The organism is Methylovorus menthalis, assembly GCF_020523625.1.
GTDB lineage: Bacteria > Pseudomonadota > Gammaproteobacteria > Burkholderiales > Methylophilaceae > Methylovorus > Methylovorus menthalis.
Genome location: NZ_JAJAQH010000006.1, coordinates 1,586,134 through 1,643,085 on the forward strand (window position 1 = coordinate 1,586,134; position 56,952 = coordinate 1,643,085).

Annotated in this window: 60 protein-coding genes (1 of these 60 only partly in view); 24 read left to right on the plus strand and 36 right to left on the minus strand. The window is 55.4% G+C overall.

Annotated features, from left to right (window positions below):
* The 7 genes from LG204_RS14120 to motA form a co-directional block, all read right to left on the minus strand.
* Positions 1-1,988: MCP four helix bundle domain-containing protein (locus LG204_RS14120; RefSeq protein WP_328441924.1), on the minus strand; the 1,988-nt coding region annotated here is incomplete at its 3' end.
* A 64-nt stretch (positions 1,989-2,052) separates the two neighbouring features.
* Entirely contained in the window at positions 2,053-2,556 is a 504-nt protein-coding gene (locus tag LG204_RS13345; RefSeq protein WP_230337732.1) for a chemotaxis protein CheW, read from the minus strand.
* The gene (locus tag LG204_RS13350; RefSeq protein WP_230337733.1) at positions 2,553-4,919 is read right to left on the minus strand and encodes a chemotaxis protein CheW; all 2,367 of its coding nucleotides are present in this window, start codon (positions 4,917-4,919) and stop codon (positions 2,553-2,555) included. Before LG204_RS13350 ends, LG204_RS13345 begins: the two co-directional genes overlap by 4 nt.
* A 73-nt stretch (positions 4,920-4,992) precedes the next feature.
* The gene (locus tag LG204_RS13355) at positions 4,993-5,358 is read right to left on the minus strand and encodes a response regulator (protein ID WP_015829621.1); all 366 of its coding nucleotides are present in this window, start codon (positions 5,356-5,358) and stop codon (positions 4,993-4,995) included.
* Between the two features lie 72 nt (positions 5,359-5,430).
* Positions 5,431-5,979 carry a chemotaxis protein gene (locus tag LG204_RS13360; protein ID WP_230337734.1) on the minus strand — a complete coding sequence of 183 codons (549 nt, stop codon included), beginning with the start codon at positions 5,977-5,979 and terminating at the stop codon, positions 5,431-5,433.
* A 64-nt stretch (positions 5,980-6,043) separates the two neighbouring features.
* Positions 6,044-6,976: a flagellar motor protein MotB gene (motB, locus tag LG204_RS13365; protein ID WP_230337735.1), complete on the minus strand. Its 933-nt coding sequence runs from the start codon at positions 6,974-6,976 to the stop codon at positions 6,044-6,046.
* A 25-nt stretch (positions 6,977-7,001) separates the two neighbouring features.
* Complete coding sequence (gene motA, locus LG204_RS13370; protein WP_230337736.1) at positions 7,002-7,862, minus strand: flagellar motor stator protein MotA; 861 nt, start codon at positions 7,860-7,862, stop codon at positions 7,002-7,004.
* A 299-nt stretch (positions 7,863-8,161) separates the two neighbouring features.
* On the opposite strand from motA, the gene LG204_RS13375 reads away from it, so the two are divergent.
* From LG204_RS13375 to LG204_RS13385, 3 genes are all read left to right on the plus strand, one after another.
* On the plus strand, positions 8,162-8,707 hold the full coding sequence (locus tag LG204_RS13375; RefSeq protein WP_230337737.1) for a sigma-70 family RNA polymerase sigma factor: 546 nt from the start codon (positions 8,162-8,164) through the stop codon (positions 8,705-8,707).
* A 28-nt stretch (positions 8,708-8,735) separates the two neighbouring features.
* Positions 8,736-9,737, plus strand: a complete 1,002-nt coding sequence (locus tag LG204_RS13380) for a FecR family protein (RefSeq protein ID WP_230337738.1) — start codon at positions 8,736-8,738, stop codon at positions 9,735-9,737.
* Positions 9,738-9,962: 225 nt separating this feature from the next.
* The gene (locus LG204_RS13385; RefSeq protein WP_230337739.1) at positions 9,963-12,443 is read left to right on the plus strand and encodes a TonB-dependent receptor; all 2,481 of its coding nucleotides are present in this window, start codon (positions 9,963-9,965) and stop codon (positions 12,441-12,443) included.
* Positions 12,444-12,512: 69 nt separating this feature from the next.
* Here the strand turns inward: LG204_RS13385 and LG204_RS13390 are convergent, their stop codons facing one another.
* From LG204_RS13390 to flhD, 3 genes are all read right to left on the minus strand, one after another.
* Complete coding sequence (locus LG204_RS13390) at positions 12,513-13,301, minus strand: class I SAM-dependent methyltransferase (RefSeq protein WP_230337740.1); 789 nt, start codon at positions 13,299-13,301, stop codon at positions 12,513-12,515.
* A 266-nt stretch (positions 13,302-13,567) separates the two neighbouring features.
* Positions 13,568-14,107, minus strand: coding sequence for a flagellar transcriptional regulator FlhC (flhC, locus tag LG204_RS13395; protein ID WP_230337741.1), 540 nt, complete (start codon positions 14,105-14,107; stop codon positions 13,568-13,570).
* 51 nt (positions 14,108-14,158) lie between these two features.
* Positions 14,159-14,476: a flagellar transcriptional regulator FlhD gene (gene flhD / locus LG204_RS13400; RefSeq protein WP_230337742.1), complete on the minus strand. Its 318-nt coding sequence runs from the start codon at positions 14,474-14,476 to the stop codon at positions 14,159-14,161.
* A 931-nt stretch (positions 14,477-15,407) separates the two neighbouring features.
* On the opposite strand from flhD, the gene flhB reads away from it, so the two are divergent.
* The 9 genes from flhB (at position 15,408) to LG204_RS13445 (ending at position 25,036) form a co-directional block, all read left to right on the plus strand.
* Positions 15,408-16,562: a flagellar biosynthesis protein FlhB gene (flhB, locus tag LG204_RS13405; RefSeq protein WP_230337743.1), complete on the plus strand. Its 1,155-nt coding sequence runs from the start codon at positions 15,408-15,410 to the stop codon at positions 16,560-16,562.
* Positions 16,562-18,643, plus strand: a complete 2,082-nt coding sequence (gene flhA, locus LG204_RS13410) for a flagellar biosynthesis protein FlhA (RefSeq protein ID WP_230337744.1) — start codon at positions 16,562-16,564, stop codon at positions 18,641-18,643. Before flhB ends, flhA begins: the two co-directional genes overlap by 1 nt.
* Entirely contained in the window at positions 18,640-19,980 is a 1,341-nt protein-coding gene (gene flhF / locus LG204_RS13415; RefSeq protein WP_230337745.1) for a flagellar biosynthesis protein FlhF, read from the plus strand. The genes flhA and flhF overlap by 4 nt, the downstream gene beginning before the upstream one ends.
* Entirely contained in the window at positions 19,973-20,800 is an 828-nt protein-coding gene (locus LG204_RS13420) for a MinD/ParA family ATP-binding protein (protein ID WP_230337746.1), read from the plus strand. Before flhF ends, LG204_RS13420 begins: the two co-directional genes overlap by 8 nt.
* Before the next feature lie 185 nt (positions 20,801-20,985).
* Positions 20,986-21,720, plus strand: a complete 735-nt coding sequence (locus LG204_RS13425) for an RNA polymerase sigma factor FliA (RefSeq protein ID WP_230337747.1) — start codon at positions 20,986-20,988, stop codon at positions 21,718-21,720.
* Positions 21,702-22,442, plus strand: a complete 741-nt coding sequence (locus tag LG204_RS13430; RefSeq protein ID WP_230337748.1) for a flagellar motor protein — start codon at positions 21,702-21,704, stop codon at positions 22,440-22,442. Before LG204_RS13425 ends, LG204_RS13430 begins: the two co-directional genes overlap by 19 nt.
* Before the next feature lie 15 nt (positions 22,443-22,457).
* Entirely contained in the window at positions 22,458-23,393 is a 936-nt protein-coding gene (gene motD / locus LG204_RS13435; protein WP_230337749.1) for a flagellar motor protein MotD, read from the plus strand.
* 81 nt (positions 23,394-23,474) lie between these two features.
* Positions 23,475-24,500, plus strand: coding sequence for a Gfo/Idh/MocA family protein (locus LG204_RS13440; RefSeq protein WP_230337750.1), 1,026 nt, complete (start codon positions 23,475-23,477; stop codon positions 24,498-24,500).
* A gap of 17 nt (positions 24,501-24,517) precedes the next feature.
* On the plus strand, positions 24,518-25,036 hold the full coding sequence (locus LG204_RS13445; RefSeq protein WP_230337751.1) for an MgtC/SapB family protein: 519 nt from the start codon (positions 24,518-24,520) through the stop codon (positions 25,034-25,036).
* Positions 25,037-25,123: 87 nt separating this feature from the next.
* Here LG204_RS13445 and LG204_RS13450 read toward each other — a convergent pair whose 3' ends face one another.
* From LG204_RS13450 to flgA, 3 genes are all read right to left on the minus strand, one after another.
* Entirely contained in the window at positions 25,124-25,582 is a 459-nt protein-coding gene (locus tag LG204_RS13450) for a flagella synthesis protein FlgN (RefSeq protein ID WP_230337752.1), read from the minus strand.
* Positions 25,583-25,589: 7 nt separating this feature from the next.
* Positions 25,590-25,901 carry a flagellar biosynthesis anti-sigma factor FlgM gene (gene flgM, locus LG204_RS13455; protein ID WP_230337753.1) on the minus strand — a complete coding sequence of 104 codons (312 nt, stop codon included), beginning with the start codon at positions 25,899-25,901 and terminating at the stop codon, positions 25,590-25,592.
* Between the two features lie 144 nt (positions 25,902-26,045).
* Entirely contained in the window at positions 26,046-26,774 is a 729-nt protein-coding gene (gene flgA / locus LG204_RS13460) for a flagellar basal body P-ring formation chaperone FlgA (RefSeq protein WP_230337754.1), read from the minus strand.
* Positions 26,775-26,974: 200 nt separating this feature from the next.
* On the opposite strand from flgA, the gene flgB reads away from it, so the two are divergent.
* The 11 genes from flgB (at position 26,975) to flgL (ending at position 37,070) form a co-directional block, all read left to right on the plus strand.
* The gene (gene flgB, locus LG204_RS13465) at positions 26,975-27,403 is read left to right on the plus strand and encodes a flagellar basal body rod protein FlgB (protein ID WP_230337755.1); all 429 of its coding nucleotides are present in this window, start codon (positions 26,975-26,977) and stop codon (positions 27,401-27,403) included.
* Between the two features lie 23 nt (positions 27,404-27,426).
* Entirely contained in the window at positions 27,427-27,831 is a 405-nt protein-coding gene (gene flgC / locus LG204_RS13470; RefSeq protein ID WP_230337756.1) for a flagellar basal body rod protein FlgC, read from the plus strand.
* Between the two features lie 12 nt (positions 27,832-27,843).
* Positions 27,844-28,500: a flagellar hook assembly protein FlgD gene (locus tag LG204_RS13475; protein ID WP_230337757.1), complete on the plus strand. Its 657-nt coding sequence runs from the start codon at positions 27,844-27,846 to the stop codon at positions 28,498-28,500.
* Between the two features lie 35 nt (positions 28,501-28,535).
* Entirely contained in the window at positions 28,536-29,744 is a 1,209-nt protein-coding gene (flgE, locus tag LG204_RS13480) for a flagellar hook protein FlgE (protein ID WP_230337758.1), read from the plus strand.
* A gap of 36 nt (positions 29,745-29,780) precedes the next feature.
* Positions 29,781-30,521: a flagellar basal-body rod protein FlgF gene (flgF, locus tag LG204_RS13485; RefSeq protein WP_230337759.1), complete on the plus strand. Its 741-nt coding sequence runs from the start codon at positions 29,781-29,783 to the stop codon at positions 30,519-30,521.
* 69 nt (positions 30,522-30,590) lie between these two features.
* Positions 30,591-31,373 (plus strand): flagellar basal-body rod protein FlgG, encoded by a 783-nt coding sequence (gene flgG, locus LG204_RS13490; protein ID WP_230337760.1) that lies wholly within the window; start codon positions 30,591-30,593, stop codon positions 31,371-31,373.
* A gap of 25 nt (positions 31,374-31,398) precedes the next feature.
* Positions 31,399-32,085, plus strand: coding sequence for a flagellar basal body L-ring protein FlgH (locus LG204_RS13495; RefSeq protein ID WP_230337761.1), 687 nt, complete (start codon positions 31,399-31,401; stop codon positions 32,083-32,085).
* Between the two features lie 10 nt (positions 32,086-32,095).
* Entirely contained in the window at positions 32,096-33,220 is a 1,125-nt protein-coding gene (locus tag LG204_RS13500; protein WP_328441945.1) for a flagellar basal body P-ring protein FlgI, read from the plus strand.
* 10 nt (positions 33,221-33,230) lie between these two features.
* Complete coding sequence (gene flgJ, locus LG204_RS13505; RefSeq protein ID WP_230337762.1) at positions 33,231-34,145, plus strand: flagellar assembly peptidoglycan hydrolase FlgJ; 915 nt, start codon at positions 33,231-33,233, stop codon at positions 34,143-34,145.
* A gap of 64 nt (positions 34,146-34,209) precedes the next feature.
* The gene (gene flgK / locus LG204_RS13510) at positions 34,210-36,153 is read left to right on the plus strand and encodes a flagellar hook-associated protein FlgK (protein WP_230337763.1); all 1,944 of its coding nucleotides are present in this window, start codon (positions 34,210-34,212) and stop codon (positions 36,151-36,153) included.
* 11 nt (positions 36,154-36,164) lie between these two features.
* Positions 36,165-37,070, plus strand: coding sequence for a flagellar hook-associated protein FlgL (gene flgL / locus LG204_RS13515; protein ID WP_230337764.1), 906 nt, complete (start codon positions 36,165-36,167; stop codon positions 37,068-37,070).
* A 45-nt stretch (positions 37,071-37,115) separates the two neighbouring features.
* Here flgL and fliR read toward each other — a convergent pair whose 3' ends face one another.
* The 13 genes from fliR to fliF all read right to left on the minus strand — a co-directional run bounded on the left by fliR (position 37,116) and on the right by fliF (position 48,055).
* Positions 37,116-37,886: a flagellar biosynthetic protein FliR gene (gene fliR, locus LG204_RS13520; protein ID WP_230337765.1), complete on the minus strand. Its 771-nt coding sequence runs from the start codon at positions 37,884-37,886 to the stop codon at positions 37,116-37,118.
* A gap of 9 nt (positions 37,887-37,895) precedes the next feature.
* On the minus strand, positions 37,896-38,165 hold the full coding sequence (gene fliQ / locus LG204_RS13525) for a flagellar biosynthesis protein FliQ (protein WP_013441599.1): 270 nt from the start codon (positions 38,163-38,165) through the stop codon (positions 37,896-37,898).
* A gap of 13 nt (positions 38,166-38,178) precedes the next feature.
* Complete coding sequence (gene fliP / locus LG204_RS13530; protein WP_230337766.1) at positions 38,179-38,955, minus strand: flagellar type III secretion system pore protein FliP; 777 nt, start codon at positions 38,953-38,955, stop codon at positions 38,179-38,181.
* The gene (fliO, locus tag LG204_RS13535; RefSeq protein WP_230337767.1) at positions 38,942-39,355 is read right to left on the minus strand and encodes a flagellar biosynthetic protein FliO; all 414 of its coding nucleotides are present in this window, start codon (positions 39,353-39,355) and stop codon (positions 38,942-38,944) included. The genes fliP and fliO overlap by 14 nt, the downstream gene beginning before the upstream one ends.
* Positions 39,356-39,362: 7 nt before the next feature.
* A complete protein-coding gene (gene fliN, locus LG204_RS13540; protein ID WP_230337768.1) occupies positions 39,363-39,800 on the minus strand; it encodes a flagellar motor switch protein FliN in 438 nt (145 codons plus the stop codon).
* On the minus strand, positions 39,790-40,794 hold the full coding sequence (fliM, locus tag LG204_RS13545; protein WP_230337769.1) for a flagellar motor switch protein FliM: 1,005 nt from the start codon (positions 40,792-40,794) through the stop codon (positions 39,790-39,792). The genes fliN and fliM overlap by 11 nt, the downstream gene beginning before the upstream one ends.
* A gap of 6 nt (positions 40,795-40,800) precedes the next feature.
* The gene (gene fliL, locus LG204_RS13550; protein ID WP_230337770.1) at positions 40,801-41,310 is read right to left on the minus strand and encodes a flagellar basal body-associated protein FliL; all 510 of its coding nucleotides are present in this window, start codon (positions 41,308-41,310) and stop codon (positions 40,801-40,803) included.
* 232 nt (positions 41,311-41,542) lie between these two features.
* Entirely contained in the window at positions 41,543-42,784 is a 1,242-nt protein-coding gene (locus LG204_RS13555) for a flagellar hook-length control protein FliK (protein WP_230337771.1), read from the minus strand.
* Between the two features lie 25 nt (positions 42,785-42,809).
* Complete coding sequence (gene fliJ / locus LG204_RS13560) at positions 42,810-43,259, minus strand: flagellar export protein FliJ (protein WP_230337772.1); 450 nt, start codon at positions 43,257-43,259, stop codon at positions 42,810-42,812.
* A 21-nt stretch (positions 43,260-43,280) separates the two neighbouring features.
* Positions 43,281-44,687, minus strand: a complete 1,407-nt coding sequence (gene fliI / locus LG204_RS13565) for a flagellar protein export ATPase FliI (protein ID WP_013441591.1) — start codon at positions 44,685-44,687, stop codon at positions 43,281-43,283.
* A complete protein-coding gene (locus LG204_RS13570) occupies positions 44,687-45,340 on the minus strand; it encodes a flagellar assembly protein FliH (protein ID WP_230337773.1) in 654 nt (217 codons plus the stop codon). Before LG204_RS13570 ends, fliI begins: the two co-directional genes overlap by 1 nt.
* Positions 45,333-46,328 carry a flagellar motor switch protein FliG gene (gene fliG, locus LG204_RS13575; protein ID WP_230337774.1) on the minus strand — a complete coding sequence of 332 codons (996 nt, stop codon included), beginning with the start codon at positions 46,326-46,328 and terminating at the stop codon, positions 45,333-45,335. The genes LG204_RS13570 and fliG overlap by 8 nt, the downstream gene beginning before the upstream one ends.
* Positions 46,325-48,055, minus strand: a complete 1,731-nt coding sequence (fliF, locus tag LG204_RS13580) for a flagellar basal-body MS-ring/collar protein FliF (RefSeq protein WP_230337775.1) — start codon at positions 48,053-48,055, stop codon at positions 46,325-46,327. The genes fliG and fliF overlap by 4 nt, the downstream gene beginning before the upstream one ends.
* Before the next feature lie 212 nt (positions 48,056-48,267).
* Here fliF and fliE point away from each other — a divergent pair, with 212 nt between their 5' ends.
* Complete coding sequence (gene fliE / locus LG204_RS13585) at positions 48,268-48,621, plus strand: flagellar hook-basal body complex protein FliE (RefSeq protein WP_230337776.1); 354 nt, start codon at positions 48,268-48,270, stop codon at positions 48,619-48,621.
* A gap of 21 nt (positions 48,622-48,642) precedes the next feature.
* Here the strand turns inward: fliE and LG204_RS13590 are convergent, their stop codons facing one another.
* From LG204_RS13590 to LG204_RS13635, 10 genes are all read right to left on the minus strand, one after another.
* Positions 48,643-48,948, minus strand: a complete 306-nt coding sequence (locus LG204_RS13590) for an EscU/YscU/HrcU family type III secretion system export apparatus switch protein (RefSeq protein WP_230337777.1) — start codon at positions 48,946-48,948, stop codon at positions 48,643-48,645.
* Positions 48,938-50,053, minus strand: coding sequence for a flagellar hook-length control protein FliK (gene fliK, locus LG204_RS13595; RefSeq protein WP_230337778.1), 1,116 nt, complete (start codon positions 50,051-50,053; stop codon positions 48,938-48,940). The genes LG204_RS13590 and fliK overlap by 11 nt, the downstream gene beginning before the upstream one ends.
* Positions 50,054-50,062: 9 nt before the next feature.
* Positions 50,063-50,383, minus strand: a complete 321-nt coding sequence (locus LG204_RS13600; protein ID WP_230337779.1) for a flagellar protein FliT — start codon at positions 50,381-50,383, stop codon at positions 50,063-50,065.
* 2 nt (positions 50,384-50,385) lie between these two features.
* Positions 50,386-50,826: a flagellar export chaperone FliS gene (fliS, locus tag LG204_RS13605; protein WP_230337780.1), complete on the minus strand. Its 441-nt coding sequence runs from the start codon at positions 50,824-50,826 to the stop codon at positions 50,386-50,388.
* 26 nt (positions 50,827-50,852) lie between these two features.
* Positions 50,853-52,844, minus strand: a complete 1,992-nt coding sequence (fliD, locus tag LG204_RS13610) for a flagellar filament capping protein FliD (protein ID WP_230337781.1) — start codon at positions 52,842-52,844, stop codon at positions 50,853-50,855.
* Positions 52,845-52,866: 22 nt separating this feature from the next.
* Positions 52,867-53,229 (minus strand): flagellar protein FlaG, encoded by a 363-nt coding sequence (locus tag LG204_RS13615; RefSeq protein ID WP_230337782.1) that lies wholly within the window; start codon positions 53,227-53,229, stop codon positions 52,867-52,869.
* 81 nt (positions 53,230-53,310) lie between these two features.
* A complete protein-coding gene (locus LG204_RS13620) occupies positions 53,311-54,111 on the minus strand; it encodes a flagellin N-terminal helical domain-containing protein (protein WP_230337783.1) in 801 nt (266 codons plus the stop codon).
* A gap of 239 nt (positions 54,112-54,350) precedes the next feature.
* Complete coding sequence (locus LG204_RS13625) at positions 54,351-55,151, minus strand: hypothetical protein (protein ID WP_230337784.1); 801 nt, start codon at positions 55,149-55,151, stop codon at positions 54,351-54,353.
* Positions 55,152-55,377: 226 nt separating this feature from the next.
* Entirely contained in the window at positions 55,378-56,022 is a 645-nt protein-coding gene (locus tag LG204_RS13630; protein WP_013441578.1) for a response regulator, read from the minus strand.
* 41 nt (positions 56,023-56,063) lie between these two features.
* A protein-coding gene (locus tag LG204_RS13635) for a sensor histidine kinase (RefSeq protein WP_230337785.1) crosses the window boundary here: on the minus strand, positions 56,064-56,952 show its 3' portion. Its footprint extends 560 nt past the window's final position; 889 of the gene's 1,449 nt are visible here — the last part of the coding sequence; the start codon falls outside the window, past its right edge; the stop codon is at positions 56,064-56,066.

Below are 56,952 nucleotides of genomic sequence, written 5' to 3' on the forward strand. Positions count from 1 at the left end.
GCCAACTGTTCCATGCTGGCAGCAGTCTTTTCCAAGGAAGATGCCTGGTCCTCCGTACGGCGGCTCAAGTCAGAGTTGCCCTGCGCAATTTCCTTCGCGGCCGTGTTGATCGCGTCGGCCGCTTCCTTCACCGTGCTGATCGGCGCGATGATGGTATCCAGTGTCTGGTTGAGGCCTTCGGCCACCAACTTGAAGAAGCCTTCGCGACCTTCATTGCGTGCACGCTTGCTGAAGTCACCATCTGCAGCGGCTTTCACGATTTCGCCGATTTCCTGCTCGGCATGCGCTTCCGCAGTGCGATCCACCCATTGCACGGCCGTGCCCATACGCTCGCCGCTGGCACTGAAGATAGGCGATGCATTGAGCTTGAATATCTGTTCGGCTATCGTAATTTCTGCAGAGTATGGACTGTGCAGATTCGCCAGCATGTTGCGCTGATGGCTCGGGTTCTTGTGATAAATGTCGAAGTTCTGACCAACAATATTGTCGGCCGAGAAGTTCGGCAGTTGCTTGCGCAGATTGGCTTCTGAGCGCTTCATCAGTTCTTGTGTGAATTTGTTCATGTAGATGATGACACCATCATTGTCCGCCACCATCACACTGATTGAAGCATTATCCAGGCTGGTCTTGATCAGTTCAGCAAAGCGGGCCGCTTCACCTGCCGCCTGCAACTGACTTCGAGTTTTTTCGATAGCCTCGTTAATAAAGGCTTTCTTGCCTGGCAGCTGCTCGATCGTCGCCGTCAGGTCACCCTCGCCAAACGCGCGCACCACGGCCATGGACTTCTTCTTCACATCAATATGGCCGCCAACCATGGTATTCACGCCATTGGCCATCTCGGCATAGGCACCCTGGTATTTGCTGACATCCATGCGCACATCAATATCACCCGCATCGTGCTCTTGCGACATGTGATTCATGTCGGCAATAAAGCCCTTGATGTTGCTACGCACTTTTTCAATGGTGTCGTTGATAAACGCCTTCTTGCCGGGGAATTTTTCCAGTGGTGCATCAAAATTACCGGCACCAAAGCCTTCAACCGTCGCCATGGTCTGGCGCATCATGGCAACATGGCCACCGACCATGCCATTGACGCCCATCGCCACATCGCGGAATAGGCCTTCAAACAAGTCAGCCTTCAAGGTCTCGTCAATGTCGCCCTTTTCATGTGCGGCACTCACGAAATTAAGCGAATCGGTCAGCCCTTGCAGGGTTTTTTGCAGACGACGCATGGAATAGACCACGCTGACTTTGTCATCCTCGGCAACGGCGATTTTTTGTGTCAGGTCGCCAGCTGCAAATTTCTTGCTCATTTCGGCCAGTTCACCTGGTTCTTGTCCAAGCTGCCGCATGATGGCACGAAGCATGAACACGCCGATGACAATGATCACCAGAGTTACCAATATAGCCACAATGGAATTGATGACAGTGGCACTGTGACGGACAGTCACAGCTTCTTCTGACGAGGCCGACCCCAAGGTCATGTTCAACTTGAAATGCTCTTCGATATGCGCGGTAAGATCGCGCGCAACATCATCTGCCTGCGCTTTCAGCGCGGCAGCAGCTTGATCGCGCTCACCAGCCCGTGAGAGGCTCAGTACATTTTGCAATAACTGCTGATACTTGTCCCAATCCGCCTTGGTTTTTTCATACATCTGGCGGTCTTCATCGTTGCTGATGAAATTATCGCCATATGCTTTCAGCTCTTTATCAAGGCTGGCCTTGAGCTCCTGCAAGCGCTTGTCATCCTTGGCGATGTCCGCAGGGTCGGTATCCAGAATATGGCGCAGGACGACAATGCGGTAACGCTGAAAATATTCCTGAACCAGGCCCAGACTTGCGACGCTCGGGGTTGTCATGGTATTGCCATAGTTGGCTTTGTCAAAGACGCGCCCAGTCTGAACATAACCGATGGCTACCACGATCAGCAGACCGATTACTGCAGCAGTAATCAACAGCTTGATACGATTTGCGACAGTCATTTTCATGATGTGCATACTCCTCAAATTTATAGTTATGTGCCGGCTTGAAGCTCGGCTACGTGCATTTCATTTAATGCATGGCTACGCTATCCATCAACTCCATGTCCGTACTGCTCATCAACTGCTCAATGTCCACCAGGATGAACATTTTTTCTTCCACCGACGCCAGACCCACGATGTACTTGGTATCAATGCTGGCAACAATGTCGGGCACCGCACGAATCTGGTTAGGCTGCAAACTCATCACGTCGGATACGCCATCCACCACCATGCCGACAATGCGGCCGTTGAGGTTAAGGATGATGACCACGGTGAATTCGTTGTACTCCACCTTGCCCAGATTGAATTTGATCCGCAAATCGACAATCGGCACAATACGGCCGCGCAGATTAACCACACCTTTGATGAACTCAGGCGTATTGGCAATCTTGGTCACGGCGTCATAGCCACGAATTTCCTGCACCTTGAGGATTTCCAGGCCGTACTCTTCATTGCCCAGCACAAAGGTCAGAAACTCCTTGGCATTGGTAACGCCATCGTTGGTGTTGTTACCACTTTCCGTGATGCTGCTCATTGATACACTCCTTCAGAATTATTGTTCTGGCCCATTTTGATAATGGTGGGCACATCCAGGATGAGCGCGACCGAGCCGTCGCCCATGATGGTGGCGCCGGAAACGCCGGGCACTTTGCGGTAATTGGTTTCCAGGCTCTTGATCACCACCTGCTGCTGACCAACCAGGCCATCGACAAACAGGGCGGCTTTTTTGCCTTCAGCCTCGATGATCACCAGCACGCCGTCTACCGGGTTGGTAATCTGGGTAGGCTGGTTGAACAGCGAATACAGCGGAATGATCGGCAGATATTCGCCGCGCACATGCACCATGAAACCGGCGCCGGTAACGGTCTTGATATCGGTGGCTTGTGGCTGCATGGTTTCCACGATCAGGTTGAGCGGCACCACGTACATGTTGTCCCCCAGCGAAACCGACATGCCATCCAGAATCGCCAGTGTCAGCGGCAGCGAAATCGACATGGTGGTGCCGTAGCCCAGCGCGGAGCGAATATCAATCACGCCGCCCATGGCGCTCACATTACGCTTCACCACATCCATGCCTACGCCGCGGCCCGATACATCGGTCACCTGCTCGGCCGTAGAAAAGCCCGGGGCAAAAATCAGCTGCCAGACATCGCTGTCAGGCATGGTATCGCTCACGGGCAGGCCGCTCTGCTTGGCCTTACTCAGAATACGTTCACGGTTGAGGCCAGCACCGTCATCGGTCACTTCAATCACAATGTTGCCACCGCGATTGGATGCAGATAAAGACAAGCGGCCGGTTTCGTTCTTGCCGGACTGATGGCGTACATCCGGCACTTCAATGCCATGGTCAATACTGTTACGCACCAGGTGGGTCAATGGATCCACAATGCGCTCGATCAATCCCTTGTCGAGCTCGGTCGCAGCACCACTGGTCACAAACTCCACCTTCTTGCCCAGACGGGTTGCCAGGTCGCGCACCATACGGGGGAAGCGCGAAAACACATAATCCATCGGCATCATGCGGATAGACATCACCGACTCTTGCAGATCGCGGGTATTGCGGGTGAGCTGGCCCAAGCTATTCAGCAGGTCTTCATGCGTGACCGGGTCCAGTTTGCTGATGCGCTCTTCCAGCATGGCCTGGGTAATCACCAGTTCGCCAACCAGGTTGATCAGCTGGTCAACTTTTTCAACGCCCACACGAATAGAGGTCGTTTCGACGGCGGCAGCCTTTTCCACTTCTTTTTTGGCGGCAGCTGGTTTTTTCTCGATGACCGGCGCTGGAGCGGCTTCAACAGGCTTGGCAGGTTCTGGTTCTGGCTCGGCTGCGGGGGCTGCAGGCGGTGGCGTGATCGGCTCAAAAAAGCCGAAGCCATCGCCCTCAATAAAGCCATTGGACGCAACTGCCAGATCTTCAGCAGGCGCAGCGGCTGAAGCCGACGGGGCATCCTTAATCACCAGGGTTTCGAGGTCCACCACAAAGGAGCAGATGGATTCGATGCTGTCCTTGCTGTCTTCGGTGGTCAGCGCAAAAATGGTTTTACCGCCAGCCTTGCTGATGCTGACATCGCCCAGCAATGCCAACTCGGATTTCAGATTTTCAGCATCTTTGTCGCTGAGTTCCGGCACTTCAATGTTGTAACGTTGCTTGCCATCGGCGGGTGCCGCAGCAGCACCTGGCGCAGCAGCGGCCGATTGCAGGGTGATCTTGATATCTTCGGGTTCAACAATAAACGCACAGATCGAGATGATGTCATCTTCGCTGTCTTCGGTCTTGAGCGAGAAGGCAACATGGCCATTGTCCAGTCGCTTGCTGCTAACGTCGCCAAGCAGACCCAGCTCACCTTCAAGATTGGCGGTGTCTTTTTCGCTCAAGGCTTTGACGTCGATATTGTAATGACGCATTTTATCCACGACCGCGGCCGGGGCTACTACGGCAGGCTTGGGGGCTGCAGGCGCAGCTGCCGAGGCAGCGGCGGCGGCCATTTCCGCGGCGGCCGATACCGGCTTGCCTTCGGAAAGGGCTTTCAGCTTGCGCTTTACCTCTTCCTGTACATCGCGGTCGACATCGGCACCGGAGCGGTGCCCTTCCAGCTGTGAATTCAACACATCCTTGGCTTCGAGAAAGGTGTCCACGTGCTCACCGGTCAGCGCCATCTCGTTCTTGCGGATCTTGTCCAGCAGGTTTTCCAGGACATGCGTGATTTCCGCCATGTCGGTCATGCCGAACGTGGCAGCACCGCCCTTGATGGAATGGGCAGCGCGGAAAATGGCATTCAGGTCTTCCGAGTCGGGATTGTCCAGATCGAGGGCGAGCAATAGATGCTCCGCCTCGGCGAGCAATTCCTCGGCTTCATCAAAGAAAGCCTGATAAAACTGACTCATATCAATCGACATTTGCTGACTCCATTTTTGCTTGCCTGCATTGCATCATGCGGTGGGCATATTCATTAGGTCGAAAAAAGAGGTATTAACCGATTACTTTTTGTACTACATCGATCAAGCGCTTGGGATCAAACGGCTTGACCAACCAGCCATTGGCACCGGCAGCACGGCCTTTTGCCTTCATCTCATCGCTGGATTCGGTGGTCAACATCAGGATAGGCACCTTCTGATAGCTGCTCATGCCGCGCAGGGATTTGATCAGCGTCAGCCCATCCATGTTGGGCATGTTCTGGTCGGTGAGCACCAGATCCACCACCTGGTCGCGCGCCTTGTTCAACCCGTCCTGGCCATCCACGGCTTGCACGACCTGATAACCAGCCGCCGTCAGACTAAACGCCACCATCTGGCGTAAAGACCCCGAATCATCGACTGCTAGAATTGTTTTTGCCATTTTCATACTCGCTTGTTAATTAAATTTCTACACATGAACTGCTCTATACCATGAGTCTGCCGACCTCAATCCTCAGAACAACTCAATTTCTCCACTTCCCATATGGTGCTGGTCTACGGCTTTGCGCAACCCGCCTGACAGCTCAACGCTGCGGCTATTCAGGCTTTGATTCATTTCCTGCAAAAGACGGGCGATTTCCTGGTGCTCCTGCTCGCTATCCATGCTGTCGCCATGCGTGGCCAGCGCGCTCAATAGCTCCTTGAGCCCGTTGACGCGCTTGATGGTCCTGGCAATAAGTTGACTGGTTAAATCCTGGAATTGCAGCCCGGTAACGGCTGTATTGACTTCTTTGGCGATGTGCTCGCGATACTGAAGCAGCTTTTGCTGCTGCTCCGCGGGGAGTTGGGTTTGTTGCAGCAGGAGATCCAGCTCCTGCTGCTGGGCCGTGACGGCCTCATGGACGGACATGAAACAGGCGCCGAGCTTCTCAATCGCCTCACTCAGGAGGTAAGTGGTCTGCATCAGATCGGCTTCGACTTCAAGCAGATGCTGTGTCCCATGGTCGGACACGCCTGCCAACAACTGTCTCAGCTCTTCTACTGGTATTGTCTCCGACTGCATATTCCCATCATCCTTCATTTTTATTCGCCGTATTCAGTACCAGTACGGTCGTTGTTCTATGTTTTCATTGACCAGTCGCCGCTTTCTGGACTTCACTGGCGGCGTTATCCGACGGTACATTAACCGTCGCGCCTTCATCCTTCACCGCGTCTTCCTCGGCCTTCTTGTTCATGATGATGATGCTGATACGGCGGTTTACCGGATTCAACGGGTTTTCCTTGTCAAACAAGGATGCCGATGACAGCCCGACCACACGCAACAGCTTGGACTCATCCATTCCCCCTGCCACCAGCTCGCGTCGCGAAGCATTGGCGCGGTCAGAAGAAAGTTCCCAATTGCTGTAGCCTTTATCCCCTGTCGGGTAAGGCACAGCATCGGTATGTCCTGACAAGCTGATCTTGTTTGGCACATCATTCAGCATGCTGCCTATCTCATGCAAAATCTGCTTGGCGTAAGGCTGCAGCTCGGCTTTTGAAGAAGCAAACATCGGCCGGTTCTGCTCATCCACGATCTGGATACGCAAGCCTTCTGACGTAATATCGATCAGTAATTGCTTCTTGAACTTGCTCAAGGTCGCGCTGGCATCAATCGCCTCTTCAATCTTGAGTTTCAATTCAGCCAGCTTTGCCTGTTCTGCCTTCTCCAGAGCAGTCTTCGCATCTTTTATATCGACCTCTTTTTGCTTTCCTTTAGGCCCATCGACAGGTTTTACCTGCGCTTGCTTTTTGGTGAGGTCTTTACCGCCGCCTTTTAGCACCGAATCACTGGCCGCGACCGAAGGCCCGCCTTGCAATGCCACCTTGAGCGGCATCTTGAAATATTCGGAAATACCTTCCAGCGTAGCCTTGGAGGTGGACCCCAACAGCCACATCAGCAGAAAGAACGCCATCATGGCGGTCACGAAGTCAGCATAGGCAATTTTCCATGCGCCCCCATGGTGGCCACCGGCCACCTTTTTAATGCGTTTAACAATGATCGGTTTGGTATCTTCTGCCACGACAGACTCCGCTTACGCTATGGGCTTATTTGGACTTGGCTTGCTTGACGTGCTCTTCAAGCTCGGTGAAGCCAGGGCGTTCGGTGGAGTAAAGCACCTTGCGGCCAAACTCGACGGCAATAGCCGGGGCATAGCCGTTAAGACTGGCAAGCAGTGTTGCCTTCACGGTCTGGTACATCTTGGTGGATTCATCCAGCTTTTGCTCCAGCAGGCTGGAAAGCGGGCCCACGAAGCCATACGCCAGCAGAATCCCGAGGAAGGTACCCACCAGCGCGTGGGCAATCAGAATGCCCAGTTCGGCAGGTGGCAAAGCCACGTTTTCCATGGTGTGCACCACGCCCATCACCGCCGCCACAATACCAAACGCCGGCAAACCATCGCCCAGACGGGCGATACAGTGCACCGGAACGTGGCCTTCCTGGTGGTGGGTCTCGATTTCGTTATCCATGAGGTTTTCCACCTGGAACGCATCCATGTTGCCGGAGATCATCAGGCGCAAATAATCGGTAATGAATTCCATCAGGTGGTGATCCGCCTGCAAGGCGGGATATTTACTGAAGAGCGGGCTGCTCTCCGGATTTTCAACGTCGTTTTCAATCGACATCATGCCGTCTTTGCGAATCTTGCTGAGAATCTCGAACAGCAAGGCCAGCAAATCCATGTACAGCGCCTTCGTGAATTTGGAACCTTTGAACAGGGATGGCAGCGCACCCAGCGTCGCTTTCAGTGCCTTGGCGTTGTTACCAACAATAAACGCCCCGATCGCGCCACCAAAAATCATCAATACTTCAAGGGGTTGCCACAAAGCCCCCAAATGCCCCCCTGCCAGCGCGTATCCCCCGAACACGGCCGCCAGGACCACAACATACCCTACGATTACTAGCACTTTTAAACCCCCCGATTAAAAAACAGCGTCTATCGCCTGTGATGCATGCCACATATTAAGCCATTCCCCTAAGCTTAGCAGGGTATTGTTATCCACCAAACGTCGATCAACTTGTGTTTTCCATTTTATATTGCAATAAATAACGCCCGGTAAAATTCTTGTGATCAAGCCGCTTGCAGAGGATTTACCAACCAAATATTGCAAAAAGCAATACCTTGCATCGTCCCACACGGAGTTGCAAGCCAGTGCGTGTTCGGCAATAATTGATATTAATTCTCATTTGCTATCCACACCCCCGCTTGAGCCATTCCGATTTATCCTCGCTGGAACATCTATATCACCATCATCATGGCTGGTTGCTGGGATGGTTGCGTCGCCGTCTGGGCAATGGCGCCGATGCCGCAGACCTGGCGCACGATACCTTCGTCCGGCTGATCAGCGGTCGCGCACAATGGCGTTTTGACAGCATGCCCGAGGCCCGGGCCTATCTTCGCACCACGGCCCAGCATCTATGCATCAACCTGTGGCGCCGCCGCGAGATCGAGGAGGCGTGGCTGGAAACCCTGGCGGCCATGCCTGCCGCCCATCACCCTTCTGCCGAACGCCAGGCCATGGTGATGCAGGCATTAGAAGAAGTCATCACCATGCTCGGTCATTTGTCCCCCAAAGCCGCTCGCGCTTTCACGCTCGCCGTTGTCTGCGACATGACCGACGACGAAGTCGGCCTGGCGCTGGGCGTGTCTGGCCGCATGGTGCGCAAATACGTGGCACAAGCGATGCTGGGATGCCTAACCCTGCGCGCGCAGCAGACCATGCGCGAGTTGAGCAGCGAGCCTGCAGGCTGATGTGCTTGTTACCCGCCAAGCGTCACCCATGAAATCCGGCCCCACCAGCGCTCTCCGGCCAGCGCCCTCTCATGCCGTGCTGGCGCAGGCTGCCGAATGGTATGCCCGCTTGCGCGATGGCAGCGCCAGCAGCCACGAGATCGCCCGTTGGCAAGCGTGGCTGCACGCTGCAGAAGAACACCAAGCCGCCTGGCATTATGTGGAAGACATCAGCCGCGGACTTGATCCCTTGCGCACCACCACTGATCCACGGCAGACCGCCAACACGCTGAACAAGGCGCATGCACGCCTGCATGCACGCAGGCGCGTCCTGATTACCTTGGCCGCGCTCGCCAGCGGTGGCACACTGGGCATGCTGAGCTGGCGCCAAAGCATGTTGCCCTCCGGCTTGCTGGCGTGGACAGCCGATCATCGCACCCCCACAGGCGAGCAGCGCGCCCTCACTCTGGCCGACGGCACCCATCTCTGGCTCAATACCGCCAGTGCCATCAATCTTTACTTCAGCGCCAGCGAGCGTCGTATAGAGCTTGTACAAGGCGAGGTTTTGATTGAGACCGCTCATGATGAAACGCGGCCATTTCTGGTGGAAACACCGCATGGGCGCATGCGGGCATTGGGCACGCGCTTTAACGTGCGTCTGGATGAGGCGCGGACTCAGTTGGACGTATATGCGGGCGCGGTGGAAATACGCACGGCATCGAGCGCCATCAGCCGCGTGGTAGCGGCCGGCCAGCAATCCCGCTTTGATCGCGCAGACATCGCGCCCCTGGCAACGGCGGATGCTGCGCGTGAAGCATGGACGCAGGGCATGCTGGTGGCCGATAACATTTCATTGCGCGACGTCGTGCAGGAACTGCGCCTCTATCGGCAAGGCCACCTGGGCGTGGCTGATAGCGTGGCCGGACTCAAGGTCTACGGCAGCTTTCCGCTGCAGAACACAGATCGCGTATTGCACATGCTGGCATCGGCCTTGCCCATTCGCATTGAGCAGCCGCTGCCCTGGTGGACCACGCTGGAATCCGTGCGCTGAAAAAATATTGCAGAAAACAGTTCCGGGTTTTGCCTTGCCAATGGTTTTACCAAGCAAGAAGACTCCTTTCACCATTGAATTCCCGCCATCCTTAAGATGACCGCCCGTAGCACTGACCGCGACGCGTCAAGGTAGCCAAACGATCCGTGCCGTCAGGGTCTTCGTTTTTTCCAGACCCTTAACGCTGAAGGATATTCATTGATGTATCGCCACTACCAAAGAAACATGGCTTCACCTGCCACTGCCGCGCGCATCCCCAGGATGCGCCCACTGACATTCGCCATCCATCTGCTCATGCTCGAGGGCGCGCTCGCCCTTGGCGTATGGGCGCCGCCAGTCCACGCACAAACAACCGCCGCCCAGAGCCTGCGCAGTTATGACATTCCCGCCGGGCCTCTCAGCATTGCATTAACCCGATTCTCGCGCGAATCCGGGATTTACCTGGTCGGGGCTGGCGAGATTATTGAAGGCAAGACCAGCGAGGGATTGAAGGGGAATTTTAATGTGGAGGATGGCTTGGCCAGGCTACTGGCCGGAAGCGGGCTTGAAGCATACCGGCAAGGCAATGGCAGTTATGGCATGCGTGCGACCCCAGTCAAAACGGGAAGTCGGCAAGAGGAGATATCCACCTTGCCGGTGGTCGCCGTCACGGCAAGCCCCGACCTGCCAGCAAGTCTGCCGGCATCCTACCCAGGCGGCCAGGTGGCCCGTGGAAGCCGACTAGGCTTGCTCGGCAATAAGGATGTACTGGATACGCCATTCAACACCACAAGTTACACCGCCGAGCTGATGGAAAACCAGCAGGCGATCACCGCCGCGGATGTGGTGCTCAACGACCCTTCCGTGCGCACGGTGTCTTACAGCCTGACCAACGCAGCCGCCGGAGGGGATATTTTCCTGATTCGCGGGTTTTCGGTTCAGGATTCCGTTTTGTTTGACGGCATCAGCGGCATCGCATCAAACCGGGCAGCACCTGTCGAAATGGCAGAACGCATCGAAGTGCTGAAAGGGCCAAGTGCCTTGCTGAATGGCATGGCGCCCGGCGCAGGCGGGGCTGTGGGTGGCACCATCAATATGGTGCCAAAGCGGGCGGATGACAAACCCCTGACGCGGCTGACGGCCACCTATATGTCCAATAGCAATTTCGGTGGTCATGTCGATATTGGGCGTCGTTTCGGCGAGGATAACGCTTGGGGCATCCGCTTCAATGGCGTATATCGCGACGGTAAAAACGCCACCGCCGGGCAATCGGTTGAACTGGGCGCAGCCACCATCGGCATTGATTACCGCGGCAATCGTCTGCGGGCATCGCTGGATGCCGGGCACCAGACCATGAACAACGAAGCTCCTCAGGGCGCAGCTGGCTTCGGTATTGCCGACGGCATCACTATCCCCTCTCCCCCCAGCGCCAAAAAACGCATTGCCCAGGATTGGGAATATGCCAACTCCAAGAGCAATTACCTGCTGGCAAAAGCCGAGTATGACCTCACCCCCAGCTGGACCGTCTACGGCGCAGCTGGCGGCAGCAATACCACATCGAGTTATCTTTCCACCGACATCAGCGTAGCCGATACCCAGGGCAATGCCCAGGCCACCGTGTACTACTGGCCCAACTGGACAAATTACCGCACCGCGCAGGGAGGTGTGCGCGGCAATTTCACCACGGGCGCCATCCAGCATCAGTTGAACATCAACGCCAACTATGTGATGAAAGATAGCGGCTATACGGCTGACTATTATGGCTTCAGCAGTTTTGCCACGAACATCTACAATCCCCCCAGCATTAGCCGGCCATCGACTGCCAGTATGGATTCGCACCCGGCCAAGACCAATCGCCTGCAGCTGCCCTCATTGGCGGTGGCCGACACCATGGCTTTTCTTGATGAACGCCTCGCCATCACGCTGGGAGGACGCTACCAGCGGGTGCACGTGATTGACTACGACACCACCACGGGAGAAAGCAGTACAGCCTATGACGAACATGCCCTGACCCCGGTACTGGCGGCGGTGATAAAACCCGGTGCAAACTGGTCGATCTACAGCAATTACATTGAAGGGCTGACGCAAGGCGACACCGCGCCCATCGGCACCACCAATGCAGGCAAGGTGTTTCCCCCGGTCAAAACCAAGCAACACGAAGTCGGTCTGAAATACGATTTTGGCCGTTTCACCACCTCGCTTAGCGCATTTCAGATTGAAAAACCAAGCGGGCTGGCGGTTTCCAATGGGGATGGCACATCGACCTATCAGGTAGGGGGAGAACAACGCAATCGCGGGGTTGAGCTGAATGTATTCGGCGAGGTCCAGGGAGTGCGCGTGCTGGGCGGGGCGACGTATATCCAACCCAAACTCACGCATGCCAGCAGCGATATCTATGACGGCAACACCGCGCCGAATGTATCGCGCTGGCAGCTGAACTTGGGCAGCGAATATGATCTTTCGCTGGTGCCAGGCATGACCCTCACCGCCCGCATGATGTCGACCAGCGCCCAGTATCTGGATGAAGCCAATACCCGCAGCATTCCGGGCTGGACACGCTGGGATGTCGGTGCCCGCTACAAGACAGAAGCCACTGGCCGACCACTGGTGATCCGGGCAGGGATCAATAATCTGTTTGGTCGCGATTACTGGAGCAGCAGCTCCGGCAGCTGGCTTTATCTTGGCCAGCCACGCACCGTGATGATCTCGGCGACGATGGACTTCTAGTCTGCGAGACCATACTTCCTGATCCCCATGCAAGCTTTGGCCTGACAAGCTTGTATGGGGATTTTATCTTCAAGTCTGGCTGCCCGGCATGATCCAGCCATACAGCGACTTCTCTGCTTCGCCAACAGGATGCTGACAGGTCGGCACCACGCCAGGTATTTCAAATTCATAACTGATCAGCAAGCTGCCTGGCCGCATTTCCGCCTCTGCCTTTTGCCATAATGCAGGCATAGCCGCTGGCGACAGATAGGCAAACACTACATCAAACTCCTGAAAATCCAGCTTGTGGTAATTGCCCAGCACAAAGCGGGCCGATGATTTGCGCCAGCGGGCTCGTACATAGCTGATCAACCAGGGCAGCGGCGCCACCTCAATGCCCACCAGCTGGCAATCCGGGCGGGCCTGGGCCATATGCATGGCCATGTCGCCCAAGCCGCTGCCAATATCAATCATGCGCAGGCCGGGCCGGGATGGCATCAAGGCCAGCACCTGCTGCCACACGGCGAGATAAGAGGGATAAAACGGCACCTGGGTACGAAAGGTAGTCCAGAACAAGGTCAGGCTCAGCAGAAAACCAATCAGGTAGACGCCGCTGGGCACATGTAGCTGCACCATGCCCCACACCGCCAGCGGGAAAAAGAGGTGAATAAGTCGCCACCAGGGGGCCATGCCTAGGCGCCAAGCCAAAAAGCATGCACCCGTCGCCTGGATCAGCACAAACAGCATGATGGGATAATCATGTCCGGCAAACTGACTGACCAGCCAGGCGAGCAGCAGATTGATCACCAGCATGATGAGCTGGATCAGCAAGGCGCGGGTGGCAGGCAATAAACGGCGGGATGCAGATGGTTTATGCAAGATAACCACCTGTAGAAAAAGAAAATATCAATGATAGGACACCATGGATACCACCACTGTTGCGATGGTTGGCATGGCGTGTTTGATGATGCGCAGACCGGAACGGACATGCGATGGCAGGCCGATGGTGCGCTGATGACGCAGCGCTTTTCGCGCCGTAATTCTTGTAAACCAACATACCCCCAATAAGCGCCAACCCATTGACTGGCGCCTGCTCATCAGGGGGTGACGCTAATGTAATCCCCGCTGCGATTCCGCTTGGTACATCAGGCGGCAGCCATTTCTCTGGTTTTTTTAGTTTTGCCAGCACGCGATGGCACATGGCACAGGCTGCAGGCGAAGTGGTGGTTGAGATCATACACATTCACCACAAAGTGCCCGCCGCAGCAGCTACAGGCTTGCAGCTTGAGCATTTTGCTCTCGACAAATCTTACCAGAGTCCAGGCACGGGTGAGCGACAAGACGGCGCTTTCAGGATCTTCCGTGCCGGTTTCATCCAGGTACAGCTGATACGCCTTGATAACGGCTGTTACACCGTGGGCATCGGTATGCTCCCGCATGAAATTGTAAATATTCAGGAACATGGATGAGTGAATATTCGGCTGCCAGGTCAGGAACCAGTCTGTGGAAAATGGGAGCATGCCCTTAGGTGGCGATACGCCTTTCAGTTCCTTGTACAACTTGATCAGGCGCTCACGGGACAGGGTCGTCTGCGATTCCAGCAGTTGCAACCGTGCGCCCAGCGTGATCAGCTGTATCGCCAACTGGATTTGTTGTGCTTCATTAACTACGCTTTTCTTTTCCATGATATTGCCTGCCTTCTTGATCAATTTGCCGGAACGGCGCCGTCCAAAATCTTAAGCCATTGCCTCTGGCGACTGGCCTGCCATCAGAATGGCGGCATGTGCGCTGGCAAGGTGACGATCCTTGGTATAGCTGGTCAGCATATTAAGGATGGCGCAGTCGTCGAAGCGAAAGCGGGCAAGCATCATGTTGGTGCTGGAGAGTTTGAGCAATTGGGCAGTGGTCAGGCTTTCCAGAACATCAGCGATTTCCTTGCTGACGCCCAGACGGAAAATGGCGGAAGCCTTGTCGGAGCGAATCATTTGTTGGGCCAGCATCAGGTAGCTCAGGTTGGCGTCTTTGATGTCAGACATCATGTCTTTTTCAGTCATTTTGGGTCCCTCGTGTGTGTGTGCGCTGTGTGTGGGGCGCGTGAGACGTACTTTGAACCTAAAGGGATTCGGGCATAACTGGAGTCTGTCGGTTTTTTGCGTAAGACGCGAAGGCGCGCAAATGTAGGCGTTTGTCTTACAAACGCCTACATCCGGCTGGGATACTTGACTGATTTTTTGCTTAAGTCTTTTAAAATCAAAGCACTATAAGCATTACTACTTTACTGCACACATCGGGTAGGCGCTAAAAGCAGCCTGACACACACACGATTTACTACACACACTTCCATTACGGCACGCCTGAGAAAAACTTTAGCGCTTACCCGGAATGCATCATAAACAATTTGATAAGTTGTTGTTTATAAAAACCTTAATTTTTACACAACCTTACACAAGTTTACGACTGTCAGATTTGTTAAAGCCACACACCTCAACAAATCAATCACTACACACACGACTGGACTACACACAAAGGATTTATCGGCCCGGCTTTTAAAAACTTTAGGGATTTTTTTAAAAAATTAGAATTAAATCGATAACTTATTGTTTCAATTAATCTAATTTTTTTCAAAAACCCCTAAAGCCAGGCTGCTGCTACACACACCAACATACGCACTACGCGCCGCCAACCCCTTGAAGACGCATTAATCCGTATCACACAAATGGTCTATCGGCTGGCTTTAGGAAAACTTTAGGATTTTTTTAAATTATTTCTAATAAAATTAATATGTGATTGTTTTTTATATATTTTTATTTTCAATTTTTTTAACAATTTGTACTGAATCTTCTCAAGCCCACCATCGCCATCGCAATTAAGCATGGGTTTACCCCTTTTATTCATGGAATGCTCCATGGGGTCAGCCACTGATAATGTGCTCCATGTCAGCGGGACCGCACATCCCCATCACACACACGGCACACAGGATACGAAATGGCTGAAGACAGCGATTTAGAAAAGACAGAACCGGCGACGCCCAAGCGCCTCGAAAAGGCGCGCGAGGAAGGTAATGTCCCCCGCTCACGCGAGTTCGTGACCTGTGCGATGTTATTGGCTGGTGGCATGGGGATCGCCATGATGAGCTCACAGTTTGGCGATGCCCTCAAACACACCATGGGCGGCAGCCTGCATTTTGAGCGCGCCCTGGCCTACGACAGCAATCTGCTGCTGATGAAAATCTCTGACTCTATATATAGTCTGTTAATCACCTTTGCTCCGCTGGCAGGTCTGCTGTTCATCATGGCCATTGCAGCCCCTACCCTGATTGGTGGCTGGAATGTCAGCAACCAGGCCTTTGTGCCTAAATTCAACCGCCTGAACCCCATGAGTGGTCTGGGCAATATGGTCTCCAAAAATGCCCTGGTGGAATTACTCAAGGCCGTGGGTAAAACCATTCTGGTAGGCTCGGTGGCCTACGTAGTAGTTGCGCATGATGTCGACACTATCCTGTCACTTGCCCTGTTGCCTTTGCATACCAGCATTGCCGAAGTGGAAGACATGCTGCTGAAAAGCTTCTTCTTCATTGTGGGCGCGCTAGTGCTGATCGCGGCGATTGATGTGCCCTACCAGCTCACCAGCTACGCCAACAAACTGAAAATGACCAAGGAAGAGGTCAAGCAAGAGGCCAAGGAATCCGAAGGCAATCCTCAGATCAAGGCGCGTATCCGCCAGCAACAGCGTGAAATCGCTCGTCGCCGCATGATGTCTGAAATCCCCAAAGCCGATGTCGTCATCACCAACCCGACCCACTATGCCGTGGCTATCCAATATAAGGAGTTGGGCATGCGTGCACCGGTGGTGATTGCCAAGGGCGCGGATGCCGTGGCGCTGAAGATTCGTGAAATCGCCGCCGACCACAAGATCATGACGCTGGAATCGCCCAAGCTGGCACGTGCGCTTTACGCCCATACCGAGTTGGGCGATGAAATTCCACAGGCGCTATACTCCGCCGTGGCCGAAATCATTGCTTATGTATTTCAGATGCGCGCCTTCAACAAGCACGGCGGCTCCCGCCCCGAGACACCCACCCAGCTGGATGTACCGGATGCACTGGACCCCCATCACAAGCTGACTGAGGTAACAGCCTGATGAATAACTTTGCCCTCAAAGATATCCTGAGTCACCTGGGCGGCCGCACCATCGCCGCTCCACTGCTGATCGTCATGTTGCTGGCGATGATGATTCTGCCATTGCCTGCCATTGCGCTGGATGTGCTGTTCAGCTTCAACATCGCCCTGTCCATCATGGTGCTGATGATCGGTTTGCAAACATCCAAGCCACTGGACTTCATCGCCTTCCCAACCGTGCTGCTGGTCAGCACCATGCTGCGCCTGTCACTCAACGTGGCCTCCACCCGCGTGGTTCTGACCGAAGGGCATGCCGGCCCGGATGCTGCAGGTAAAGTGATTGAGGCATTCGGCCACTTCCTGATCGGCGGTAACTACACCGTGGGTATCGTGGTGTTCGTGATCCTGACCATCATCAACTTTACCGTGGTGACCAAGGGTGCAGGCCGGATTGCCGAAGTGGGCGCCCGGTTTACCCTGGATGCCATGCCAGGCAAGCAGATGGCGATCGATGCCGACTTGAACGCAGGCCTGATCGGCGAAGATGAAGCCCGCCGCCGCCGTTCTGAGATCGGTCAGGAAGCCGAGTTCTACGGCGCCATGGATGGTGCCAGTAAATATGTACGGGGCGATGCTGTCGCTGGCATCCTGGTCACCGTTATCAATATCGTGGGCGGCCTGATCGTTGGCATGGTGCAGCACGACATGGCCTTTGCCGATGCCATCAAGAATTACACGCTGCTTGCCATTGGTGACGGCCTGGTGGCGCAGATTCCTTCGCTGGTAATTTCGGTCGCTGCCGGTGTGGTGGTATCCCGCGTGGCCAATACCGAAGACGTGGGCACGCAGCTGATCAACCAGCTGTTCTCCAACCCCAAGGTGATTTATGTCACCGCCGCCATTATCGGCAGCATGGGCGCGATTCCCGGCATGCCGCACTTTGCCTTCCTGACCCTGGGTGCGCTGCTCGCTGGCCTGGCCTACTTTGTGGCCGAGAAAAAGAAACGTCTTGAAGACCCGGTGGTTGTTCCCCCTCCTGCCCCCACCGGCGAGCCAGAAGAAGCAAGCTGGAACGACGTGGTGCCCGTGGATGTGATCGGCCTCGAAGTCGGCTATCGCCTGATCCCTCTGGTCGACAAGGCACAAGGCGGTGATCTGCTGAAACGTATCAAGGGCCTGCGCAAGAAATTCGCGCAGGAAGTTGGCTTCCTCGCCCCTACCGTTCACATTCGCGACAACCTGGAACTGCGTCCTTCCGGCTATCGCATTACCCTGAAAGGCGTAGAAGTCGGCAGTGGCGAGTCCAACCATGGTCAGTTCCTGGCGATCAACCCCGGCATGGTCAGTGGCACCCTGCCAGGCACCGCTACTACAGACCCGGCGTTTGGCCTGCCTGCCATCTGGGTGGAATCAGGAGTACGTGATCAGGCGCAAGCCATGGGTTATACCGTGGTGGATGCCAGCACCGTGGTAGCTACCCATCTGAACCACATCATCACCACCAATGCCGCTGAATTGCTGGGTCGCCAGGAAGTACAGCAGTTGCTGGACCATATCGGCAAAGAGTCTCCAAAACTGATCGAAGACCTGGTGCCCAAGCAATTGCCACTGTCCGTGGTCCAGAAGGTATTGCAGAACCTGCTGATCGAAGGCGTACATATCCGCGATATGCGCACCATCGTCGAGACCCTGTCCGAATACGCTTCACGCACACAAGACCCAAGCGAGCTGACCACCTTTGTGCGGGTTCAACTGGGCCGCGCCATCGTGCAGCAGCTGTTCCCCAATGGCAACGAAGTCTCCGTCATGGCGCTGGATAACCAGCTGGAACGCCTTTTGATGCAAGCGCTGAGCAGCAGTAATGCTGGCGGCGCTGCCATTGAGCCTGGCCTGGCCGAAACCCTGTCCAAGCAGGCCGAAGCCGCCACCCGCAAGCAGGAGCAACTGGGCATGACGCCTGTGCTGCTGGTACCCGGTCCACTACGCTCTGCCCTGTCGAAATTCCTGCGCCGTGCTATTCCGCATCTTCGTGTGCTGTCACATGAAGAGCTTCCCGATTCAAAAACTATCCGTGTCACTAGCCTTATTGGAGGTCAAGCATGAACATCAAACGCTTTTTCGCATCAAGTTCCCGTGAAGCATTAGCCATGGTCCGTAAAAGCCTGGGTGAAGATGCCGTTATCCTGTCTAACCGTGCCGTTAACGGTGGTAACGAAATCCTGGCCTTCAAGGAAGAAGACATGGCCTCCTTCATGTCAGATGATGCCCCGGTGCAAAGCAGCAAGCGCCGGGCGCCACCGCCACAAGAGCCTGTGCAGGCCCGGGCGAGCCGCCCGGCACGTCCAAGCCGTGAACAAGCACCAGAAGCTGAACCCTACCGTGCTGTTCGCAGCGAGCCTGCGCCTGTGACCACAGCCCGCCCCAAGGTCACCACCACGCCAGCACAAGCGGCAGCACCGCAATCGAACAAGCAGATCAGCGACATGCTGAATGAGATCCGCAATATGCGCAGCGTGATCGAATCGCAACTGGTGGAAATCTCCTGGGGCAATATTCAGCACCGTGACCCGGTCAAATCCAACACGCTCAACATGCTGCTGTCGGCAGGCTTCAGCGCTGCACTGTCACGCCAGATTGCCGAAAACATGCCAGATCATCGCACCAGCGCAGAAGCCAATGCCTGGGTGCAATCCATTCTGGAAAAGAACCTGCAAGCCATCCCCAATGAGGATGAAATTCTGAACCGCGGTGGCGTATTTGCCCTGATTGGCCCGACCGGTGTCGGCAAGACCACCACGACCGCCAAGCTGGCCGCACGCTTTGTCATGAAGCATGGTCCTGGCAAGCTGGGCCTGATCACGACCGATGCCTACCGCATTGGCGGTCATGAACAATTGCGCATCTACGGCAAGATCCTGGGCGTGATGGTGCATGCGGTGAAAGATGAAGCCGACCTCAAAATTGCGCTGGAAGAACTCAAAGGCAAGCACACCATCCTGATCGATACCGTGGGTGTGAGCCAGAAAGACCGCATGGTAGCCGAGCAGATCGCCATGCTGTCCAGCACACGCCAGCCGATCAAGAAGCTGTTATGCCTCAACGCCACCAACACCGGCGAAACACTGACCGATGTCGTGCGTGCCTACAAGGTCAAACAACTGGACGGCTGCATCATCACCAAGCTGGACGAAGCCGCCACCATCGGCAGCGCGCTGGATGTGATCATCCGCGAAAAACTGCGCCTGTATTACGTGGCGAATGGCCAACGCGTGCCGGAAGACCTGCATGTCGCCAACAAAAAGCTGCTGATCCATCGCGCTTTCCGTGCTGGTGCGCAAAACACGTCTTCCTTCCAGTTCAAGCATAACGAGCTGCCATTCCTGATGGGCAATACCTCGCCTGCCGCCGCCAAGCTGAGCATGGGAGCCGATCATGTCTAGTTTTCGCGAAGATCAAGCCGCCGGTCTGCGTCGCATCATGTCCGGCCCAAGGCCGCGCATCGTGTCGGTGTTATCCGCCATCCCCGGCAATGCACAGGCCAGACTGATCAAGAATCTGGGCGCCTCGATTCAAGACGATGGCAATAATGTCATCATCGTGCATGCCACTGCCGACACCGGCGATGCCCTGACCCATTACAAGCTGGGTAATACCCCCAGCCTGCTGGAGGTCGCCAATCAGCGCGTGCCCTTGAACAAGGCCATCAAGTTTTCCGAGCAGGGTTATCGCATCAGCCGCCTGTTGCCCAAGCAGGGCAGCATGCAGTTCAAACAGGCAGAAGGCCTGCAGCTGGACCGCATCTTCGGCAAGCTGGCGCAGGAATATGACATCGTGCTGGTCGATACTGTTTTAAATAATAACGCTCTGCCATTACAATCACTCAACGATGGCGAAATTGTGATCCAGCTCACGCGCGACCCGGAGTCGATCAAGCAGGCCTACATCCTTATCAAACAGGTATGCAGCCAGCTGGGACGGCGCTCTTTCGGCATCGTGGTAAGCAACGCCAGTCAGGCACAGGCCATGCTGGTGTTTGAGAATATTGCCCAGGTGGCCCGACGCTTCATGCAGATTGATCTTGAATTCATGGGCGCTATCCCGGCTGATGAGCATCTGGGCCGGGCTGAAAAACTGGGGCGCGTGGTCATTGATGCATTCCCAATGGCGCAAGCCTCGGCAGCCTTCAAGGCTCTGGCACGAAAACTGGATTACCGGCAAGCCATCCTGGCCGAGATTCAGCGGACTTCGGTCACGCTATAACGCGAACAGGCAATACGCAGGGCTAAGTACCGCCAGGCGCCAGATCAGCAGCCATTGCACAGCCCCAAGGGCATGTGCAATGGCTCACGGGCTGGCGCTGTAGCGGAGCGGGTGTAGAATGTGGGCAAGCAAGGCTTGTGATACGTCTCACACCATTAACGACAAGGCGCCCAAGCAAGGAAAGTATGTATACGGCCACGGGAAAACCCAATCAGAAAGATAGTCTGCTGCACCAGCATGCCACGCTGGTCAAAAAGCTGGCCTATCAGCTGAAGGCGAAGTTGCCACCCAGTGTGGAGCTTGACGACCTGGTGCAGGCCGGGATGATGGGTCTGCTCGATGCGATCAATCGCTATGAAGATACGCATGGCGCTCAATTTGAAACCTACGCAGCCCAGCGCATACGCGGTGCCATGATTGATGAGCTGCGCAATGCCGACTGGCTGCCGCGCAGTATCCGCAAGAACATGCGGGATGTAGAAGGTGCCATCAACAAACTGGAACAAGTGCTGGGGCGGCCACCAACTGAAGGCGAAGTTGCCAAGCATCTCAAGATGTCGCTGGATGACTATTACGACATGCTGGGCGAATGCAGCGGCCACCAACTGCTTTATTACGAAGATTTTCACGAATCTGAAGGCGGCGATCACTTTCTTGACCGCTTCCTGCAGGATGATTCGGGCAACCCGATCAAAGGCCTACTGGATAGTAATTTCCGGGAAACCCTGATTGAGGCGATTGAAAACCTGCCCGAACGCGAACAGATTTTGATGGGCCTGTATTACGAACAGGAACTTAACCTGAAGGAAATTGGCGCCGTGATGAATGTCTCCGAATCACGGGTTTGCCAGTTGCATAGTCAAGCGGTTGCTCGATTACGCGCTTACATGAAAGAGCAATTATGGACTGGGGCAGCCTAGGCGGCATCTTACTCGCCGTTTTCGGCATCCTGTTGGGACAAGCGATTGAAGGCGGGAAGATTGCCTCGCTGATTCAGCCTGCGGCTTTCCTGATCGTGGTTTTTGGCACCTTTGGCGCAGTATTGCTGCAGAGCAAACCGGCCAATTTCAAGCTGGGCCTCATCCTGCTGCGCTGGATAGTGCAGCCCCCCATCGATGACAGAAAAGAACTGAGCCGCCGCATCATCGGCTGGAGCCACACGGCGCGGCGCGATGGCCTGCTCAAGCTTGAAACCCAGCTTTATTCCGAAACCGACCCCTTTATCAAAAAAGGCCTGCGCCTGTTGATCGACGGCATCGCCGCCGACAAGATCCGCGAAATCTGCGCGATTGATATCTACTATTACGAAAGCCAGTATCGCAGCGCGGCCAAAATCTGGGATTCCGCCGGGGGCTATGCCCCTACCATCGGTATTCTTGGCGCGGTGCTGGGGCTGATTCATGTGATGGAAAACCTTTCCGACCCCAGCCGCCTGGGCAGTGGGATTGCCGTCGCGTTTGTGGCCACTATTTACGGCGTTGGCCTCGCCAATATAGTGTTCCTGCCCATCGGCAGCAAGCTCAAGACTTATGTATTACAAGAAGCCAGCCGACGCGAAATGCTCATGAATGCCTGGGTCTCCATCGCGCAAGGCGACCATACCCGCGTGGTGGAAGAGCGCCTCAACAGCTATATGCGTTGATACGGAAACCTATCCATGCGCAGAAGACAGGTTGAGGAAGACGAGGACAACAAAGAACGCTGGATGGTGTCCTATGCTGACTTCATCACCCTGCTGTTTGCGTTTTTTGTGGTCATGTACGCCATTTCCTCGGTCAACCAAGGCAAATACGAACAGCTGACTTCTTCGCTGGGCACGGCTTTCACTGGCGAAAATACCCCGCAACTCAATAATCCCCCCGATGGCAATGCCGAGCATGCCAATATCAAGGGGCTGTATGGGCAGCCCTCGTTCATCCGCCCGCTGGAGCTCGCCCGCCGCAACGACAAACAGCGCCGTGAACGCGAGGCGATGACGTCCATGGCGAATAATCTTGCCAATCATCTGGCGCCCATGGTGCTGGAAGGCAAGATCAAGGTCATGCAGAACAACCGCGGCGTGCGCGTGGATATACACGACAGCCTGCTGTTTGCGCCTGGCGCATCCGAGCTCCAGCCCATTGCCAGTGGCCCGCTCAATGAAATCGCCCAGGCACTCAAAACCAATAACCACGCGATTCAGGTAGAAGGCCACACCGATAACGTGCCGATTCACAATGACAAGTTCTACTCGAACTGGGAGCTGTCGGCCATGCGCGCCAGCAGTGTAGTGCGCATGCTGCAGGATAGCGGGCTCGATGAAAAACGCCTGAGCGCCGTCGGCTTTGGCGCCTCGCAACCCATGGATGACAACAGCACCCCTCTGGGGCGCGCACGCAATCGGCGGGTATCCATCATGATTCTTTACGACTCGCTGATGCCAAACCAGACCGATGTTTCCGAGATCGCCCCCGATACCCCCACGGTCATCCGGCCAACGGTGACGCCACCCCCAGAAGATTCACCGGCCACACCCGCGCCTGCAACAGCCAAGCCCGCCCCGGCACCGAGCACGCGGACGGCACCGCCCGCCAGCAAACCAGCCACCAACTAGCCTCCGCCCACGGCTCAGCTAGCCGCAGCACCCGAATTCTGCCATTATTCAAGGCTTCACTTATCACGATAAGGCCTGTACATGAGCTCAAGTTCTCGCCTGCGCTGGGGCATTCTGGGTGCTGCCCGCGTCAACGAACGTCTGCTACCTGCCATCGTCGCCGCGCCGAATGCCGAGCTGGTGGCCATTGCCAGCCGCCGTCCGGATGCAGCGGCAGAAACCCTGAAAAAATATGCACCCGGTACGCCTGGTGTTTCGTTCTACCCCACGCTGGAAGCCCTGCTGGAAGATGAGCGCGTAGACGCCGTTTATCTGCCGATGGCCAATGATGAACATGCCGAATGGGCATTGAAAGCACTTGCCGCAGGCAAGCATGTGCTGATCGAAAAACCCATGGCTCTCACCGAGGAAGACATCAACGCCATTGAAGCCGCCGCCCAGGCAAAAAACCTCAAGGTGATGGAAGGCTTCATGTATCGCTTTCACCCGCAGCACCAGCGCGTGCAGGAGATTGTCGCGAGTGGTGTGCTGGGCGATATTCGCTACGCCCATGCCAGCTTTTCATTCATGATGCGCCCTGCCCGGCTTTACCGTCTGGCAAAAGACACCGCCAATGGCGGCGGTGCCATGTGGGATGTAGGCCCTTATGCCATCCATACCTTGCGTCACTGCTTTGGCTTTGAGCCCACCGCCGTCTCGGCCATGGCGAAATACGCCGAAAGCGGCGCCGATATTGCCACCAGCGGCATTCTGGATTTTGGCGATGGTAAACGCGGGCATTTTGATGTGAGCTTTGAATGCAGCCGCCAGTCCGAATACCGCATCGTCGGCAGCAAAGGCTCGCTGATCTGCCACACGGTCTGGCAACTTCCGGGCACCAGCGATGTACCGCTCATCAGCTGGTGGACCGATGACGGGCAGAAGCACGTGGAAACCTACGCGCCCAGCAATCACTTCAACCTGGAAATCGCCCATTTCAGCGACTGCGTGCTCAACAATCAATCCCCATTGCTCAGTCTGCAAGATGCCAAAGCCAATTGCCGCGCGATTGTCGCCACGCTTGAGGCAGCCGCCAACGGGCGTACCGTCAACATTGCCGGTCAATAAGCGAAGGAAGCCCCGCAATGGATAACCTGCTGCATGAAGTCATGAGCACCATCATGGCCGAATTTTCCGACCTGCCCAATGGCGCAGAGGTCACCCGCGTCATCCTGCGTCTAGGGATTGCAGCGCTGTTAGGCGGACTGTTGGGGTATGAACGGGAATTTCGCGGCAAGGCAGCCGGCATGCGCACCCATATGCTGGTAGCCCTGGGCGCCGCCATGTTTGTGCTGGTGCCCATACAGGCCGGGCTTACCGATGCTGAAATCAGCCGTGTGGTACAAGGCGTGATTGCAGGCGTGGGTTTCCTGTGTGCAGGCACCATAATCAAACATGGACACGATGGCGAAGTGCATGGGCTCACCACCGCCGCAGGCTTGTGGATGACGGCAGCCATCGGCGTCGCCGCTGGTATGGGGCGCGAGTCCACGGCTACTCTCAGCGCCCTCCTGGCTTATGCGATCCTGCATATTGTGCCCAAGCTGGCACATCAATATCACCAGGCACAAGCAGGCAGCAAGGAAGACACCGAGGGTCAGTAAATCGGCCGGTCGACAGGCAAAAAAAACCGCCCATCGGGCGGCGGGGCGTCAACTACACTTAACGCCTCTGGAGGAACTGGAAGTTCGCTAGGCCTGTAATCCGCTCCGCAGATAACTTTGCGTCGTGGCCTGGCCATTGGCACCATACATCTGGCCAGGTGAGTGATGCGCATGCAGCGCATTGAGGAACTGTTCATTACGGCTGAAGTGCTTGTTGATGAGCACACCATTCACACGATTCATTTCCTGCGCTTGTGTCAGCATTTTGTGAAACTGCATCCACGATTGCTGTACAGCCACGGTTTTCTGGGCCACCAGCCAATCTGCCATGCCTTTTTCACTGCCTTCAAAGCCCAGGCTGACAAGCGCGTCGTAACGCTTTTGCACGGTACTGCCAAGCTGACTGAGCAACTGCGCCTTCTCATCGAGAATGTGCTCGATCTCGTCCATATTGGCTCTCACCAGGCTGGCCTGTTCACGGGATAATAATACGATCAACTGATTGACCAGCTGGCTATCCTGCTCGAACGAGATGCTTGTGCTCATGGTTATCTCACGATTTGGCTGAAGTTAATAAATCCTTAACGGTTTCAATCAGGCCATCGGCGACTTTGCCGGAATCGACCTGGAATTGGCCGTTGGTAATCGCCGTCTTGATGGCGTCTACCTTGTCTGTGTCATATACCGTTTGCGTGGCAATCCGTGCTTCAAGGGATTGCAACTGCGAGGACAAAGGTGAAAGCGTCACGCTTTCGGTGGCCGTTGCGCCACCCGCTGTCGATGCCGGTGTTTTCTTTGCGGTGCCCGAATCAATCTTCTCGGTCACCAGTCCAGTGGTTTTCTGGATGGAGTCATTGATTTTCATGGTTTTTCCTCATGCATGAATGTGTGTGCATTTTGCCTTCTATAAGGCTCATATCGGCAGGGTTTTATTAAACTTTAACACCGATCTGCAAGTTTGAAACCGCCCTTCGCGGCCTTTACATTCATTCGATGGAAAAATGCATGCTTAAAAACTGACTTCAATCTTTCCGCCATTGCGGGCAATCCCGCTCACTACCTGGCCATTGGCCACTTTGACCCTGACCAGCTGACCATCGGTGGCATTATTCAGTGCATGGCCTTCAGCGCTAATGCTAAATCCTTTGCCACGAGTAATCAGAGTCACACTCTGACCTTGCTGCACCACGGGCGATGCCTTCAGCATTTCCTGGCGCAGTACGGTGCCAGCATTCATTGATACATTGACGATGCGGCCAATCGCTTGCTCGGGATCGGTAAAGATACCGGGAGGCAGCTGGGCCAGATCGCCACTTTCAAACAGCAAATCACCACTATCCACCACCCGGCCTTGGGCCAGAGGCGCCGCGGCCACCAGATACTGCCCCACTACATTGACCGTGGCCTGCATGTAAATGGTCCAGACAGGCGCATTGCAGCGCACGCCAACATTCGTCTTGCCCCAGGCGCGGCTGCCTTGCGGCATGAAAACTTCCAGCGCCGGGCATTTGGCCAGCTTGAGATTATTATCGATGGCCCCGGCAGCGACGGTAACGCGGCCAGGATAGCCTGCGGTCTGCACGGTCAGAAATTCTTCGACTTTCTTGCGGATGGAAGTGAGGTTCTGTGTCTGGTCGGTATTCGGCATCGCTTCAGCATGGGCGACAACGCTGCCAGCCAGGAGCAATAATCCTGTGCAGAATGCCAATAATTGCTTTACGATAGAATGACTTGCCATGATGCGTTCCTCGACTGCGGAGAAAGATACAGCCTGCATTCTACGTAGCCGAGACAAAAGTAAATGGTGGAAAAAGATGACCTTTCCCCCTTTACTCCTCTAATTGAACTTGACCGTCGCGCTCTACACTCGCCCTCATCATAGATAACGGCTGCTCTCAGTGAAAACTTGAGCCGGATCGAAACAGGAGGTCAGTACAGATGAACAGACTCGATGCAACCCTGGCGTTTAATCAGTCGGTGCTACGCGTGCGTGCGCAGCGGCAGGAGCTCATTGCCGGCAATATCGCCAATGCCGACACCCCCAACTACAAGGCGCGCGACATCAATTTCAATGATGCGCTCAACAGTGCCTTGAGCGGCAACGAGACGACCGGCTCCGGCTTGGGCGTCAACAAGACCGCCAGCAACCATCTGGATGGCGACCCGACCAGTGTTGATTATGTGCCCAGCGGCAAGCCGGGCGAGCCCATGTTTCGCCCCCTTATCCAGGGCAGTGTAGATGGCAACACCGTCGACATGGACGTGGAGCGCAACCAGTTTGCCGATAACGCCATCCGTTACGAAGCCAGCCTCAACATGATCAACGGACAGATCAAGAAGCTGCTGTCGGCGATTCAGGGCCAATAGCCGGACTATAAAGGAGCACCATCATGTCTCTATTTAATGTATTCAATATTTCCGGCTCAGCCATGAGCGCGCAATCGCAACGGCTGAATGCCGTCGCCAGTAACCTGGCCAATGCCGACAGTGCCACCAGCGCCAATGGCCAGCCATATAAGGCCAAGCAGGTTGTGTTCAGTGCTACCCCCAGCAATAGCCCGGCAGTCAGCGGTGTGAAGGTACAACAGGTCATTGAAGATCCGTCACCGCCAAAGGTGATGTACGACCCCAAGCATCCCGCTGCCAATGCGCAGGGCTATGTGACCATGCCCAATGTCAATGTCACCGAGGAAATGGTCAACATGATTTCGGCTTCACGCGCTTATCAGAACAACGTGGAAACCATGAATGCCGCCAAATCCATGCTGCTTAAAACCCTTACTATCGGACAATAAAAGGACGACGCCATGACCACCATTTCCAATGATCTGCTGACATCGATGAACTCGCGAACATCCAGTTCGGGCTCAACTGCAGCCGACGCACAGGACCGTTTCATGACCCTGCTGATTACGCAGATGAAGAGCCAGGATCCGCTTAACCCCATGGACAATGCCCAGGTGACCAGCCAGCTGGCCCAGCTTTCCACGGTGACCGGTATCGACAAGCTCAATACCACCATGGAATCCATGATCAGCAATGTGCAGTCCAGCCAGACCTACCAGGCTTCCAACATGATAGGCCGCTATGTGCTGACCAAGGGCGACAGCCTGACCCTGTCTGAAAGCAAATCCTATCTCGGCATCAACCTGCCGGCCGGCGCGGAAAAAGTCACGGTCACCATCAAGGATTCCTCCGGCAATCAGGTACGTGAACTGACGCTGGGCAAACAGGAATCAGGAGTATTGCCTTTAAGCTGGGATGGCATCAAGGACGATGGCTCCAAGGCTGCAGACGGCAATTACAAATTTGAAGTCACCGCCACTACCGCCAATACCAGCATGACCGCCACACCGCTGTCTTATGACCAGGTCATGAGCGTATCCAACAGCAGCAGTGGTATCAAACTTAACCTGGGCAAACTCGACTCCATCGGTATTGATGATGTCGTGGAAGTCTTTTAGTCAATGCACGTCATCACGCTAACAAGGAGATCATTATGAGTTTTCAACAAGGGTTAAGCGGCCTGAACGCCGCATCCAAGAGTCTGGACGTCATTGGCAATAACGTTGCCAATGCCAACACGGTGGGTTTCAAACAATCTCGCGCCGAGTTCGCGGACGTGTATGCCAACGCATTGAACGGCTCCGGCACTGGCTCAGCCGGTATCGGCGTCAAGGTGGCGGATATTCAGCGCCAGTTTACCCAGGGAAATATCACCAATACTGAAAACCCGATGGATATCGCCATCAATGGCAATGGGTTTTTCCGCTTGAGCAACAGTGGCGCCATTACCTATAGCCGCAATGGCCAGTTCCAGCTGGACAAATCCGGCTATATTGTCACCTCCAGCGGCGAACGTCTTACCGGCTATGTCGCTGACAGTACAGGCGCGTTGCAGACTGGTGCACTAACCGATATCCAGATCAATTCCGCTGATCTGGCACCGCAGGCCACGACCACGGTTAGCGATGTGTTTAACTTGGATTCTCGCAGCCCAGTTCTGCCTTTAGCCTCCTTTAACCCTGCCGACCCCACCACTTATACTCAAGTGGTGCCTATCAGCGTTTATGACAGCCAAGGCAATCCCCATACCCTGCAAAGCTATCTGATCAAGACAGCAGCCAACACCTGGGATGTGCGCACCACAGTGGATGGCGGCACCACCGCTGTAGGCTCATCGCAGCTTACCTTTGATACCAACGGTCGACTGACGGGCACTGCCACGCAAACGGTTAACCTGACTCCACCTACCGTGCCTGCAAACCAGGCACTGACGGTGAATTTTGCCAGTTCAACCCAGTTTGGTTCCGACTACAGCCTTAATAGTCAGGTGCAGAATGGCTACGCTTCCGGCCGCCTCTCCAGCTTTAGCACTGCGGCTGACGGCACGATTATCGGCCGCTACACCAATGGCCAGGCCAAGGCTCTGGGCCAGGTAGTGCTGGCGAAGTTTGCCAACCCGAATGGCCTGTCAGCGCTGGGTAATAACCAGTTTGCCGAAACGGCAGACGCTGGTGTGCCGGTGATCGGCAAAGCTGGCACAGGCGGTCTGGGTACCATGCAATCTTCGGCCACAGAAGATTCCAACGTCGACCTGACGGCGGAGCTGGTGAACATGATTACCGCGCAGCGCTACTACCAGGCCAACGCACAAACCATCAAAACGCAGGATCAGGTCTTGCAGACCCTGGTCAACCTGCGTTAAGCATTGAGCTCGGGCTGAAGCCGTAAAGGAGACCATATGGACCGCATGATTTATACCGCGATGTCAGGCGCCAAGCACATTCTGGAGCAGCAGGCGACCACGGCGCACAATCTGGCCAATGCCACCTCCACTGGCTTCAAGGCCCAGGTGGATTCTTTCCGCGCTGTGCCGATTGTCAGCGAAGGTTTGCCGACGCGGGCATTTGTGATTGATACCACGGTCGCCACCGATTTCACGCCCGGTACCATCATCGGCACCTCGCGCGATCTGGATGTCGCGATTCAGGGCAGAGGCTGGATGGCGGTACAACGGCTGGATGGTAGCGAGGCCTACACCCGCAATGGCTCGCTCAAGGTCAATGAAAACGGCATTTTGCAGACCGCCGATGGCCTGACCGTATTGGGCGATGGCGGCCCCATCACGATTCCACCTGATGAGAAAGTCGCCATCGGCAAGGATGGCACGGTGTCGACCGTGTCGCGCGTTACCGTGCCTAGCCCAACCAATATTGTCGGCCGCATCAAGCTGGTCAATCCGGCTGAAAGCACGCTGGTGCGTGGTACCGATGGCTTGTTCAGCACGCAGAACGGCCAGCCGGCTCAGGCGGATGCCAATATTCAGGTCACCAGCGGCGCGCTGGAAGGCAGCAATGTCAATGTGGTGGATGCCATGGTCAATATGATCAGCTTGGCCCGCCAGTTTGAAACGCAGATGAAACTGCTGGAGAACGCCGAGAATAACGCCAATAAAGCCAGTCAACTCTTCAGTTTGAGTTGATCAGGCTTACGTTAATATGCAGTCATACCAACGCCCGTTTATGCATCTCGGGCACGAGAGGACATCATCATGATACGCTCACTGTGGATTTCAAAGACCGGCCTGGATGCGCAGCAAACGCAAATGGACGTGATCGCCAATAACCTGGCCAACGTCAGCACCAATGGCTTCAAGCGCTCACGCGCTGTATTCGAGGATCTGCTCTACCAGAACATCCGCCAGCCAGGTGCGCAATCTTCGCAGCAAACCCAATTGCCTTCGGGCATGCAGCTGGGCACCGGTGTAAAACCCGTCGCCACCGAGCGTATTTTCAGCCAGGGCAACCTGCAACAAACCGAAAACGCCAAGGACCTCGCCATCAATGGTGAAGGGTTCTTCCAGGTGCTGCTGCCCGATGGCTCCACTGCCTATACGCGCGATGGTTCATTCCAGGTAGATAACCAGGGCCAGATGGTAACCGCCAGCGGTTACACCATCCAGCCTGCCATCACCATTCCGGCCAATGCGCAGAGCATTACGGTCGGTCGCGATGGCACGGTCTCCGTCACGCTGCCCAACTCCGTGGCAACCACCCAGATTGGCACCATTCAGCTGGCCACCTTTATCAATCCGGCCGGTTTGCAATCCAAGGGTGAAAACCTGTACGTCGAAACATCGGCATCGGGCACGGCCAGCACCAATACGCCAGGCTCCAACGGCGCTGGCGTACTGAATCAGGGTTACGTGGAAACCTCCAACGTGAATGTCGTTGAGGAACTGGTCAGCATGATCCAGACTCAGCGCGCCTATGAAATCAACAGCAAGGCCATCACCACCTCAGACCAGATGCTGCAAAGGCTATCGCAGCTATAGTCATGGCAAGGCCGGGAGTTTGAACATGCTTAAGATCATTCGTTATTGCGCACATTACCTGAAGCCAGCAGCCACCGCACTGCTGGCGACGGGTGCGCTCATGCTGAGCGCCTGCACACCTACGTCGATTACGCAGGGCCCCTTGACCACCAAGCCCTACCCTGCCTCTGCACGTCCACCGACAAATGGCGCCATTTACAATGTCGCCGCGTATCGTCCGCTGTTTGAAGACCGTCGCGCCCGCCTGATTGGCGATACGCTGATGATCAACATCGCGGAAAACACCTCGGCGACCAAAGCCAATGCCAGCTCTGCCAGCAAAACCGGCAGCGTAAACTCATCGGTCACCGCCTCGTTTGGCAGCCCGGTACCACGGGCCGCGTTTAATAGCGCATCGGATATCTCCTTCGACGATGCAGCCGCCGCCAATGCCAGCAATATCTTTACCGGCTCGATTGCGGTCACGGTACTTGATGTCCTGCCAAACGGCTATCTGGTCGTTGGTGGTGAAAAACAGGTGGCGCTGGATAAAGGCACCGAATTTGTACGTATCTCCGGTGTTGTGAATCCAGACACCATCAGCGCCAGCAACACCGTACCATCGACACGTGTCGCCGATGCCCGTATCGAATACCGTACCAACAGCCGTGTGGATGCCGCCTTGGTGACGTCCATCCTGTCGCGCTTTTTCCTGAGCTTTATCCCGCTGTGAGAACGCCATCATGATCACGCTTCTGCCTAAACGCCGTCTGAATATTCTGCTGATCGCCCTCCTGGCCGCTGGCCTGGGCATGAGCCTGCCGGTAGAAGCGGAGCGCCTGAAAGACCTGGCAACGATTCAAGGCGTGCGCTCCAACCAGTTGATAGGTTACAGCCTGGTCGTGGGCCTCGATGGCACGGGTGACCAGACCACGCAAACACCCTTTACCGTACAAAGTTTGATCAGCATGCTGCAAGGCATGGGGGTGACCCTGCCACAGGGCACCAACCTGCAGCTGAAAAACGTCGCCGCCGTGATGGTCACCGCCACCCTGCCGCCCTTTGCCCAGCCGGGCCAGGCGCTGGACGTGACGGTATCTTCCATGGGTAATGCCAAGAGCCTGCGTGGCGGAACACTGCTGATGACACCGCTGAAAGGTGCTGACAATCAGGTCTACGCGATGGCACAGGGCAACCTGGTAGTGGGCGGTGTGGGCGCCTCAGCCAATGGCAGCCAGACTCAGATCAATCACCTGGGCGTCGGCCGTATCTCGGCCGGTGCCACGGTAGAACGGGCAGTTCCGGTTGCGCTAAATCAAGGCACTGGCATCAACCTGGAATTGAAAGATTCGGATTTCTCCACCGCCAGCAAGGTCGTTGACGCCATTAACCAGCGTTTTGGCATCGGCACGGCCGCCGCGCAAGACGGCCGCGTCATTCGCGTCAATGCCCCGGTAGACAGCAATCGCGTGAGCTTTCTGGCCGCGCTGGAGTCCATTAACGTCAACCCGGCTGAGTCTTCCGCCAAGGTGATCCTGAACGCCCGCACCGGCTCGGTGGTGATGAACCGTTCGGTATCGCTGGAAGACTGCGCCGTGTCCCATGGCAATCTGTCTGTCGTGATCAACACGGCTCCCGTCATCAGCCAGCCTGGCGCGCTCTCGGGCGGCCAGACGGTCAGTACCGCACGTTCGGAAATTTCCATCGAAAAAGAACCAGGCAAGGTCCTGAAACTGGACGGCGGCGCATCGCTGTCCGATGTGATCAAGGCATTGAATGCCATCGGCGCGACACCGCAAGACCTGCTCGCCATATTGCAGGCTATGAAGTCCGCTGGCGCCCTGCGCGCAGAACTCGAAGTGATCTAGGCCAAACGCCATGGTCAACTCTCCTTCAGACAGCACGGGCAAACTGGCATTTGATGCCAATAGCCTGAATCAGCTGAAGTTCTCCGGCAAGAATGATTCGCCAGAGGCGATCAAGGCTGTTGCCAAGCAGTTTGAAGCCGTATTCGTCAACATGATGCTGAAAAGCATGCGGGATGCCACGCCCCAGGAGGGCATGTTTGACAATGAACAAAGCCGCACTTTCACTGCCATGCTGGATCAGCAGTTGAGTCAGAATATTGCATCCAAGGGCATAGGCCTGGCCGATGTACTGGCAAGACAGCTGAGCAAAACTGGTGTTACCCCCGGCGCCAACCCCGATCAGGATGACGGTGTGAGCGCGGCTTTGCCCTATAGCAGCCCCTTTGTGCCACGCACCGCGCTGCAGATGTATGCAGACCCGGCGCAGGACGCTACCAAGAACGCGAGCAGCGGTAGCAAATCGGAGAGCAATGCCGACAGCTTCCAGGCCACCATGGCACCGTATGCCGCGGAAGCCAGCCGCACGACAGGCATCCCCGCCAACTACATGCTGGGCCAGGCAGCACTTGAGAGCGGCTGGGGCAAGCGCGAAATCAAGGGCGTGAATGGGGAAAACAGCTATAACCTGTTTGGCATCAAGGCCACCGCAGGCTGGACCGGCAAAACAGTAGATGCGGTCACCACGGAATACGTGAATGGCGTCAAGCAAAAGCGGGTAGAAACCTTCCGCGCGTATGATTCATATGCAGACTCCTTCAAGGATTTTGCCAACATGGTCAGCAAGAACCCACGCTATGGCAATGCCATGTCCAACCTGAATGACGTCAATGCCTATGCGCAAGGACTGCAAAACGGTGGCTATGCCACAGACCCTGATTACGCCAGCAAACTGATCAGTGTGATCAAGAAGGTGTCCACTGCCTGATGCCCACGATTAAAGTTCCTACGGCTTCTGCCGTCAATAATCCATAGTCTAGGAAAAAAGAACCATGGGAAGCGATATTTTAAATATAGGTAAAAGTGCGCTGAACGCAGCCCAGATCGGGATTAGCGTGACGGGCAACAATATCGCCAACGCTTCCAGTGCGGGTTACAACCGGCAAGTGATCGCGCAGTCTGCGTCAGCATCACAGAATGTAGGCTTTGGCTATCTGGGCAAGGGTACGCAAATCAGCAGCATTGAGCGCGTTTATAGCGACCTGCTGGCAAAACAGGTCAATATCAGCCAGGCCCGCAGCACCGAACTTTCGACCTACAGCTCGCAGATCAGCAGCATCAACAATATGTTGGCAGACTCTTCTGCTGGCCTCTCACCTGCCCTGCAGGATTTTTTCGACAGCATTCAGGATTTAACCAACAACCCTGGCTCGGCTTCCAGTCGCCAGGCCATGTTGTCTTCATCCGAAGCGCTTGCCAGCCGGTTCCAGAGCCTGAGCAGCCGTCTCACCGAAATGGAAAACTCGGTGAACTCACAACTGAGCAGCAGCACTTCATTGGTCAATTCATACGCACAGCAGATCGCTTCGTTGAACGATTCGATCACCAAAGCCATTGGCGCCACCGGCAAATCCCCCAATGACCTGATGGACCAGCGCGACCTGCTGGTCAGCAAGATGAGCAGCCAGATCAAGACCACCATCGTAAAGTCGGGCGACAGCTATAACGTCTTTGTCGGCAATGGGCTGCCACTCGTGGTGGACAAGGAAAGCTATAACCTTTCCGTGGTCAACTCGCCTACCGATAGCACACGGCTCGAAGTCGCCTATTCCGGCAAGGCTGGCACACCGATTATTTTGGGCGAAAACAGCATTACCGGCGGCACGCTGGGCGGCCTGATCCAGTTCCGCAATCACTCGCTTGATACGACCAAAAACCAGCTGGGCCAGATTGCCGTTTCGCTGACCGAGACATTCAACGCCCAGCAAAAACTTGGGCTGGACCTCAATGGCAATGCGGGCGTGAATTACTTCAACACCATCACCCCGACCATTAAATCCAATGGCAACAATACCGGCAATGCGGTGCTGGCTGGCAGTTTTACCAATGCCTCTGCCGTTACCACCAGCGACTACACGCTGACTTATAACGGTGGCACCAATTACTCAGTCAAACGCCTGAGCGATGGCACCACGACCAACTTCACCAGCATGCCGATCACCATTGACGGGGTCAGCATCAGTGTCAGTAGCGGCACCATGAGCACAGGGGATAACTTCCTCATCCAGCCTACGGCAGATGCCGCCAAACAGATTGATGTAGCCTTGACCAGCACCGACCAGATTGCGGCCGCATCGCCTCTTATTGGCGCCAAGAGCAGCAGCAACACCGGCAGCGGTGCCATTAGCAACCTGACGGTGAACAGCGCCTACATGGGCAGCCCCTTCAGCAGTGCGCTGATGCTCACTTATGATAGCGGCACCGGCAATCTGAATGGTTTTCCGGCCACTGAAGCCGTCACCGTGAAAAGCAGTAGCGGCGCAACGACCACGTATGCCGCCGGAGCCTCCGTCCCTTATACCGCAGGTGCCACCTACACCGTGGCTGGCGCCAGTTTTACCATGGGCGGCACGCCGAATAACGGCGATAGTTTTACCCTGACACCTAGCACCAGCAGCAGCGCGGGCAACAATACCAATGCGCTATTGCTGGCAAAGCTGCAGACAGCCTCTACCGTGAGCGGTAACAAGTCTTATGAAGCCGCGTTTGCCCAACTGGTGAGCCAGGTCGGCAACAAAACCAGTGAGCTGCAGGTGACGGGGGCTGCTGAAGCCACCCTGCTGGCACAGGCACAAGCCGAAATGGAGTCCAACTCCGGGGTGAACCTGGATGAAGAAGCCGCCAATCTGCTCCGTTATCAACAGTCTTATCAGGCCGCTGCCAAAGTGATGCAGATTGCAAGCCAGATGTTCGACACGCTGATTAATATCCGCTAAGGAATATCGCCATGCGCATTAGCACGAATACGATTTATCAAACCGGGATCAACAAGATCAGCTCCTTGCAGAGCGAACAGTACAAACTGCAGCAGCAGGTCTCTTCCGGCAAACGCATTCTTACACCTGCGGATGACCCAGTCGGTTCTGCCCGCGCGCTGACCATCAGTCAAGCACAAAGCATCAACAGCCAGTATGCCGATAATCGCGCGATGGCTTCGTTTAACCTGAATTCGATTGAAAGTACCTTGAGCAGTGTTACCGACCTGATGGTTTCCGCCAAGAGTACATTGATCAGTGCCGGCAATGCCGTTTTGTCCAGCGATGAGAAGAATTACATTGCGACCCAGTTGCGCAATGACCTGGAAGAACTGGTCGGCCTGGCCAACAGCAAGGATGGCAACGGCAATTATCTGTTTGGCGGCTTCAAGAACACCACTCAACCGTATACTGCCACAACCACAGGCGCCACTTACAACGGTGACAGCGGCCAAATGGATATGCAGGTCAGCGATACTCGCAAGATGTCAACCACCGAAAATGGCCCGGATGTATTCCAGGCAGAAGGTAATGACGTATTTGCCACACTATCCAACATTGTCGACCTGCTTTCCAACCCGGCCACCACGACCGCGGCGCTGAATACCGCGCTGGCTTCCGCCAACGCCAGTCTCGACAAAGGCATGGATAATGTGCTGACCGTGCGTGCCGCCACTGGCTCCAAGCTGAAGGAAATCGACGCCCTGGACAACAACGGCGACGATAGAGAGCTGCAATACAAAGCCGAGCTGTCGAGTATTCAGGATCTGGACTACGCCCAGGCCTTGTCGGATATCACCAAGCAAAAGACCATCCTTGAGGCTGCCCAGCAATCATACGTTCAGCTGTCGGGCCTCACGCTGTTCAAGTATATCTAGTAGTTTGACTCCACCTGCCGATGCGCAGGTGCGATGCGATATTGGCTAAAAGCGCAATGCCATGTTGGCTGCACTTTCCTGTATCAATTGCAGGATAGGCTGCAGGATACCAGGCAATACCAGCGCCACCACGACATAGCCAATGGCGATAGTCACCGGAAACCCTATCCCGAAGAGATTGAGCTGTGGCGCGGTACGCGTCAATATGCCGAGCGCCATGTTGGTAATCAGCAAGGCCGCAATGGCAGGTAGCGAAATCAGCAGACCAGCACTGAAAATCTTGCCCCCCCAGTTCGCCATCTTCATGAAATCCAGCCCGCCCTGCCATTCGGCACTCAGGGGAAAATTGGCAAAGCTTTCCATCACCGCTGAAATCATCAGCAGATGACCATCCAGGCTCAGGAAGATCAGCGTGGTCAGCAGCACCATGAATTGGCTGATGGCATTGCTCTGGCCCTGGGTCTGCGGATCATAAAACATGGCAAAGCCCAGGCCCATGGTCATGCCTATCATCTGTCCGGCCATTTCCACCGCAGCAAACACAATGCGCATACTGAAGCCAATGGCAAACCCGATCAGCATCTGCTGCGCCAGCACCAGCATGCCTTTCCAGCTGAAAATATCCAGCGCAGGCGGTGGAGGCAAACTGGGAAGCAGTGCCAGTGTCATCATCAGTGCCATGCTGATTTTGACGCGAGCCGAGATAGAACGGTGACTGAGGACAGGGGCCACGGCGATCATGGCCAGGAGACGGGTCATGGGCCACAACAGCAGCACGATCCAGGATTGCAGGATGTCGGTGTTGATGGAGACCACAGCGTGGGCTTATCCCGCCAGGGAAGGAATGCTGGTAAAGATGGCGCGCATGTAATCCAGCATGACGCTGAGCATCCACGGGCCCGCAATCACCAGCACGGCAAACACCCCGACCAGCTTGGGAATGAACGACAAGGTGGTTTCGTTGATCTGCGTCGCCGCCTGAAAAATACTGACCAGCAAGCCGATCACCAGCACCACGATCAACATGGGCGCCGACACCATCAGTGTCACTTCCATTGCTTGCCGACCTAAGGTCATCACGCCTTCTGGGGTCATGTCTGCACCTCGTTCAGTAAAAACTCTCGGCCAGCGAGCCAAGCACCAGTTGCCAGCCATCCACCAGCACAAACAGCATCAGCTTGAATGGCAGGGCCACAATGGCAGGTGACACCATCATCATCCCCATGGACATCAGCACGCTAGCGACCACCATGTCGATGATCAGAAAGGGAATAAAAATGGCAAAGCCAATCTGGAAAGCCGTCTTCAGTTCACTGGTCATGAACGCAGGCACCAGCACACGCAAGGGGGTCTGCTCTGGCCCATCAACCGCTTCACTACGCGAAATACGCATAAAGAGCGCAATATCCGCCTCGCGTGTCTGCTTCAGCATGAAGGTTTTCAATGGCGCGGCGCCCTTTTCCAGGGCCTCCTGCAGGGTGATCCTGTTCTCGGACAATGGCTGGTAGGCTTCGGTATAGATCTTGTCCATGACCGGGCTCATCACAAAAAACGTCAGGAACAGCGCCAGCCCCACGAGCACCTGATTAGGCGGCGAAGTCGGCGTGCCCAGTGCCTGGCGCAGCAGCGACAAGACGATGATGATGCGGGTAAACCCCGTCATCATCAGCAACACGGCAGGCAGGAAGGAAAGCGACGTCAGCAGCAGCAGCGTCTGCAGGCTTAGCGTGTAATTCTGGCTGCCACCTGAGCCCGGGGCTGCGTTGATAAGCGGCATGGCAGCCTCGGCATGGGCCAGCGCCGGAATAGCCAGCAATGCCCACGGCAGATATCGGATGACAGTGTGCCAATGGCGGCGTGCCATTGTCGGTTTACTTCTTGCCATGGAATTTCTCTGAGGATCTTTGTAACCAGCCAGCAAATGGCTGGGGATTAGCACTGGTGATGGCCTGCTCAACGTTGCTATCGCCGGCTTCGAGATCGGCCAAGGCTCGCACTTGCCCGGGGGCTACGCCCACAACGATCCAGCGGCCAGCCACTTCTACCACGACCACGCGTTCACGCGTACCTACGCTCACGCCACCCACGACGCGGGCCACCGAATTTTGCGCTGTGCGGCCAGGGGCAAAGCGCCGGATAAGCCAGGCCAGGCCAGCCATAATGGCGAGCACGACCAGCAATCCAAACGTCATTTTAAGGGCACTTGTGGCAGGAGTAGGCGGCGCGTCAGCGGCAAATACCAGCATCGGCAACAACAGCACAGGAAGGACAGCCAGTTTTTTCATGCGCTGCCTATCGGTTGATTTTACGAATACGTTCAGCCGGGGTGATGATATCGGTGAGGCGGATACCAAACTTGTCATTCACCACCACCACTTCGCCCTGGGCAATCAGGCAGCCATTCACCAGCACGTCCATCGGCTCACCGGCCATGCCATCCAGTTCCACCACCGAGCCCTGCGCCAGTTGCAAGAGATTCTTGATGGCGATCTTGGTACGGCCCAGTTCCACCGTCAGTTGCACGGGGATATCGAGGATAAAGTCGATGTCGTTCTGGGTATCGCTTACCTTTTTGCCAGAAAGCTCGGTAAACACCGTGGCCTGGGCACTTTTGGCTTGCAGCGGACTGTCTTCAGCCTGCTGCTGCTCGGCCATGGCGGCACCCCAGTCATCCTCGGCGGCAGCGCCTGCTGCGGCTTGTTCAAATTCGTCGTCCGGGCTATTCGCCATGTTTCTCTCCTTTTACGTACTCTGAGGCATTGGCACGCAGCAATTTCTCAACCCGCAGCGAATATTGCCCGTTAAACACCCCGTATTTGCATTCCATGACCGGCACATTATCGACATGCGCCTCTATTGTTTCCGAAATATTGAGCGGAATCACATCGCCCACTTTCATGTTCAACACATCGCCCAGCTGCATTCTGGCCTTGGCCAGGTTAGCGACCAGTTCAACCTCGGCAGCCTGTATCTGCTGTGTCATCAGGCGCACCCAGCGCTTGTCCACACCCAGCACTTCGCCCTGCAGACTGGAGGTCAGGAGATCACGCACCGGCTCGATCATTGAATACGGGAAGCAGAAATGGATTTCGCCGCCAGCTGGCCCCAATTCGATGCTGAAGGTGGTCGCCACGATCACTTCATTGGGCGTGGCGATGTTGGCAAATTGCGTATTCATTTCAGACCGCAGGTATTCAAACTTGACCGGGTATACCGGCTCCCAGGATTTTTCGTAATTTTCGATCACGATCGCCAGCACGCGCTGGATGATGCGCTGCTCGGTCTGGGTAAAGTCGCGCCCTTCAATCCGGGTATGAAAACGGCCATCGCCGCCAAACATGTTGTCGACAATCGAAAACACCAGCGAGGGATCAAACACCATGAGTCCGGTGCCGCGCAATGGATTCATGTGCACCAGATTAAGATTGGTCGGCACTACCAGATTGCGCACAAACTCGCTGTATTTGGAAATGCGGACAGGCCCCACCGACACTTCAACGCTGCGGCGCATGAAGTTGAAGAGGCCGATGCGTAGCAGGCGGGCAAAGCGCTCGTTAATGATCTCAAGCGTGGGCATGCGCCCACGGACGATACGTTCCTGGGTCGCGAGGTTATATTCGCGCACGCCATGCGGATCGTGCTCGACCGGAGTCTCGTCCTGGTCAAGGCCCACACCCTTCAGCAGGGCATCGACTTCATCCTGAGATAAAAAACTGTCCGCCATGGCTGTTTATTGCACCACAAATGAAGTGAAAAAGACGCCGCTAACCTCCAGCGGTTTCTCGCCAGCAGAAAACGGCTGCTTGACCTGGGCCACAATCTCGTCGCTCAAGGCTTTCTTGCCTTCGATGCTGGTCACTTCAGAAGGCTTTTTGCTGGAGAGCAGCATCAACAGGCGATTGCGGATTTCTGGCATATGCAGCTTCACCAGCTCAGCCTGCTCGGGATCCGCAACTTTCAGCGTAAGATCCACCTGCAGGAACTGGGATTCAGGGTCCGGTTGCAGATTGACGGTAAATGTCTCCAGGCTGACAAAGACAGGCGGCTTGGGGGCTTCTTCGTGTTTTTCTTCCACCTTGTGCTCTTCTTTGGCAGGCTTGTGCAAGAAGAACCATGCAGCCGCACCGCCGCCACCGCCCAGCACCAGCAGGACGATCACAATAATCATGATCAGCTTTTTCTTGGAGCCCGCTGCGGGTGCTTCTTCTGCGGGCGCTGCCGCTTTTGGATCTTTTGCCATCTAATGCTTCCCTTGGTGACTAGCGTCTATCTGGACGCTTCTATTATGAAAAAAACAAGGATACCAAGATGCGCTGAAAAGAGGGAGAAAAATAGCCCAAATCGGGCAGAGACAAGGAACTGGAGCGCGTTGGGCGGGAGTTTGGGCGGGAGAGCCCATTCAGTATGCATGCAACTTAGTCAGGGGATAGCATACGTGCCACACCCCAGACCAAGTTTGCCAAAAGATGCGGTTAGACGAAGGTGTCGACCATGCCGTTACCGCTGCGTACTACGGTCTGCTGCACCGAGGCGGCGGGAGCATCGCCTTCGGCATTGCCAGCTGCGCCGGACCCACTGCGACCACCGGCCTGGGCCAGTTGCTGCTGGGATTGCGTATGCTCGCCAACATTGCTTTGCCCAAGCTGGATACCTGAGGCATTCAGCATGTCACGCAGGTTGGACATGCCATCCTGCAAGGCTTGGCGTACTTCCTGGTTGTTGGACATGAAGGTGGCATCGGCAATGTCATTGTGTACATGAATCACCACTTGCAGTGGTCCCATGTCAGGCGGGTTCAGGGTCAGGGTGGCGGATTGCTCGCCACCGGCTACCATCCAGGCCACTTTCTGGCCGATGGCCTGATCCCAGCCAGCACGGCCAGGGTATGCGGTAATGGTATTGGCGCTACCCACCGCTTCGCTCGCCTGAATCGGATTCATGGGCGTAGTGGCGGCGACAGCCTGCGCCTGGGTAATGGTAGCGGCGTTATCCACCTTGGCGGCTTGTTGCTCAGCCAGCTTGGCGGTTTCACCGCTTGTAAAACCAGGCAGCATTTTTTCCAGCCAGGCACTCATGTCGGCCTTGTCATTGCCAGCCTGCGCCAGCTGACTGGCATCAGCACCATCGCTACGGCTTTGAGCCAGCATATTGCCCAGCTCCTGATCCAAGCGGCCACGCGGACGACTGTCCGTCGTTTCCATCTGCGGTTTTTGTTCTGCCGCGGCATCTTCGGTCGTCAAGGCAGGTTTGTCTGTTGGTGTGACTGGCACATTGGCAGGCACGGCCAGTGCAGCAATCGCGGGGTCCGTGGTGAGCACTGGCGCCGCATCTGTCGTATCTTTTGTCTCTTCCGACTTGTCGGTTTTCCCTTTGAGGTCTTTACCTTGCTTGGCCAACAAGGCCAGATCCTTGAATTGATCAGCCAGCTCAGGCGCAACATTGGCGCTGCTGTCAGTGGCGTCTTTCTTCGCATCGGCTGCCTTGGCATCCGCAGCTTTCTGCTCGGCCTGGGGCGATTTCACGTTGGCGGAGCTGGCTTTACCCTGCTGGTTGTCGTTTTTCTGCTGGCGCTGCTGCACCTGGTTGGACAGCACTTTCTGAAAACTATTGGTGGCAGCGGCATTGTCCGTGGTGGTGGACTTGGGAGCATTCATGGCACCCATGCCATTGCTGGATGGGGTGCTGGAAATAATGGGTAAAGGCGTATTTTGCATGATTCACTCTTTCGCAGTTTGGGAGTTAACCCCGGCCAGGCTGACGGGTGCTGCGCATGGCATGCTCGTCCATCAGCTTCTGATCGCGTTTTTGCTCCTGCTGGTGCGCTTTCTTTTCCGAGCGCTCTGCCAGTACCTCATAAGATAGTTTCTTTTTCTGACATTCCTGCCAGACAATGCGCTGGGCTGAAACACGACTGCGCGCCAGCTCCACGGATTCCTGCTGCCCTCCTACCGCCTGGTCAAGCTTGCGGATGAAGGATTGAAAATTCTGATAGGACTGGGCGTCCATGCCGGTTTCGAGATCGCGCGCCAGCTTGGCCATGTAGTCATTGCGGTATTCGGTCAGCATATTCAGCTTGACCTGTGCATCCTCGAGCAGCTTGTTGAGTGCCACCAGCTTTTCGGCTGCCTGATCGGCCTCCTTGCCAGCCAACTCGGTCAATGTCACCAGAACCAGTGATTGTGCCGCCATATCTGCCCCCTACTTGTTGATTCAGCCTGCCACGACAGCCGCAAGCTCTGCAATACTGTGTTCTACATCGGAGCGCTCTGCAATATCCTGCTGCAAAAACGCTTCGATCTTGGTGTGCTTGGCAATCGCCTCGTCAAGTACCGGGTCGCTGCCAGCTTCGTATGCTCCTACATTAATCAAATCCGCACTGCGTGTATACCGCGAATTGAGCTGCTTTAACCTTCTTGATAGCTTTTGATGTTCGGGCAAGGTTATGTTATGCATGGCGCGGCTGATGGATTGCTCGATATCAATCGCGGGGTAATGACCGCTCTCCGCCAGACTGCGACTCAGCACAATATGCCCATCCAGAATGGCGCGCGCAGCATCGGCAATCGGGTCCTGCTGGTCATCGCCTTCAGTCAGCACGGTATAAAACGCGGTGATGGAGCCCTCGCCTGGCCGCCCATTGCCCGCACGCTCCACCAGCGCAGGCAGCTTGGCAAATACCGAAGGCGGATAGCCCTTGGTCGCAGGCGGCTCGCCAATGGCCAGCGCAATCTCGCGCTGGGCCATGGCGTAGCGCGTCAGCGAATCCATGATTAACAGGACATTTTTACCCTGATTACGGAAAAACTCGGCAATCGCCGTGGCATAGCTGGCGCCCTGCAAGCGCATCAGCGCGGGCACATCGGCCGGGGCAGCCACCACCACGGAACGGGCCAGGCCATCCGTGCCCAGAATCTGTTCGATAAACTCTTTTACTTCGCGGCCCCGCTCGCCAATCAGGCCCACCACAATCACGTCGGCCGTGGTGTAGCGCGCCATCATGCCAAGCAGCACGCTCTTGCCCACACCAGAACCAGCAAACAGGCCCATGCGCTGGCCACGGCCCACGGTCAGCATGCTGTTGATGGCACGTACGCCCACATCCAGCACATCGGTAATCGGAGCGCGCATCAGGGGATTAAGCGGACGAGTGTTCAGGGGTACGCTGTTCTGCGTCAACAATGGCCCCAGATCATCCAGCGGACGGCCTGCGCCATCAACCACGCGACCCAGCAGGCCATCACCTACTGGCAAGTGGCGGGCGCGGTCAGAAGTGCGGCGGCGTGGCGGGTTGGAATGGCTGGGCTTGGGCAAGGCATCGGACACATCCATGGCAAACACCTTGGCACCAGGGACAATGCCTTCTACCCCGCTTTGGGGCATTAACAAGAGTTTGTCGCCATCAAAGCCCACCACTTCGGCCTCCACGCGGCGACCTTCGGCCAGCGGCACGACACAGGCGCTGCCGATGGGCAACTTGATACCGACGGCCTCCATCACCAGCCCGGTAAGTTTGGTAATCCGGCCAGCCACTTCCAGCGGCTCGACAATTTCCAGTATCTCGCCACAGTCCCGCAGGTAGCGATGCCAGCGTTGGACGTGAGGATTGGCGGCAGTCATTATTTCAGCCAGTCATTCTGCTGGGAAAGAGCATCGGCAATGCGCTTCCAGCGCACTTCGTTGGTAGCATCAATCTGATTGGCAGCGGTTTCGACGATGCAACCGCCACGCTCGATATTGCGGTCTTCCTGAATCATCCAGTGGTGCTCGGCAATATCATCCACCAGATAATTTTTCAGGGTTTTGACATCATCCGGGTGCACAAGAATACGGGCCGGACGCTGCACATAAGGCAGGTAATGGATGGCATCTTTCACCACGCTCAGCACGGCAGTCGAATCGACTTCGATCTTGGTCTTCAGCATGGCCTTGGATAGATCGAGCGCCAGGGCCAGCAGTTGCTCGCCAACAGCTTCATCGGAGGCGGACATGGCTTCCGTCAGGGAATTAAGCAGGGTTTCCAGCTGGGTACGCTCGGCCTGGGCATGCTCCATAGCCTGCGCCATGCCGGCGGCATAACCCTCTTCCAGCCCCTTGGCGTAGCCTTCCTGCCGTAGCTTGTCTATCATCTGCGCCAGCTTGGCGCTGTCCGCTTCTTTTTCTTCGCGCGATTTGCCAACCGCCATCGGCTTGGGCTTATCCTCGGCAAACGAAGATAGCTCCCAGCGCTGGTACGCAGTCTGTTTTTCCTTGGGGATGGTGGCGTTAGACATATGCCTCGTCGCCCTTGCCGCCCAAGATTATCTGACCTTCGTCGGCCAAGCGGCGGATGATCTGCAGGATCTGCTTCTGCTGCGCCTCGACTTCGGAAAGCTTGACCGGCCCCTTGGTTTCGAGGTCTTCACGCATCATTTCAGCCGCACGGCTGGACATGTTCTTGAATATCTTGTCGCGCAGCTCTTGTGTCGCGCCCTTCAGCGCCACAATGAGAGTCTCGGACTGCACTTCGCGCAGCATGACCTGGATGCCCTTGTCGTCGATATCGATGACGTTATCGAAGACAAACATCTCGTCCATGATCTTTTGCGCCATGTCTTCATCATAGCTTTTGAGACCTTCCATGACGCTGGCTTCGTTGTCGCCGCCCAAAAAGTTCATGATCTCGGCAGCGGCCTTGATGCCGCCCATCTGCTGCTTCTTCAGGCTTTCGTTGCCGGTCAAGAGCTTGGTCATCACTTCATTCAGCTCGCGCAGCGCTACCGGCTTGACGCCATCCAGCGTGGCAATGCGCAGCATCACATCCTGCCGCAGGCGATCAGTAAAGTTGCTCAAGACTTCGGCGGATTGATCGGGCTCCAGATGCACCAGGATAGTGGCGATGATCTGGGGGTGTTCGTTCTTGATGAATTCCGCCACTGTCTGCGCATCCATCCATTTCAGGCTTTCAATGCCGCTGGCGTCGCGCGTTTGCAGAATGCGGTTCAGCAGACCCGCCGCTTTATCGTCGCCCAGCGCCTTGGTCAGCACCGAGCGGATGTATTCGTCGGAATCCAGGCCGATGGAGGTTTTCTGGTCGGCGATATCGAGAAACTCGGTGACCACGGCTTCAATCTGATCATGTTCGACAGATTTCATGCCCGCCATGGCCGTGCCCAGTTTCTGCACCTCTTTCGGGCTCAGAAACTTCATTACTTCCGCCGCCTCATCCTCCCCCAATGCGAGCATGAGGATTGCGCTTTTCATCACGCCATCGTCACTCATTCTTTACTCACCCAATTCGTTACCAAACTAGCGACCAGTTTAGGGTTTTCCTTGGCCAGCTGTTTGGCAGCTTCCAGATTTTGTTCGTAGCCCTTGGCGGCGAGCTTTCTCGGCACACCCACCATGTTTTCACCCTCCGCTCCCTCAGCGGCGCCACTCAGCGTCACCACGGCATCATCATCGCCGGGCGCGGGCAAGGCATCCTTTTGATCCGACTTTACCAGCTTTTGCATCATCGGTTTCATCAGTTTACGATAAAGCAGGAAGATTACCAGCAGGCCTGCCGCCATCTTCAGCCACTCTTTTGCCATCTCGATGTTTTCTGGCTGCTTCCACAGTGGCAGGTCAGGGATCGCTTCGATCTGTTCACCGGCAAACGAGCTGTTGACGACCGTCAGCGAATCGCCGCGTTCCTGGTTAAAGCCCATGGCCTGCTTGGCAAGATCGCTGATCTCGGTTTTCTCGGCATCGGTCAGTGGACGGTTAGTCACCTTGCCATTCTTGTCCACCACCTGCTTGTGATTCACCACCACGGCCACGGTCAGGCGTTTGACGCCGCCCATGGGTTGCTGCACATAGCGGATGGTCTTATCCAGCTCGTAATTGGTGGTGACATTCTTTTGCGAATTGACTGGCACGGCAGGGGCAGCGTTAGCAGCATTGGCATTGTTGGCCGCATTGGCAGGCGCACCAGCCCCCGGCGCACCGGCATTGGCGGGAACAGCGGTATTCAGTGGTGCCGTGGCAGGCGCTGGTGGCTGGTTGGACAGCGCACCAGGAACACCACCCGCACCAGCAGGCGAGGTGCTTTGCGATTCATTGGATTGCTGGCTGCGCACCGACATGGCATCCGGCGCCTGATTGGGGCGATAGGTTTCGGCGGCCTGCTCCTGAGTAGAGAAGTCGACTTCGGCACTCGCTTCGGCATGCACGTTCCTGGCACCGACCATAGGCGCGATGATGGATTCGACACGGCGCACGATATTCTGCTGCAGCTCATCTACATACTTGAGCTGGGTAGGATCGAGGTTATTGCGACCGCCTTTTTTGTCGGTATCGGATAAGAGATTGCCGTTCTGGTCGACCACGGTCACATTGGCAATAGGCAGCTCAGGCACGCTGCTGGCCACCAGATGCACGATGGCGCTGACTTGCTGCTGATCCAGCATGCGGCCTGGACGCAGATTGAGCAATACACTGGCGGTAGGCTTTTGCTGATCACGCACAAAAACGGATGGCTTGGGAATCGCGAGGTGAATACGGGCAACCTCCACGGCAGAGATGGTCTGGATGCTGCGCTCCAGCTCGCCTTCGAGGCCGCGCTGGAAATTCACCTGCTCAACAAACTGGGAAACACCGAATTTCTGGTTTTCAAGCAGCTCAAAGCCAATATTGCCGCCCTTGGGCAAGCCTTGGGCAGCCAGCTTGAGCCGCACTTGATGCACTTGCGAAGCAGGCACCAGAATGGCAGTGCCACTTTCGGAAAACTTGTAGGGGATGTTCATCTGCTCAAGGGAGGCCACAATGGCGCCGCCATCCTTGTCCGCATAGTTGGAAAACAGGACACGGTATTCAGGTTGCTGGCTCCAGAGCCAGAACACCACCATGACAGCCACCACAGCGGCAACGCCAAGTGCCAGCAAAACCTTGTTGGTCAATACAGCCGTGTTCTGCCCAAATATGCCAGTGGGGGCAGCTTCAACAACGGCGTCAGGTGCTGCAGCCATATCCATCTCCAATTTAAAACGCGCTCGAGTGTCAGTGGGCTTATATTCACCGCACCCCCTTGAGCAGGGATTACCGATTGCAGGTCATTATCATCGCATCCGCCATTTTCAAATGATGGAATAGAGCGAATTTCACTGGTTTATTTGGGGGCTGACTGGATGAGGGGAATGATACATTAGCTTCGTAGCATTCCCTATGCAGCGAGGACAAGATGGCCATTAACGGAATAGATTCCAGCAGGATAGAATCCATGCTGGCGCAGATCAGAGCAGCAACGCAGAAGCCAGCCATGGCGCCTGTGGCCGAGACCACGCCTGCCACCAACGCGCAAAGCACGCCAAAAGTCGACTTTGCTGAAACGCTAAAGGCCAGCCTGAATCAGGTGAACCAGTCGCAACTGGAAGCCGAGCGCCTCGGCAAGAATTTCGCCATGGGCGATGATTCGGTCAGCTTGTCCGATGTCATGATTGCCGGGCAGAAAGCCAACATTTCGTTCCAAGCCACCTTGCAGGTACGGAACAAACTGGTGTCCGCTTATCAGGACATCATGAACATGCAGGTATAAGCCGTTTAAGGGATCAACATCTCAGGGGTGGTATTGCGGCGGCTCCGCCTCTGCATCCTGCTCCAGCCGATAAAGCCAAGCCAGAATTTCCGCAATCGCCATATAGAGTTTGGGCGGGATATGGTCGTCCAGGTCAATCTGCATCAGCAAGGACACCAGCTCCTTGGATTCATGCACAAACACATCATGTTCACGCGCCCGCGCAATAATCTGCTCGGCTACCAGCCCGCGGCCTTTGGCCACTACCCGTGGCGCAAAATCCCCGGTCTCGTAGGCTAGTGCTATCGCCTGCTGGGTAAGCCGCGCTTCGGCCGGTTTATTCGCCATCACGCACCACCACCAGGGCATCCACTGTTTGCCCGCTTTGTTCCAATGCCTCGAACAGCTGATGCCGACGCGCGCGCATGGTTTGCAGCGTATCGATCTGCTGCGCTTGCAACTGTATGCTCATATGCCCATTTATCACGCGCAGGCGGGCGCTGACGCGCCCTAGCTGCGGCAGGTCCAGCGTCAATTCGCTGCTGACTTCAGGTTCGTAATCCAGCTGTGCAGTGGCATGATCGGTCGCCGTGTCATTCTGATTGCCCCGCTGCTCCACCGGCACCGCTGGCGGTTGGTAAAGCAGGGGCTGATTGAGTGACGGATTCGGCAACATCGACTGTTGCAGGGGCGATGGCTGGTTAAACGCCTGCGCTTGTGCCGCAGATGCCGATGACGCCTGTGCCTGTTGCTGGGCTTGTTGTTGCACTTCCACCGACCAGTTCATCTGCTGGCCAGGCCATACCTCACCGCGCCAGTTCACACGGCTGTTTTCCAGTACGGAAAGCTGCTGTGGCAACAACATGGTACCGGCATTGGAATTGGGCTGGTTCTGCGGCTCTTGCAAGATGGCAGCGAGGGGACGCCCGCCTTCGGCAAACGCTTTAAGATGGGATTCGTAAAAGAGACCCGTGAGGGTGAGCGCCTGCTTGAGATCTTGCGCCATTTGCTGCGGGGCCTGGGGCGACTGGGTGACAACACCTGTCGCTTCAAACCGGGTCGGGACGCCCTGCTTCTGGGCTTCCTGCAATTTGCTGTCGATGAGACGGGCGGCGGAACTGAGGGCAATGTCGGGCTCAGCTTCAGCGGTGAGCTGAGACATGAGCTGGAAGGTGGGCGTGGGGGTTTCATCCAGAAAACGCAGGGTGAGATTCTGACCAATCTTGGCTTGGGACCCCAGGTCCATCTTGAGCAGCGTACCACCGACATCCACATTGAAATGGCGAGAGTCGGCGCGGGACATCACCTGGGCCAGATAGTCCTGGCCCTTGATGAATTGATTGAAACGAAAATCGACATCCTGAACAGTATCGGCAACCCTGACAGTAGGCAGCGTCTGGGTTACGCGGCTAACCGGCGCAACCCCTGGATTATCCGATAACTTGATCAGCATGGCAGTTCATTACTGCCGATAACTGTTACCGAGTCGGCGCTCGTTGCTGTTGCTGCTGATCATGGCAGACAGCTTGACCATCCAGGGGTCAACCAGATTGCGGATTTCACGGTCATCGGCCAGGATTTTCTTGATGCTGGCGATCTTGCGCTGCAAGGATGGTCCGCTCAAGTGCTCTTCGGTGCAGGATTTCAGTTGCTGCACAAAATCCGCGCAACGCTGCTCCAGCTGTGCCAAGCGCTCCCAGTCATGTTCGCGCGCTGCCAGCAGCATTTCGCCAGTGACATCGGCCACAGACTCGTAGATTTCAACTTCCATGGATTCGCTCATCATCATGCCTTTGCGTAATTTTGTACACGCTGAAACTGGTTGCCTTCAGGCGCCACCTGGGTACCAATGGTTTCCCAGGCACTCTTGAGATCCCCCAACAGGCGTATGACTTCCTGTATCAGCGATGAATCATTTTTAATATTGGCCATATAAAGACGGTCGCTCATATAGCCGTACAGCGCATCCAAACTGGTGGCAATCTCGCCGCCGGCTTTTTTATCCAGACTCAGGCGCAAACCACTTTCGATAATCATGATCGCCTTGGAAATCATGGCTCCCTTGCGCTCGAAATCTTTGGAGTCGATATGCATGACAGCGGTATGGCAGGCCGTCATTGCACCTTCATATAACATCACTACCAGTTTGTGAGGGTCAGCGGATACGACGCCGGTTTCAACACCGACCCGGGAATATTCATTCACACCACGACTAGAGCCGAACATAATCTTTATTCCTTAAATGGCAGGGGTTAACTGTTTGCCGAAATCTGGGCGAGCTGTTGAGTCAGGTAACTACTTGTCGTTTTCATGCTGGCGATCAGGGTATCCAGTGCACTGAACTGCGCGCGGTAGCGTTTTTCAATCGCGTCGAGACGATCATTCAAGGCATCCTCCTGTTTAGTCAGACGTGTTACCGAATTGTTCAGGCCATCGGTACGGGTGGCGAGCAAACCATCGTCACTCAGCAGATTGGCCGTCACTTCATTCAACTGACTGGCAAAGCCCTTGCTAAAGGTGATGGTGCCGCGACTACCGGTACTGCCGCCCAGAATCTTGACGAACAACCCTTCGGAAGCATCTCCAGTAGCGCCCTTCAAGCTCTGGCCAGTGCCGGTTGCTGCTACGCCATTAATCGATCCTGCGACATTCACGCCCGTCGTGGAGGTGGCACTGCCAAACAGGTCGCTGGCGCCATTGCCGCCATTCAGCGTAATTCGCGAATCAGAACCATAGCTGGGGGAAGTGATCATCAATGCACCACTGCCATCCACGCCAATCTGGGCCAGCGAACCGGCACTCACCAGCTGCTGCTGCACCTGGTCAGCTAATGCCTGTGTGCTGGCATAGGTGCCTGCAGCCAGGGTAATACTGTAATCCTTGCCATCAATGGCAAAGGTCACCTTATCGTTGCTGCCTGCGGTAATCGTCAGGTTGGGTGCACCACCGCCCAGCATGGTGCCCTGAGTTGCCAGCTGCGTCACAGTCACTGCATAGGTCCCAGCCTTGGTGGCCGTGGAGCTGCCGCCATAGGAGGTCAGAGCGTCGGTGGTCGTACCACTAGCGCCAAACAGTTTGGAAATATCTGAAAAATTAGTTTCCAGTGCGGTTTTAAGCTTGGTGCTGTCCAATGCCAGCTTGCCATCGCGCTGAAAGCCGACGCCAATCTGCGACAGCGTGCTGTAAGTGCTTGTGCCGTCAATGGTCTGGGTAAAAATGCTCTTCATCTGGGTGGAGATCGAGCGTGCGCCAGAATCCCCCAGCAATACGCCAGACTTGGTGCTATCTGTCGCATTGAAATTGGTGAGGTTGCGAATCGTGGTATCAAGTGCATTGTAGGCATCGACAAACGCCTGCACGTTCTTGACGATACCATCGGTATCTGTGGCCACATTCAGGTTGGTAGCCGTGCCGGTGCCCGCCTTGAGCAGATTGAGGGTCACCCCCTGAATCGCGTCGGTAATGGTATTGCTGGACTTGGTGACACTGATGCCATCCACCGTCAGCAAGGCATTGGTAGCGGCCTGACTCTGCGTCATGTTTTTGCCCGAGCCTGCGGTGCTGGTCGGGTCATATGCCAGCTGCGAAAGCCCGCTGGCATCGCTGCTGTTGCCATCGCTATCGGTCACGCTGATCTTGACGCTACTGGATGCGCCCGTCTCTTTGGAGGTAATCACCAGACGCGAGCCATTGGCAGAGCCGTCATTCACAATGGAAGCCGTCACACCGGCATTCGCGGAATTGATCGCATCACGAACGCCTGCCAACGTATTGTTGGAGGAATCGATGGTAATGCTCGCCCCGGCTTTGCTGCCGTTGACGCTAAATGTATTGGTAGTGCTGTTGTATTCGCCAAAGCTGATCTCAAGCGTACCGCTACCGATCACGGCGTTGGTCGAAGAAAAACCTGAAGAAGCGATCTTGTGTGCTTGTGCAAGCTGGGTCACATTGATCGAATAATTGCCAACAGTAGCGCTGCCTGTTGCAGTAGCACTGAAAAGGCTGGTATCACTGGAGGTTGCCGTTTGCAGGTTGAACTTGGAGGCTGTCGCCAGACTGCTAATCGTCGTCTGGAAGGTAGACAACGCACTTTTCAGCGTGCCATACGCAGAGATCTTGGATTGCGTGGCGGTCTTTTGCGCGGTTACTTGGGTAAGAGGGCCTTTTTCCGCGTTGACTAATGCCGTCACCCAGGTCTCGAGCTCCAGTCCGGAGCCAGTTCCTAATCCTGTCAATGTCGCCATAATCCTCTCCTACCTATCGGCATCAAGCCGTTTGTTTAATAACCAGACCCTGCAGTTTGTCGAGCGTCTTGGAAATCGCCAATACTTCTTCGTTGGGGATTTGCCGCAACACCTTGTTTGTTTCTGTATCCACGACTTTCACCACCACTTTTCCAGAATCCTGATCCATGGAAAATTGCACACTTTGTGCCACGGGTGAAATAAAACTGTTCAGCGTTTTTACAGCCGCTGCAATATCCTTATCACTCGCTGTCTTGTTGGTGTCGTTTTGCGCAGCCGTCGTTTGGGCTGGTGCTGACACTGTCGCTGCTGCTCTTCCACCGCCCAGACCCTGGGGGCTGCTGCTAGCGCCATATGTATATGCATTTATATTTGCGATCGACATTTTTAGCTCCTTTGTGTGAATGCCCGTAGAAGGCTTTTTCCTTCTACGGGCGATTCATCCCATCTAGCCTTCGCTTACGTCTTAGCCTCTCAGGAGGGTCAGAACGTTTTGCGGTACGGTGTTAGCCTGGGCCAACATCGCAGTACCAGCCTGTTGCAGAATCTGCGTACGAGTCAGGTTGGCGGTTTCTGCCGCAAAGTCAGCATCCATGATCCGTGACTTGGCTGCAGACTGGTTTTCAACCGATACTTGCAAGGCGCTGATCACAGACTCAAAGCGGTTTTGTACAGCACCCAAGGTAGCGCGGTTAGTATTGGCAGTGTTCAGCGCCGTATCAATCGAAGACAGTGCGGTGTTGGCAGCGGTGTCTGTCAGGATGTTGCCTGAGATAGATGAAGCTGCTGTTGCGCTGACAGTGATAGTCTGGCCGCTGTCTGCACCCACCTGGAACGTCATGCTGGTAGAACCAAACACAGCGATACCGTTAAACTTGGTGTCAGTGCCCAGACGGGTGATTTCGCTAGCCAGTTGCTGGAATTCAGCATCCAGGTTAGAACGGTCACCAGTACCGTTGGTAGCATTGGCAGATTGCACAGCCAGTTCACGCATACGTTGCAGTGCATCAGTTACTTTACCCAGTGCGCCTTCAGCAGTTTGTGCGAAAGAGATCGCATCGTTTGCGTTACGGATCGCAACAGTTTGACCGCGAACCTGGGAGTCCATACGAGTAGCGATGGACATACCAGCAGCGTCATCCTTTGCGCTGTTTACGCGCAGACCAGAAGACAAACGTTGCAGCGAAGTATTCAGGCTCGACTGAGAAGACGACAGGTTACGTTGAGCATTCAGCGAGGCGATGTTGGTGTTAATTACAGCAGCCATGGTAATTCTCCTTTGTTAATTGATTCAAACACTTACTTTGCATTTCAGCGTTGCGTTCATCGCGCCGCTGTTAAATTGTTTATCGGTTACTTTTAGCGAAAATTTAGCGGGGTTGGCTATTTAAATTTTCAAGCGTTCCGAATCAAGCAATCTTGTGTTTGATGACGGCCGTAATTAACAAATCTTTAAACCTTTCTCGAATTTTTTTATTTACCACTATAAAAATCAACAACTTAAAATTATGCTCGCTGAGCTGAAACCCGGCTTGTCAACTGCTTTGCTGCCTTATTTAATTTGGTTTGATCCCATGGCTCATTGACGATTTTCTGGAAATTGCGCACTTCATGCAGTACCTGATCGTCGGTTTGGATTACCTCGGTGAGACTATCCAGTGTCAAATTGAGCAAACGGATGAAGGCTTTCTGCTTGCCGTACTCATCCTCGGTCACCATGCTGATGCGATAACTAAGCTCATTTACCTCGCGCATGACTTTTTGCATGGCCCGGTAAGATTGTGTCGTCTTCACCTGTTCAGCGAGATGGCGTGACTTCATCGCCAGCTCGGATTCGTTCTGTAGCAATGCAGGCAAAGTATGTGCCAACATCTTGGCAAGCTGATCCTGCCAGGGCCGGCCATCATCCCCGGCATCGCTCTGATCTCCAAAGGCGGCGAATCGGGAGCGCTGCGACTGAATGGCGACCGATGCCTTCACCAGCTTGAAAATGCCGTCCAGCAAGGCATCCCAGTCTTCGTTTTCAATGGCATAAGCGAGCTTCATGCCCGCTTCATTGGAGTTTTTAGCCAGCTGACGGGCCACTTTCTGAAAACGCGCTTCCAGCATGCTGGGGGCGGCAGGCGCTGAGTTGCCCTCTTGTGGGGCAGTCGCCGGCACGGCTGACTGTCGCCCAGTTAACTCCATATACAAGGCTTGGTAGGCTTCGGGCGTAGGCGCAATATCCCGCGCCTCCAGTCGCGCCAGGATTTCCTGACCGAGCAAGGCGGGTTTCTGCTGGTAGATATCGAGATTAGGGTCTGCCATGGCTGCATATCCTTTGCCATGCAGGCAAAGGCTCCGTCTATAGTTTGATTACGCCATGCTAATCAAACTGACGACAATGCAAACAGGCTAACAGGAAGGTAAAAACAGCTTAAATCGGCAATACCCACGGCTGAGCTTTGCCAGACTAGGGTTTGACCACCAGAGGTTGAATCAAACCTGCGCTGTCTCAACTCAGCGACAACGATCTAATCCTCCAGATTGCTTTTTAATCGACCAGATTGTTTTTTATCGCGTAGTGCGTAAGTTCGGCGTTGTGCTTCAGCTGCATTTTTTCCAGGAGCCGGGTGCGGTACATGCTCACGGTTTTGACGGACAGCGACAAGCGCAGGGCAATCTCACCCACCGTAAGGCCGGAGGCAATGAGCGTAAGTGTCTGAAATTCACGGTCAGACAGCGATTCATGCAACGGCTTTTCGGTATCCATCACCTGGTTGGCCAGGGCATCGGCCACTTCCGGCGTAATGTACTTTTTACCCTTGGCGATCACCCGAATCGCATTCACCAGCTCGGAAGAAGCGCCCTGCTTGCCCAGATAGCCCGCTGCACCGGCCTTGAGCGAGCGAATGGCGTATTGATCCTCGCGATGCATGGAGAGCATGAGGATGGCGATCTTGGTGTTTTCCTTCTTGATGTAGCGTAGCGCATCGATACCGCTACGATCTGGCAGCGAAATATCCAGCAACAGAACATCGGCTTCAAGCTTGCATGCATAGTGGATGGCTTCGCTGGCGTTTTGTGCCTCGGCGATGACTTCGATGTCTTCGGTCTCCGACAATATCTGTTTCAGCCCTTCGCGGAGAATGGCGTGATCATCGGCAATGATGACCTTTATTTTTTTATCAGCAGGCATATGAATGCTTGTCCCCGTATTACCTTCGTTATGTCGCAATCTTACTTGAGACTGCGTGGAATTTTAACCTGCACTGCTGTACCCCCACGTACACGTTTTTCTACTTCAAGACTGCCATCGAGCGCCGCTACCCGCTCCCGCATGCCACGCAGACCAAAGGAGTTGGCTTTATGCTGGTCCTGCATGCGGATGCCCTGCCCGTCATCGACGATACGCAGCATGATATCGCGGTCTTCCACCAGAAGCTCAACCTCCACCTGCTTGGCCTTGGCATGCTTGGCGATATTGGACATGGCTTCCTGGCAGATGCGGAACAGCGTGATCGCCTCATCGGCGCTGACGGTAAGCTCGGTCTGCGAGCTGTAAAACCGGCATGGCAGGGAAAACTGCTTTTCAAACTGCCCGCACTGCCACTCCAGCGCCGCGACAATACCAAGTTCCAGCACATCTGGCCGCAAGTCACTGGCAATGCGGTGAACGATATCAAAAGTACGATCGACGATGCTTTCCAGATTGAGCGCCTTCTCCACCAGCTTGGGCTCGTCTGGATTGATACGCTTGATGATGGAAGTAAGACCGATCTTGATCGCGGTCAGGTTGCCGCCCAGGTCATCGTGTATCTCCCGGGCAATGCGTCTACGCTCCTGCTCCTTCACCTGCGTGAGGTGAGCAGACAGTTCGGCCATGCGCTGGCGCGAACGCTCAATCTCGAGCTTTTCGTTCTTGCTCTGGGTAATGTTGGTAATAATACCGCCCCATTGCACCTCGCCATTGTGCAGTTTGATCGGGCTGCCGCGCAGGTTGATCCACTTGGTGTCCTGCCAGGCCTTGATCCAGATGCGACCCTCCCAGTTGAGCACTTTCATTTCACTGGCCGAGGTCAGCAAGGCTTCGCGGAACGACGGTCGGTCTTCTTCCGCCATCAGCCGA

Excerpts from the sequence above, each read along its gene's own strand:
- fliM (WP_230337769.1), bottom strand. The coding sequence starts at position 40,794 with ATGGCGGACAGTTTTTTATCTCAGGATGAAGTCGATGCCCTGCTGAAG.
- fliS (WP_230337780.1), bottom strand. The coding sequence starts at position 50,826 with ATGTTCGGCTCTAGTCGTGGTGTGAATGAATATTCCCGGGTCGGTGTT.
- fliL (WP_230337770.1), bottom strand. The coding sequence starts at position 41,310 with ATGGCAAAAGATCCAAAAGCGGCAGCGCCCGCAGAAGAAGCACCCGCA.
- LG204_RS13600 (WP_230337779.1), bottom strand. The coding sequence starts at position 50,383 with ATGAGCGAATCCATGGAAGTTGAAATCTACGAGTCTGTGGCCGATGTC.
- flhA (WP_230337744.1), top strand. The coding sequence starts at position 16,562 with ATGAATAACTTTGCCCTCAAAGATATCCTGAGTCACCTGGGCGGCCGC.
- LG204_RS13425 (WP_230337747.1), top strand. The coding sequence starts at position 20,986 with ATGTATACGGCCACGGGAAAACCCAATCAGAAAGATAGTCTGCTGCAC.
- flgE (WP_230337758.1), top strand. The coding sequence starts at position 28,536 with ATGAGTTTTCAACAAGGGTTAAGCGGCCTGAACGCCGCATCCAAGAGT.
- flgK (WP_230337763.1), top strand. The coding sequence starts at position 34,210 with ATGGGAAGCGATATTTTAAATATAGGTAAAAGTGCGCTGAACGCAGCC.
- fliG (WP_230337774.1), bottom strand. The coding sequence starts at position 46,328 with ATGAGTGACGATGGCGTGATGAAAAGCGCAATCCTCATGCTCGCATTG.
- LG204_RS13555 (WP_230337771.1), bottom strand. The coding sequence starts at position 42,784 with ATGCAAAATACGCCTTTACCCATTATTTCCAGCACCCCATCCAGCAAT.
- LG204_RS13355 (WP_015829621.1), bottom strand. The coding sequence starts at position 5,358 with ATGGCAAAAACAATTCTAGCAGTCGATGATTCGGGGTCTTTACGCCAG.
- LG204_RS13625 (WP_230337784.1), bottom strand. The coding sequence starts at position 55,151 with ATGGCAGACCCTAATCTCGATATCTACCAGCAGAAACCCGCCTTGCTC.
- flhF (WP_230337745.1), top strand. The coding sequence starts at position 18,640 with ATGAACATCAAACGCTTTTTCGCATCAAGTTCCCGTGAAGCATTAGCC.
- fliQ (WP_013441599.1), bottom strand. The coding sequence starts at position 38,165 with ATGACCCCAGAAGGCGTGATGACCTTAGGTCGGCAAGCAATGGAAGTG.
- LG204_RS13380 (WP_230337738.1), top strand. The coding sequence starts at position 8,736 with ATGAAATCCGGCCCCACCAGCGCTCTCCGGCCAGCGCCCTCTCATGCC.
- LG204_RS13500 (WP_328441945.1), top strand. The coding sequence starts at position 32,096 with ATGATCACGCTTCTGCCTAAACGCCGTCTGAATATTCTGCTGATCGCC.
- motD (WP_230337749.1), top strand. The coding sequence starts at position 22,458 with ATGCGCAGAAGACAGGTTGAGGAAGACGAGGACAACAAAGAACGCTGG.
- LG204_RS13630 (WP_013441578.1), bottom strand. The coding sequence starts at position 56,022 with ATGCCTGCTGATAAAAAAATAAAGGTCATCATTGCCGATGATCACGCC.
- LG204_RS13570 (WP_230337773.1), bottom strand. The coding sequence starts at position 45,340 with ATGTCTAACGCCACCATCCCCAAGGAAAAACAGACTGCGTACCAGCGC.
- flgC (WP_230337756.1), top strand. The coding sequence starts at position 27,427 with ATGTCTCTATTTAATGTATTCAATATTTCCGGCTCAGCCATGAGCGCG.
- flgL (WP_230337764.1), top strand. The coding sequence starts at position 36,165 with ATGCGCATTAGCACGAATACGATTTATCAAACCGGGATCAACAAGATC.
- LG204_RS13615 (WP_230337782.1), bottom strand. The coding sequence starts at position 53,229 with ATGTCGATCGCAAATATAAATGCATATACATATGGCGCTAGCAGCAGC.
- LG204_RS13495 (WP_230337761.1), top strand. The coding sequence starts at position 31,399 with ATGCTTAAGATCATTCGTTATTGCGCACATTACCTGAAGCCAGCAGCC.
- LG204_RS13360 (WP_230337734.1), bottom strand. The coding sequence starts at position 5,979 with ATGCAGTCGGAGACAATACCAGTAGAAGAGCTGAGACAGTTGTTGGCA.
- flhC (WP_230337741.1), bottom strand. The coding sequence starts at position 14,107 with ATGGAAAAGAAAAGCGTAGTTAATGAAGCACAACAAATCCAGTTGGCG.
- LG204_RS13385 (WP_230337739.1), top strand. The coding sequence starts at position 9,963 with ATGGCTTCACCTGCCACTGCCGCGCGCATCCCCAGGATGCGCCCACTG.
- LG204_RS13445 (WP_230337751.1), top strand. The coding sequence starts at position 24,518 with ATGGATAACCTGCTGCATGAAGTCATGAGCACCATCATGGCCGAATTT.
- flhB (WP_230337743.1), top strand. The coding sequence starts at position 15,408 with ATGGCTGAAGACAGCGATTTAGAAAAGACAGAACCGGCGACGCCCAAG.
- flhD (WP_230337742.1), bottom strand. The coding sequence starts at position 14,476 with ATGACTGAAAAAGACATGATGTCTGACATCAAAGACGCCAACCTGAGC.
- LG204_RS13345 (WP_230337732.1), bottom strand. The coding sequence starts at position 2,556 with ATGAGCAGCATCACGGAAAGTGGTAACAACACCAACGATGGCGTTACC.
- LG204_RS13440 (WP_230337750.1), top strand. The coding sequence starts at position 23,475 with ATGAGCTCAAGTTCTCGCCTGCGCTGGGGCATTCTGGGTGCTGCCCGC.
- flgA (WP_230337754.1), bottom strand. The coding sequence starts at position 26,774 with ATGGCAAGTCATTCTATCGTAAAGCAATTATTGGCATTCTGCACAGGA.
- LG204_RS13430 (WP_230337748.1), top strand. The coding sequence starts at position 21,702 with ATGGACTGGGGCAGCCTAGGCGGCATCTTACTCGCCGTTTTCGGCATC.
- fliJ (WP_230337772.1), bottom strand. The coding sequence starts at position 43,259 with ATGGCGGCACAATCACTGGTTCTGGTGACATTGACCGAGTTGGCTGGC.
- LG204_RS13350 (WP_230337733.1), bottom strand. The coding sequence starts at position 4,919 with ATGTCGATTGATATGAGTCAGTTTTATCAGGCTTTCTTTGATGAAGCC.
- LG204_RS13590 (WP_230337777.1), bottom strand. The coding sequence starts at position 48,948 with ATGGCGAATAAACCGGCCGAAGCGCGGCTTACCCAGCAGGCGATAGCA.
- flgF (WP_230337759.1), top strand. The coding sequence starts at position 29,781 with ATGGACCGCATGATTTATACCGCGATGTCAGGCGCCAAGCACATTCTG.
- fliI (WP_013441591.1), bottom strand. The coding sequence starts at position 44,687 with ATGACTGCCGCCAATCCTCACGTCCAACGCTGGCATCGCTACCTGCGG.
- fliO (WP_230337767.1), bottom strand. The coding sequence starts at position 39,355 with ATGAAAAAACTGGCTGTCCTTCCTGTGCTGTTGTTGCCGATGCTGGTA.
- fliN (WP_230337768.1), bottom strand. The coding sequence starts at position 39,800 with ATGGCGAATAGCCCGGACGACGAATTTGAACAAGCCGCAGCAGGCGCT.
- fliD (WP_230337781.1), bottom strand. The coding sequence starts at position 52,844 with ATGGCGACATTGACAGGATTAGGAACTGGCTCCGGACTGGAGCTCGAG.
- LG204_RS13620 (WP_230337783.1), bottom strand. The coding sequence starts at position 54,111 with ATGGCTGCTGTAATTAACACCAACATCGCCTCGCTGAATGCTCAACGT.
- flgJ (WP_230337762.1), top strand. The coding sequence starts at position 33,231 with ATGGTCAACTCTCCTTCAGACAGCACGGGCAAACTGGCATTTGATGCC.
- flgB (WP_230337755.1), top strand. The coding sequence starts at position 26,975 with ATGAACAGACTCGATGCAACCCTGGCGTTTAATCAGTCGGTGCTACGC.
- fliP (WP_230337766.1), bottom strand. The coding sequence starts at position 38,955 with ATGGCAAGAAGTAAACCGACAATGGCACGCCGCCATTGGCACACTGTC.
- LG204_RS13450 (WP_230337752.1), bottom strand. The coding sequence starts at position 25,582 with ATGAGCACAAGCATCTCGTTCGAGCAGGATAGCCAGCTGGTCAATCAG.
- flgM (WP_230337753.1), bottom strand. The coding sequence starts at position 25,901 with ATGAAAATCAATGACTCCATCCAGAAAACCACTGGACTGGTGACCGAG.
- fliF (WP_230337775.1), bottom strand. The coding sequence starts at position 48,055 with ATGGCTGCAGCACCTGACGCCGTTGTTGAAGCTGCCCCCACTGGCATA.
- fliK (WP_230337778.1), bottom strand. The coding sequence starts at position 50,053 with ATGCTGATCAAGTTATCGGATAATCCAGGGGTTGCGCCGGTTAGCCGC.
- LG204_RS13420 (WP_230337746.1), top strand. The coding sequence starts at position 19,973 with ATGTCTAGTTTTCGCGAAGATCAAGCCGCCGGTCTGCGTCGCATCATG.
- fliE (WP_230337776.1), top strand. The coding sequence starts at position 48,268 with ATGGCCATTAACGGAATAGATTCCAGCAGGATAGAATCCATGCTGGCG.
- LG204_RS13475 (WP_230337757.1), top strand. The coding sequence starts at position 27,844 with ATGACCACCATTTCCAATGATCTGCTGACATCGATGAACTCGCGAACA.
- flgG (WP_230337760.1), top strand. The coding sequence starts at position 30,591 with ATGATACGCTCACTGTGGATTTCAAAGACCGGCCTGGATGCGCAGCAA.